The sequence below is a fragment of the Escherichia sp. WS1368 genome, from assembly GCF_046487485.1.
In the GTDB taxonomy this organism is placed as follows: Bacteria; Pseudomonadota; Gammaproteobacteria; order Enterobacterales; family Enterobacteriaceae; genus Escherichia; species Escherichia coli.
The window spans coordinates 288,358-346,028 of sequence record NZ_JBJQJI010000003.1; the positions used below are offsets into that span (position 1 = coordinate 288,358).

At 50.9% G+C, this 57,671-nt stretch carries 53 protein-coding genes, 1 tRNA gene and 1 other RNA gene (2 of these 55 only partly in view); 34 read left to right on the top strand and 21 right to left on the bottom strand.

Annotation, left to right across the window (positions count from 1 at the left end; genetic code table 11):
• On the bottom strand, nt 1-117 hold the 5' end (the start) of the coding sequence (gene mug, locus ACJHYD_RS10110) for a G/U mismatch-specific DNA glycosylase (protein WP_042003623.1). It extends 390 nt beyond the left edge of the window; 117 of the gene's 507 nt are visible here — the first part of the coding sequence; its start codon is at nt 115-117; its stop codon lies beyond the left edge, outside the window.
• Between the two features lie 124 nt (nt 118-241).
• Here mug and ACJHYD_RS10115 point away from each other — a divergent pair.
• Nucleotides 242-317: transfer RNA gene (locus ACJHYD_RS10115), tRNA-Ile, on the top strand.
• Nucleotides 318-370: 53 nt separating this feature from the next.
• Here the strand turns inward: ACJHYD_RS10115 and nfeF are convergent.
• Complete coding sequence (gene nfeF / locus ACJHYD_RS10120) at nt 371-1,135, bottom strand: NADPH-dependent ferric chelate reductase NfeF (protein ID WP_109553691.1); 765 nt, start codon at nt 1,133-1,135, stop codon at nt 371-373.
• A gap of 277 nt (nt 1,136-1,412) precedes the next feature.
• Between nfeF and nfeR the strand changes: the two genes are divergently transcribed.
• Nucleotides 1,413-2,036: a DNA-binding transcriptional regulator NfeR gene (gene nfeR / locus ACJHYD_RS10125; protein WP_000018005.1), complete on the top strand. Its 624-nt coding sequence runs from the start codon at nt 1,413-1,415 to the stop codon at nt 2,034-2,036.
• A 28-nt stretch (nt 2,037-2,064) separates the two neighbouring features.
• Here nfeR and aer read toward each other — a convergent pair whose 3' ends face one another.
• Entirely contained in the window at nt 2,065-3,585 is a 1,521-nt protein-coding gene (gene aer, locus ACJHYD_RS10130; RefSeq protein WP_000094690.1) for an aerotaxis sensor receptor Aer, read from the bottom strand.
• A 417-nt stretch (nt 3,586-4,002) separates the two neighbouring features.
• On the opposite strand from aer, the gene ygjG reads away from it, so the two are divergent.
• Entirely contained in the window at nt 4,003-5,382 is a 1,380-nt protein-coding gene (gene ygjG / locus ACJHYD_RS10135; protein WP_023063587.1) for a putrescine aminotransferase, read from the top strand.
• Nucleotides 5,383-5,423: 41 nt separating this feature from the next.
• On the opposite strand, the gene ACJHYD_RS10140 is transcribed toward ygjG, so the two are convergent.
• The gene (locus ACJHYD_RS10140; RefSeq protein WP_000450588.1) at nt 5,424-5,756 is read right to left on the bottom strand and encodes a tRNA-binding protein; all 333 of its coding nucleotides are present in this window, start codon (nt 5,754-5,756) and stop codon (nt 5,424-5,426) included.
• A 218-nt stretch (nt 5,757-5,974) separates the two neighbouring features.
• Between ACJHYD_RS10140 and ebgR the strand changes: the two genes are divergently transcribed.
• From ebgR to fadH, 8 genes are all read left to right on the top strand, one after another.
• Nucleotides 5,975-6,958, top strand: a complete 984-nt coding sequence (ebgR, locus tag ACJHYD_RS10145) for a transcriptional regulator EbgR (protein ID WP_000212438.1) — start codon at nt 5,975-5,977, stop codon at nt 6,956-6,958.
• 183 nt (nt 6,959-7,141) lie between these two features.
• Nucleotides 7,142-10,234, top strand: coding sequence for a beta-galactosidase subunit alpha (gene ebgA, locus ACJHYD_RS10150; RefSeq protein ID WP_001551677.1), 3,093 nt, complete (start codon nt 7,142-7,144; stop codon nt 10,232-10,234).
• The gene (locus tag ACJHYD_RS10155) at nt 10,231-10,680 is read left to right on the top strand and encodes a beta-galactosidase subunit beta (protein WP_001551678.1); all 450 of its coding nucleotides are present in this window, start codon (nt 10,231-10,233) and stop codon (nt 10,678-10,680) included. Before ebgA ends, ACJHYD_RS10155 begins: the two co-directional genes overlap by 4 nt.
• Nucleotides 10,681-10,742: 62 nt before the next feature.
• A complete protein-coding gene (locus ACJHYD_RS10160; RefSeq protein WP_001285446.1) occupies nt 10,743-12,176 on the top strand; it encodes an amino acid permease in 1,434 nt (477 codons plus the stop codon).
• 133 nt (nt 12,177-12,309) lie between these two features.
• A complete protein-coding gene (gene ygjJ, locus ACJHYD_RS10165; protein ID WP_001551680.1) occupies nt 12,310-13,380 on the top strand; it encodes a protein YgjJ in 1,071 nt (356 codons plus the stop codon).
• A gap of 16 nt (nt 13,381-13,396) precedes the next feature.
• Nucleotides 13,397-15,748: an alpha-glucosidase gene (gene ygjK / locus ACJHYD_RS10170; RefSeq protein ID WP_001551681.1), complete on the top strand. Its 2,352-nt coding sequence runs from the start codon at nt 13,397-13,399 to the stop codon at nt 15,746-15,748.
• A gap of 291 nt (nt 15,749-16,039) precedes the next feature.
• On the top strand, nt 16,040-17,581 hold the full coding sequence (locus ACJHYD_RS10175) for a hypothetical protein (RefSeq protein ID WP_001551682.1): 1,542 nt from the start codon (nt 16,040-16,042) through the stop codon (nt 17,579-17,581).
• A gap of 304 nt (nt 17,582-17,885) precedes the next feature.
• Nucleotides 17,886-19,904 (top strand): NADPH-dependent 2,4-dienoyl-CoA reductase, encoded by a 2,019-nt coding sequence (fadH, locus tag ACJHYD_RS10180; protein WP_001551683.1) that lies wholly within the window; start codon nt 17,886-17,888, stop codon nt 19,902-19,904.
• A 117-nt stretch (nt 19,905-20,021) separates the two neighbouring features.
• On the opposite strand, the gene rlmG is transcribed toward fadH, so the two are convergent.
• Nucleotides 20,022-21,158 carry a 23S rRNA (guanine(1835)-N(2))-methyltransferase RlmG gene (gene rlmG / locus ACJHYD_RS10185; RefSeq protein ID WP_000018671.1) on the bottom strand — a complete coding sequence of 379 codons (1,137 nt, stop codon included), beginning with the start codon at nt 21,156-21,158 and terminating at the stop codon, nt 20,022-20,024.
• 84 nt (nt 21,159-21,242) lie between these two features.
• On the opposite strand from rlmG, the gene ACJHYD_RS10190 reads away from it, so the two are divergent.
• The 5 genes from ACJHYD_RS10190 (at nt 21,243) to sstT (ending at nt 26,689) form a co-directional block, all read left to right on the top strand.
• Complete coding sequence (locus tag ACJHYD_RS10190; protein ID WP_001551684.1) at nt 21,243-21,746, top strand: M48 family metallopeptidase; 504 nt, start codon at nt 21,243-21,245, stop codon at nt 21,744-21,746.
• Nucleotides 21,747-21,822: 76 nt separating this feature from the next.
• A complete protein-coding gene (locus ACJHYD_RS10195; protein ID WP_001551686.1) occupies nt 21,823-22,515 on the top strand; it encodes a vancomycin high temperature exclusion protein in 693 nt (230 codons plus the stop codon).
• 78 nt (nt 22,516-22,593) lie between these two features.
• Nucleotides 22,594-23,580, top strand: coding sequence for a Gfo/Idh/MocA family protein (locus ACJHYD_RS10200; RefSeq protein ID WP_001377074.1), 987 nt, complete (start codon nt 22,594-22,596; stop codon nt 23,578-23,580).
• Between the two features lie 283 nt (nt 23,581-23,863).
• Complete coding sequence (gene alx, locus ACJHYD_RS10205; RefSeq protein ID WP_001098805.1) at nt 23,864-24,829, top strand: TerC family membrane protein Alx; 966 nt, start codon at nt 23,864-23,866, stop codon at nt 24,827-24,829.
• A gap of 615 nt (nt 24,830-25,444) precedes the next feature.
• Nucleotides 25,445-26,689 carry a serine/threonine transporter SstT gene (sstT, locus tag ACJHYD_RS10210; protein WP_000211642.1) on the top strand — a complete coding sequence of 415 codons (1,245 nt, stop codon included), beginning with the start codon at nt 25,445-25,447 and terminating at the stop codon, nt 26,687-26,689.
• A 3-nt stretch (nt 26,690-26,692) separates the two neighbouring features.
• On the opposite strand, the gene ACJHYD_RS10215 is transcribed toward sstT, so the two are convergent.
• From ACJHYD_RS10215 to uxaC, 3 genes are all read right to left on the bottom strand, one after another.
• Nucleotides 26,693-27,244 carry a YgjV family protein gene (locus tag ACJHYD_RS10215; RefSeq protein WP_000128138.1) on the bottom strand — a complete coding sequence of 184 codons (552 nt, stop codon included), beginning with the start codon at nt 27,242-27,244 and terminating at the stop codon, nt 26,693-26,695.
• An 82-nt stretch (nt 27,245-27,326) separates the two neighbouring features.
• Nucleotides 27,327-28,814 (bottom strand): altronate dehydratase, encoded by a 1,488-nt coding sequence (uxaA, locus tag ACJHYD_RS10220; protein ID WP_001199376.1) that lies wholly within the window; start codon nt 28,812-28,814, stop codon nt 27,327-27,329.
• A gap of 14 nt (nt 28,815-28,828) precedes the next feature.
• Nucleotides 28,829-30,244, bottom strand: a complete 1,416-nt coding sequence (uxaC, locus tag ACJHYD_RS10225; protein ID WP_069903728.1) for a glucuronate isomerase — start codon at nt 30,242-30,244, stop codon at nt 28,829-28,831.
• Nucleotides 30,245-30,726: 482 nt separating this feature from the next.
• Here uxaC and exuT point away from each other — a divergent pair, with 482 nt between their 5' ends.
• The 13 genes from exuT to ACJHYD_RS10290 all read left to right on the top strand — a co-directional run bounded on the left by exuT (nt 30,727) and on the right by ACJHYD_RS10290 (nt 38,768).
• Nucleotides 30,727-32,025 (top strand): hexuronate transporter ExuT, encoded by a 1,299-nt coding sequence (exuT, locus tag ACJHYD_RS10230; protein ID WP_001306002.1) that lies wholly within the window; start codon nt 30,727-30,729, stop codon nt 32,023-32,025.
• A gap of 129 nt (nt 32,026-32,154) precedes the next feature.
• Nucleotides 32,155-32,931: a transcriptional regulator ExuR gene (gene exuR, locus ACJHYD_RS10235; RefSeq protein ID WP_000406487.1), complete on the top strand. Its 777-nt coding sequence runs from the start codon at nt 32,155-32,157 to the stop codon at nt 32,929-32,931.
• 239 nt (nt 32,932-33,170) lie between these two features.
• Nucleotides 33,171-33,254 carry a hypothetical protein gene (gene yqiM / locus ACJHYD_RS10240; RefSeq protein WP_212735802.1) on the top strand — a complete coding sequence of 28 codons (84 nt, stop codon included), beginning with the start codon at nt 33,171-33,173 and terminating at the stop codon, nt 33,252-33,254.
• A gap of 21 nt (nt 33,255-33,275) precedes the next feature.
• Nucleotides 33,276-33,938, top strand: coding sequence for a DedA family general envelope maintenance protein YqjA (yqjA, locus tag ACJHYD_RS10245; RefSeq protein ID WP_000422149.1), 663 nt, complete (start codon nt 33,276-33,278; stop codon nt 33,936-33,938).
• Nucleotides 33,939-33,941: 3 nt separating this feature from the next.
• Nucleotides 33,942-34,325, top strand: a complete 384-nt coding sequence (gene mzrA, locus ACJHYD_RS10250; RefSeq protein ID WP_001166760.1) for an EnvZ/OmpR regulon moderator MzrA — start codon at nt 33,942-33,944, stop codon at nt 34,323-34,325.
• 146 nt (nt 34,326-34,471) lie between these two features.
• On the top strand, nt 34,472-34,840 hold the full coding sequence (gene yqjC / locus ACJHYD_RS10255; protein ID WP_001306004.1) for a DUF1090 family protein YqjC: 369 nt from the start codon (nt 34,472-34,474) through the stop codon (nt 34,838-34,840).
• Nucleotides 34,841-34,877: 37 nt separating this feature from the next.
• Complete coding sequence (locus ACJHYD_RS10260) at nt 34,878-35,183, top strand: YqjD family protein (protein ID WP_000031415.1); 306 nt, start codon at nt 34,878-34,880, stop codon at nt 35,181-35,183.
• A gap of 2 nt (nt 35,184-35,185) precedes the next feature.
• Nucleotides 35,186-35,590, top strand: coding sequence for a phage holin family protein (locus ACJHYD_RS10265; RefSeq protein ID WP_000785722.1), 405 nt, complete (start codon nt 35,186-35,188; stop codon nt 35,588-35,590).
• A complete protein-coding gene (locus ACJHYD_RS10270) occupies nt 35,580-35,879 on the top strand; it encodes a YqjK-like family protein (protein ID WP_000096086.1) in 300 nt (99 codons plus the stop codon). The genes ACJHYD_RS10265 and ACJHYD_RS10270 overlap by 11 nt, the downstream gene beginning before the upstream one ends.
• A gap of 185 nt (nt 35,880-36,064) precedes the next feature.
• Nucleotides 36,065-36,457, top strand: coding sequence for a DoxX family protein (locus ACJHYD_RS10275; RefSeq protein WP_000732240.1), 393 nt, complete (start codon nt 36,065-36,067; stop codon nt 36,455-36,457).
• 69 nt (nt 36,458-36,526) lie between these two features.
• Nucleotides 36,527-37,513, top strand: coding sequence for a glutathionyl-hydroquinone reductase YqjG (gene yqjG / locus ACJHYD_RS10280; RefSeq protein ID WP_000531209.1), 987 nt, complete (start codon nt 36,527-36,529; stop codon nt 37,511-37,513).
• A gap of 291 nt (nt 37,514-37,804) precedes the next feature.
• Nucleotides 37,805-38,170, top strand: coding sequence for a DUF805 domain-containing protein (locus ACJHYD_RS10285; protein WP_000384145.1), 366 nt, complete (start codon nt 37,805-37,807; stop codon nt 38,168-38,170).
• Nucleotides 38,171-38,411: 241 nt separating this feature from the next.
• Nucleotides 38,412-38,768: a DUF805 domain-containing protein gene (locus tag ACJHYD_RS10290; RefSeq protein ID WP_001198783.1), complete on the top strand. Its 357-nt coding sequence runs from the start codon at nt 38,412-38,414 to the stop codon at nt 38,766-38,768.
• A gap of 50 nt (nt 38,769-38,818) precedes the next feature.
• Here the strand turns inward: ACJHYD_RS10290 and yhaJ are convergent, their stop codons facing one another.
• Nucleotides 38,819-39,715, bottom strand: coding sequence for a DNA-binding transcriptional regulator YhaJ (gene yhaJ / locus ACJHYD_RS10295; protein ID WP_001041010.1), 897 nt, complete (start codon nt 39,713-39,715; stop codon nt 38,819-38,821).
• A gap of 104 nt (nt 39,716-39,819) precedes the next feature.
• Between yhaJ and ACJHYD_RS10300 the strand changes: the two genes are divergently transcribed.
• Nucleotides 39,820-40,521 (top strand): pirin family protein, encoded by a 702-nt coding sequence (locus tag ACJHYD_RS10300; RefSeq protein ID WP_000633586.1) that lies wholly within the window; start codon nt 39,820-39,822, stop codon nt 40,519-40,521.
• A gap of 22 nt (nt 40,522-40,543) precedes the next feature.
• Entirely contained in the window at nt 40,544-40,708 is a 165-nt protein-coding gene (gene yhaL / locus ACJHYD_RS10305; protein ID WP_001306007.1) for a protein YhaL, read from the top strand.
• Nucleotides 40,709-40,767: 59 nt separating this feature from the next.
• Here the strand turns inward: yhaL and cyuA are convergent, their stop codons facing one another.
• The 9 genes from cyuA to tdcA form a co-directional block, all read right to left on the bottom strand.
• A complete protein-coding gene (gene cyuA, locus ACJHYD_RS10310) occupies nt 40,768-42,078 on the bottom strand; it encodes a cysteine desulfidase (RefSeq protein ID WP_000460504.1) in 1,311 nt (436 codons plus the stop codon).
• Nucleotides 42,079-42,105: 27 nt separating this feature from the next.
• Complete coding sequence (locus tag ACJHYD_RS10315) at nt 42,106-43,437, bottom strand: amino acid permease (RefSeq protein WP_001551688.1); 1,332 nt, start codon at nt 43,435-43,437, stop codon at nt 42,106-42,108.
• A gap of 275 nt (nt 43,438-43,712) precedes the next feature.
• Complete coding sequence (gene tdcG / locus ACJHYD_RS10320) at nt 43,713-45,077, bottom strand: L-serine ammonia-lyase (RefSeq protein ID WP_000622115.1); 1,365 nt, start codon at nt 45,075-45,077, stop codon at nt 43,713-43,715.
• A gap of 71 nt (nt 45,078-45,148) precedes the next feature.
• Nucleotides 45,149-45,538 (bottom strand): enamine/imine deaminase, encoded by a 390-nt coding sequence (locus ACJHYD_RS10325; protein WP_000719990.1) that lies wholly within the window; start codon nt 45,536-45,538, stop codon nt 45,149-45,151.
• 13 nt (nt 45,539-45,551) lie between these two features.
• Nucleotides 45,552-47,846 (bottom strand): 2-ketobutyrate formate-lyase/pyruvate formate-lyase, encoded by a 2,295-nt coding sequence (gene tdcE, locus ACJHYD_RS10330; RefSeq protein ID WP_000861734.1) that lies wholly within the window; start codon nt 47,844-47,846, stop codon nt 45,552-45,554.
• Nucleotides 47,847-47,879: 33 nt separating this feature from the next.
• Nucleotides 47,880-49,088, bottom strand: a complete 1,209-nt coding sequence (gene tdcD, locus ACJHYD_RS10335) for a propionate kinase (RefSeq protein ID WP_001551689.1) — start codon at nt 49,086-49,088, stop codon at nt 47,880-47,882.
• Nucleotides 49,089-49,113: 25 nt separating this feature from the next.
• Entirely contained in the window at nt 49,114-50,445 is a 1,332-nt protein-coding gene (gene tdcC / locus ACJHYD_RS10340; protein WP_000107721.1) for a threonine/serine transporter TdcC, read from the bottom strand.
• 21 nt (nt 50,446-50,466) lie between these two features.
• Nucleotides 50,467-51,456, bottom strand: a complete 990-nt coding sequence (gene tdcB, locus ACJHYD_RS10345) for a bifunctional threonine ammonia-lyase/L-serine ammonia-lyase TdcB (RefSeq protein ID WP_000548347.1) — start codon at nt 51,454-51,456, stop codon at nt 50,467-50,469.
• A 98-nt stretch (nt 51,457-51,554) separates the two neighbouring features.
• Complete coding sequence (tdcA, locus tag ACJHYD_RS10350; protein ID WP_000104211.1) at nt 51,555-52,493, bottom strand: transcriptional regulator TdcA; 939 nt, start codon at nt 52,491-52,493, stop codon at nt 51,555-51,557.
• Nucleotides 52,494-52,807: 314 nt separating this feature from the next.
• Here tdcA and tdcR point away from each other — a divergent pair, with 314 nt between their 5' ends.
• The 3 genes from tdcR (at nt 52,808) to ACJHYD_RS10365 (ending at nt 55,030) form a co-directional block, all read left to right on the top strand.
• A complete protein-coding gene (tdcR, locus tag ACJHYD_RS10355; protein ID WP_124056418.1) occupies nt 52,808-53,026 on the top strand; it encodes a transcriptional activator TdcR in 219 nt (72 codons plus the stop codon).
• A gap of 255 nt (nt 53,027-53,281) precedes the next feature.
• Nucleotides 53,282-53,821: a protein YhaB gene (gene yhaB, locus ACJHYD_RS10360; RefSeq protein WP_000675750.1), complete on the top strand. Its 540-nt coding sequence runs from the start codon at nt 53,282-53,284 to the stop codon at nt 53,819-53,821.
• A 21-nt stretch (nt 53,822-53,842) separates the two neighbouring features.
• On the top strand, nt 53,843-55,030 hold the full coding sequence (locus ACJHYD_RS10365; RefSeq protein WP_001551691.1) for a YhaC family protein: 1,188 nt from the start codon (nt 53,843-53,845) through the stop codon (nt 55,028-55,030).
• A gap of 227 nt (nt 55,031-55,257) precedes the next feature.
• On the opposite strand, the gene rnpB is transcribed toward ACJHYD_RS10365, so the two are convergent.
• The 3 genes from rnpB to garR form a co-directional block, all read right to left on the bottom strand.
• Nucleotides 55,258-55,634: RNase P RNA component class A (rnpB, locus tag ACJHYD_RS10370), an RNA gene on the bottom strand.
• Nucleotides 55,635-55,666: 32 nt separating this feature from the next.
• On the bottom strand, nt 55,667-56,812 hold the full coding sequence (gene garK / locus ACJHYD_RS10375; RefSeq protein WP_001309778.1) for a glycerate 2-kinase: 1,146 nt from the start codon (nt 56,810-56,812) through the stop codon (nt 55,667-55,669).
• Nucleotides 56,813-56,908: 96 nt separating this feature from the next.
• Nucleotides 56,909-57,671 carry the 3' portion of a 2-hydroxy-3-oxopropionate reductase gene (gene garR / locus ACJHYD_RS10380; protein ID WP_001306012.1) on the bottom strand. 128 nt of this gene lie beyond the right edge of the window, so only the last 763 of its 891 coding nucleotides appear in the window; the start codon falls outside the window, past its right edge; its stop codon occupies nt 56,909-56,911.

The window sequence follows — 57,671 nt, forward strand, 5'->3', positions numbered from 1 at the left end:
CTTCCAGAAGCGATTTGCCGGATGAGCAAAGGGAAAACCAGTCCCGGCGGATGAAAGCCCAGGGTTGATACCGCAAAACACGACCCGTAACCCTGGAGCCAAAATATCCTCAACCATATTTACTCCTTTCTAACATCACCAGGAAAAGTATAACGGATTGAAAATACATTGTTTATAAAAACAGCAGGCGCGCGGTAATGGCTGGATTGCGACACGGAGTTACTTTATAATCCGCTACCATGGCCCCTTAGCTCAGTGGTTAGAGCAGGCGACTCATAATCGCTTGGTCGCTGGTTCAAGTCCAGCAGGGGCCACCAGACATAGCAAAGGCTGACGAGAAATCGTCAGCCTTTTTCTTTTTATATATCAGTTACTTTGCGTGCCAGTAAGCCGCTACACGTACCCGCTGTGGATCATACTGTTCCGCTTCAAAGCGGCGGCTTAAATTCTTAACGACTTTGCCTTCGCCGGTTATCCAGATGAAGTAATCATCGGCAGGGATTTGCATCTGCGCCAGACGCGCATCTACTGCCTGCTCATCATGTGCCAGCCATTCGATATTAAAACCATCAAGGTGCGCGAGATAATCCTGACAGGCGTTATCCCGCACGCTAACCAGCGCGCTAACTTGCGGTTTAACGGCAAGTTTGCTCAACGTTTCCAGGCGGCAGCGCAGTGCGGGCATTCCGGATTCATCGCAGACATACAGCTGATACGCGTAATCCTCTGGCACCACCAGCGAACCGCGCGGACCTGCCACCGTGAGTTTATCGCCCGGTTGCGCCTGCATCGCCCAGCCGCTGGCGACGCCACCTTCGTGAATAAAGAAATCAATCGCCAGTTCATGGCGTAGTTCGTCATACAGCGGTGTATAGTCACGCGACGGTGGGCGTGGTCCTTCCGGCCAGACGATGCCCTCTTCCGTTACTGTTGGCGGCACAAAGTGAGCATCAGATTGAGGAAAGAAGAGTTTGCTATGATCGTCAAAGCCGCGCGACGTAAAGCCGTCCAGCGCCTCGCCGCCGAGGACAATGCGTTGAAAACCGGCGCTGATGCGCTCAACGTGCAATACAGTCAGTTCACGGAAGCGCAGATCATTGCGAACGCGCTGCGGGTAGCGGGGGGAGTTATTCATTGTTATCGCCTTCATGATGGTAATCAGATATATCTAAATAAAATTTCGCAAATGATAATGATTGTTAATCATGATAAATGCAAGCGATTTGTAGAACTGATATATCTGAAGTATGAGAAGACATTCAGCGTCGTAGCAAGGCTTTCGGATGCGGCGTGAACGCATTATCCGGCCTGGATGTGAGGTGCATCCACGTTTAAAAATCATTTTTATACTTGCAAGAGCGCTCATATCAGATATAAATAAGATATATCTAATCAAGCAAAAGGAGACTGATATGAGCCATCATCACGAAGGGTGTTGTAAACATGAAGGCCAGCCACGCCATGAAGGCTGCTGCAAAGGTGAGAAGTCAGAACATGAGCACTGCGGACACGGTCACCAGCATGAACACGGTCAATGCTGCGGTGGTCGCCACGGTCGCGGCGGCGGTCGTCGGCAGCGTTTCTTTGGTCACGGTGAATTGCGTCTGGTGATTCTGGATATTCTCTCGCGCGATGACAGCCACGGTTACGAGTTGATTAAAGCGATTGAGAATCTAACCCAGGGGAATTACACCCCAAGCCCGGGCGTCATCTACCCGACGCTGGATTTTCTCCAGGAGCAGTCGCTGATTACCATCCGCGAAGAGGAAGGTGGTAAGAAGCAGATTGCGCTGACCGAACAGGGCGCGCAGTGGCTGGAAGAAAACCGCGAACAGGTGGAGATGATCGAAGAACGCATCAAAGCGCGTTGCGTTGGCGCTGCACTCCGCCAGAACCCGCAAATGAAGCGGGCACTGGATAATTTTAAAGCGGTGCTGGATTTACGCGTCAACCAGAGCGATATCACTGATGCGCAGATAAAAAAGATCATTGCGGTGATCGACCGCGCCGCTTTTGATATTACGCAACTGGATTAATCACCGATTGCCGGATGCGGCATATCGATTAATGCAGCACCGTCACCGCGTCTTCCAGTCGGCTGGCGCGGTGTTTCACCATCGCCGACACCTGCGCACTCTCTTCCACCAGCTCGGCATTTTTCTGGGTGATGAGGTTAAGCTCATCCACTGCACGGGTCAGGCTGGAAAGCCCATCGGCCTGTTCCAGCGTTGAATGGCTAATCTGAGCTATCAACTGGGTGACGTTTTTCACCTGTGCAACAATATCTTCCATCGTCCGTCCGGCTGCGTGTACCTGCTGCGAACCGGATTGCACCTTATCAGCACTGGCATCAATCAGCTTGCGAATATCGTTGGCAGCATTGGCGCTGCGGCTGGCTAAATGACGCACTTCCCCTGCCACCACTGCAAAACCTTTGCCTTGTTCGCCGGCACGCGCCGCTTCCACCGCCGCATTCAGGGCCAGAATATTGGTCTGAAACGCAATATCGTTAATCAGCGAAGTAATGGTGCCAATGCGCTGGGTACTGTCGGCGATATCGTCCATTGTCTTGATCACCGTGGTCATCGCCTCCCCGCCCTGCACTGCCGCATTACTGGCAGTGATAGAAAGTTTATCGGCAGCCGACGCCGTGGCAGAGTTCTGTTTCACCGACGCCGCCATTTGGTTCATGGTCGCCACCGTTTGCTGAACGTTATCAACTGTCTGCTGGGTATGTTCGTTCAGTTCATCGGTACCTTTCGCCAGCGTCTCACTGCCGTTTCTGACACTGGACACCTGGCTTGAGACATCGTTAATTAGCCAACGGCACATCAGGCCAAGCTGCCCTACCGCGCGTAATGTCAGCCCCAGCTCATCGCTGCGATTCAGATGCTCAACACTATTACGCTCTCCGGTCGCCACCTTCAGTGCCTGACGGGCGACATTTTCTATCGGGCGGACAATCTGCCATTCAAAACAGGCGCTTGCCAACAATACCACTAACGCACAGAGGATATACGTCACCACCGGGGCAGCAACAAACCAAAGCATGACCGCCAGCAAGATAAACATCAGGGTCATCACGCCACGCGCCCGCCAGCGAAGCGGTAATGAAGGCAGTTTACCCAGCCAGCCTTTACGCACCACCAGGCCTTTATGAATACGCTTACTGGTACGTCCGGCGTTCAACGCTTTGTACAGCGGCTCCACCGCCGCGATCTCTTCATCCGTCGCCCGGGTACGAATCGACATATAGCCACTGATTTTTCCCTCGCGCACCATCGGTACCGCATTGGCCCGCACCCAATAATGGTCGCCATTTTTGCGGCGATTTTTCACGATGCCGCTCCAGGGCTCCCCTTTTTTCAGGGTGAACCACATATCTGCAAACGCCGCTTTTGGCATATCCGGGTGACGCACCATGTTGTGCGGCTGCCCTTGTAACTCTTGCAAGGTAAAGCCGCTCACCTGCACAAAAGTGTCATTAGCATGAGTGATATAGCTTTGCAGATCGGTAGTGGACATCAGAGTGGTATCGTCCGCCAGCGGGGTATTTTGCTGGGTGACATACGGATGAGAAGACATGTTCGCGTCCTGTGCAGGTTATATGGTTGTTAACTTCTTGTCAGAGTTTATGTCGGCCCCGCTGCGGTTATCTTTAACTGATTAATTTGATTTAGATCGCAATTTGTGATTAAAGCATAAATCTAATCCCTTGATTTAAAATACTTTCACTCTGTTACTATACGAAAACGTTAATTATCTTGCCCAAAAATCAGGCAGTTGTTGCCCTGAAAGTGTGCATTTGTGAAGCAATCGCCAAATCCATACCCGACAAAAACCGTGCAAAATAACAACATATGTTAACAAATAGCATTAAATATTGCACAAATGATAACCGAATTTGTGTTTATCCCGATTTTCGCGATCGCAGCCGGAGTGGCGCAATCCCTGCAATACTTAAATCGGTATCATGTGATACGCGAGCCTCCGGAGCATATTTTGAACAGGTTACCTTCGAGCGCATCTGCTTTAGCGTGCAGCGCCCACGCCCTGAATCTCATTGAAAAGCGAACGCTGGATCATGAGGAGATGAAAGCACTTAACCGGGAGGTGATTGAATACTTCAAAGAGCATGTCAATCCGGGGTTTTTAGAGTATCGCAAATCTGTTACCGCCGGCGGGGATTACGGAGCCGTAGAGTGGCAAGCGGGAGGTTTAAATACGCTTGTCGACACCCAGGGACAGGAGTTTATCGACTGCCTTGGAGGTTTTGGAATTTTCAACGTGGGGCACCGTAATCCAGTTGTGGTTTCCGCCGTACAGAATCAACTTGCGAAACAACCGCTGCACAGCCAGGAGCTGCTCGATCCGTTACGGGCGATGCTGGCGAAAACCCTTGCGGCGCTAACGCCCGGTAAACTGAAATACAGCTTCTTCTGTAATAGCGGCACCGAGTCCGTTGAAGCAGCGCTGAAGCTGGCGAAGGCTTATCAGTCACCGCGCGGCAAGTTTACTTTTATTGCCACCAGCGGCGCGTTCCACGGTAAATCACTTGGCGCGCTGTCGGCCACGGCGAAATCGACCTTCCGCAAACCATTTATGCCGCTGCTGCCAGGGTTCCGTCATGTACCGTTTGGCAATATCGAAGCCATGCGCACGGCCCTTAGCGAGTGCAAAAAAACCGGTGATGATGTTGCTGCAGTGATCCTTGAGCCGATTCAAGGTGAAGGTGGCGTCATTCTGCCGCCGCCGGGCTATCTCACCGCCGTGCGTAAGCTGTGCGATGAGTTCGACGCACTGATGATCCTCGATGAAGTGCAAACCGGTATGGGGCGCACGGGCAAGATGTTCGCCTGCGAGCATGAGAACGTACAGCCGGACATCCTGTGTCTGGCAAAAGCCCTCGGCGGCGGCGTGATGCCGATTGGCGCAACCATCGCTACTGAAGAGGTGTTTTCCGTCCTGTTCGACAACCCGTTCCTGCATACCACCACCTTTGGCGGCAACCCGCTGGCCTGTGCGGCGGCGCTGGCGACCATCAATGTGTTGCTGGAACAAAACTTACCGGCTCAGGCTGAACAAAAAGGCGATATGTTGCTGGACGGTTTCCGTCAACTGGCGCGGGAATATCCCGATCTGGTACAGGAAGCGCGTGGTAAAGGGATGTTAATGGCGATTGAGTTTGTTGATAACGAAATCGGCTATAACTTTGCCAGCGAGATGTTCCGCCAGCGCGTTCTGGTGGCCGGAACGCTCAATAACGCCAAAACGATCCGCATTGAACCGCCACTGACACTGACCATTGAACAGTGTGAACTGGTGATCAAAGCGGCGCGTAAGGCGCTGGCAGCCATGCGAGTAAGTGTCGAAGAAGCGTAATATCAAATCGGATGGCGATACGACGTCGCCATCCGATCTTTTTATACGATACGTACGCCCGCAGGCATCATCCGCTCCGGCGTTAACAGCACGCTTTCACTGCCGTCATCGGTTTCCGCACACAACAGCATGCATTCCGACGTTTCACCGCGCATTTTCGCTTTTTGCAGATTGCATAAGACCACCACCGTTTTTCCCATCAGCTCTTCTTCGCTGTAGTACGGCACCAGGCTGGTCACGGTTTGCAGCGTTTTTTCACCCACATCAACCTGTACGATGTACAGCTTGTCGGCGTTTTCATGACGTTTCACTTCCACAATCTTTCCGACGCGCATTTCCAGACGTGCAAAATCAGCGTAAGCCACGGTTTCCATTGTTTCCTCCCTTCGGGTAAAATTTTACTAAACTATAGCAAAAGTTTTTCTCAATCCTGTAGGCTAAAAATGGAGAATGCAGGCGTGATCACATTCGCAAGCCGCTGTGTTACCGTTACAGCGTCAAAGAAACGCGCTTTATTTACTGAAAACAGGTGATCCGATAAGCACTTCCTCTACAATGGAGGCGCACATCAGGGAAAGTAAAAAAGGTAAACATGGCAACACTAAAAGACATCGCAATCGAAGCTGGCGTATCCCTGGCGACAGTATCCAGGGTCTTAAATGACGATCCGACATTGAATGTGAAAGAAGAGACGAAACATCGCATTCTCGAGATCGCCGAAAAGCTGGAGTACAAGACCAGTAGCGCCCGTAAACTCCAGACAGGCGCAGTTAACCAACACCATATTCTGGCTATCTACAGCTACCAGCAGGAGCTGGAGATCAACGATCCTTACTATCTGGCGATCCGCCACGGCATTGAAACTCAGTGCGAAAAGCTGGCGATCGAACTGACCAACTGTTATGAACACAACGGCTTACCAGACATTAAAAACGTCACCGGTATTTTAATTGTCGGCAAACCCACGCCCGCCCTGCGCGCCGCCGCCTGTGCGTTGACCGACAATATCTGTTTTATCGACTTTCACGAACCTAGCAGCGGTTACGATGCGGTGGATATCGATCTGGCACGCATCAGTAAAGAAATCATCGACTTCTATATCAACCAGGGCGTTAATCGTATTGGTTTTATTGGCGGTGAAGATGAGCCAGGCAAGGCGGATATTCGTGAGGTCGCCTTTGCGGAATATGGCCGACTGAAACAAGTGGTACGCGAAGAGGATATCTGGCGCGGCGGTTTTTCCAGTTCGTCGGGCTATGAACTGGCAAAACAGATGCTGGCGCGGGAAGACTATCCGAAGGCACTGTTTGTTGCTTCCGATTCCATTGCTATCGGCGTACTGCGGGCGATTCATGAACGTGGCCTGAACATCCCACAGGATATTTCACTTATCAGCGTTAATGATATCCCCACCGCGCGATTTACCTTTCCGCCGCTCTCCACCGTGCGCATCCATTCCGAAATGATGGGAAGCCAGGGCGTTAACCTGGTGTATGAAAAAGCCCGCGATGGTCGCGCGCTGCCGCTGTTAGTCTTCGTTCCCAGCAAATTAAAACTGCGCGGCACGACCCGTTAAATCCCCTTACACACTGTCCGGCAATCGTTTTTGCCGGACAGTGCTGCCGTTTATTTTCGTGATCCAGTTAAAGTAAATGCATTTACCCGCTACTTTTTAGTAAAAATTTTACTAAACTCCCCAGCAATTACACAAACTACCATCACCATAAATGGTTCCGATTTCTCTCTACCGGGAGGCCCTATGAATCGCTGGGAAAACATTCAGCTCACCCACGAAAACCGACTTGCGCCGCGTGCGTACTTTTTTTCATATGATTCTGTTGCGCAAGCGCGTACCTTTGCCCGCGAAACCAGCAGCCTGTTTCTGCCCTTAAGCGGTCAGTGGAATTTCCACTTTTTTGACCACCCGCTGCAAGTGCCAGAAGCCTTCACCTCTGAGTTAATGGCTGACTGGGGGCATATTACCGTCCCCGCCATGTGGCAAATGGAAGGTCACGGCAAACTGCAATATACCGACGAAGGTTTTCCATTCCCCATCGATGTACCGTTTGTTCCCAGCGATAACCCAACCGGTGCCTATCAACGTATTTTCACCCTCAGCGACGGCTGGCAGGGTAAACAGACGCTGATTAAATTTGACGGCGTCGAAACCTATTTTGAAGTCTACGTTAACGGTCAGTATGTGGGTTTCAGCAAGGGCAGTCGCCTGACCGCAGAGTTTGACATCAGCACGATGGTTAAAACCGGCGACAACCTGTTGTGTGTGCGCGTGATGCAGTGGGCGGATTCCACCTACGTGGAAGACCAGGATATGTGGTGGTCGGCGGGGATCTTTCGCGATGTTTATCTGATCGGAAAACAACTAACACATATTAACGATTTCACCGTTCGTACCGACTTTGACGAAGCCTATTGCGATGCCACGCTTTCCTGCGAAGTGGTGCTGGAAAATCTCGCCGCCTCCCCTGTCGTAACGACGCTGGAATATACCCTGTTTGATGGGGAACGCCTGGTGCACAGCAGCGCCATTGATCATTTGGCAATTGAAAAACTGACCAGCGCCAGCTTTGCTTTTACTGTCGAACAGCCGCAGCAATGGTCAGCGGAATCCCCTTATCTTTACCATCTGGTCATGACGCTGAAAGACGCCGACGGCAACGTTCTGGAAGTGGTACCACAACGCGTTGGCTTCCGTGATATCAAAGTGCGCGACGGTCTGTTCTGGATCAATAACCGTTATGTGATGCTGCACGGCGTCAACCGTCACGACAACGATCATCGCAAAGGCCGCGCCGTTGGAATGGATCGCGTCGAGAAAGATCTCCAGTTGATGAAGCAGCACAACATCAACTCCGTGCGTACCGCTCACTACCCGAACGATCCGCGTTTTTACGAACTGTGTGATATCTACGGCCTGTTTGTGATGGCGGAAACCGACGTCGAATCGCACGGCTTTGCTAATGTCGGCGATATCAGCCGTATTACCGACGATCCGCAGTGGGAAAAAGTCTACGTCGAGCGCATTGTTCGCCATATTCACGCGCAGAAAAACCATCCGTCGATCATCATCTGGTCGCTGGGCAATGAATCCGGCTATGGCTGTAACATCCGCGCGATGTACCACGCGGCGAAGGCGCTGGATGACACGCGACTGGTGCATTACGAAGAAGATCGCGATGCTGAAGTGGTCGATATTATTTCCACCATGTACACCCGCGTGCCGCTGATGAATGAGTTTGGTGAATACCCGCATCCGAAGCCGCGCATCATCTGTGAATATGCTCATGCGATGGGGAACGGACCAGGTGGGCTGACGGAGTACCAGAACGTCTTCTATAAGCACGATTGCATTCAGGGACATTATGTCTGGGAATGGTGCGACCACGGGATCCAGGCGCAGGATGACAACGGCAATGTCTGGTATAAATTCGGCGGCGACTACGGCGACTATCCCAACAACTATAACTTCTGTCTTGATGGTTTGATCTATTCCGATCAGACGCCGGGACCGGGCCTGAAAGAGTACAAACAGGTTATTGCGCCGGTAAAAATCCACGCGCTGGATCTGACTCGCGGCGAACTGAAAGTCGAAAATAAACTGTGGTTTACCACGCTTGATGACTACACCCTGCACGCAGAGGTGCGCGCCGAAGGTGAAACGCTCGCGACGCAGCAGATTAAACTGTGCGACGTTGCACCGAACAGCGAAGCCCCCTTGCAGATCACGCTGCCGCAACTGGACGCTCGTGAAGCGTTTCTCAACATTACGGTGACCAAAGATTCCCGCACCCGCTACAGCGAAGCCGGGCATTCTATCGCCACTTATCAGTTCCCGCTGAAGGAAAATACCGCGCAGCCTGTACCTTTCGCACCGAATAATGCGCGTCCGCTGACGCTGGAAGACGATCGTTTGAGCTGCACCGTTCGCGGCTACAACTTCGCGATCACCTTCTCAAAAATGAGTGGCAAACCGACATCCTGGCAGGTGAATGGCGAGTCGCTGCTGACCCGCGAGCCAAAGATCAACTTCTTCAAGCCAATGATCGACAACCACAAGCAGGAGTACGAAGGGCTGTGGCAGCCGAATCATTTGCAGATCATGCAGGAACATCTGCGCGACTTTGCCGTAGAACAGAGCGATGGTGAAGTGTTGATCATCAGCCGCACGGTTATTGCCCCACCGGTGTTTGACTTCGGGATGCGCTGCACCTACATCTGGCGCATCGCTGCCGATGGCCAGGTTAACGTGGCGCTTTCCGGCGAGCGTTACGGCGACTATCCGCACATCATTCCGTGCATCGGTTTCACCATGGGGATTAACGGCGAATACGACCAGGTGGCGTATTACGGTCGTGGACCGGGCGAAAACTACGCCGACAGCCAGCAGGCTAACATCATCGATATCTGGCGCAGCACCGTCGATGCCATGTTCGAGAACTATCCCTTCCCACAGAACAACGGCAACCGTCAGCATGTCCGCTGGACGGCACTGACTAACCGCCACGGCAATGGTCTGCTGGTTATTCCGCAGCGCCCAATTAACTTCAGTGCCTGGCACTACACCCAGGAAAACATCCACGCTGCCCAGCACTGTAACGAGTTGCAGCGCAGTGATGACATCACCCTGAATCTCGACCACCAGCTGCTTGGCCTCGGCTCCAACTCCTGGGGCAGCGAGGTGCTGGACTCCTGGCGCGTCTGGTTCCGTGACTTCAGCTACGGCTTTACGTTGCTGCCGATTTCTGGCGGAGAAGCTACCGCGCAAAGCCTGGCGTCGTATGAGTTCGGCGCAGGGTTCTTTTCCACGAATTTGCACAGCGAGAATAAGCAATGAGGATCATCGATAACTTAGAACAGTTCCGCCAGATTTACGCCTCTGGCAAGAAGTGGCAACGCTGCGTTGAAGCGATTGAAAATATCGACAACATTCAGCCTGGCGTCGCCCACTCCATCGGTGATTCATTGACCTACCGTGTGGAAAATGACTCCGCGACCGATGCGTTATTTACCGGGCATCGACGCTATTTTGAAGTGCATTACTACCTGCAAGGGCAGCAAAAAATTGAATATGCGCCGAAAGAGACATTACAGGTAGTGGAATATTATCGTGATGAAACTGACCGTGAATATTTAAAAGGCTGCGGAGAAACCGTTGAGGTCCACGAAGGGCAAGTCGTTATTTGCGATATCCATGAAGCGTATCGGTTTATCTGCAATAACGCGGTCAAAAAAGTGGTTCTTAAAGTCACCATCGAAGATGGTTATTTCCATAACAAATAACAACTACGGCGGCAAAAGGAGTTTGCCGCCACCGCTACCCTACACATTTTCGGAGATGTGTTATGTCTGATACCAAACGTAATACAATCGGCAAATTCGGCTTGCTCTCGCTGACTTTTGCCGCCGTTTACAGCTTTAACAACGTTATCAATAATAATATTGAGCTTGGACTGGCCTCGGCACCGATGTTTTTCCTCGCGACGATTTTTTATTTTATTCCCTTCTGTCTGATCATCGCAGAATTTGTTTCGTTAAATAAAAACTCAGAAGCTGGTGTCTACGCGTGGGTAAAAAGTTCGCTGGGCGGGCGTTGGGCATTTATTACTGCCTATACCTACTGGTTCGTAAACCTGTTCTTTTTCACCTCGCTGTTACCGCGCGTTATTGCTTATGCTTCGTATGCCTTCCTCGGCTACGAATATATTATGACACCGGTTGCCACCACCATTATCAGTATGGTGCTGTTCGCCTTCTCCACCTGGGTTTCTACCAACGGGGCGAAAATGTTGGGGCCAATTACCTCCGTCACTTCAACGCTGATGCTGCTGTTAACGCTCTCCTACATTTTACTGGCAGGCACGGCGCTGGTTGGCGGCGTACAGCCTGCCGATCCGATCACTGTTGACGCGATGATCCCGAACTTCAACTGGGCGTTCCTCGGCGTTACCACCTGGATCTTTATGGCCGCAGGTGGCGCGGAGTCCGTCGCGGTGTACGTTAACGACGTCAAAGGCGGTTCGAAATCGTTCGTTAAAGTGATCATCCTCGCCGGGATTTTTATCGGTGTGCTGTATTCCGTCTCCTCGGTACTGATTAACGTCTTCGTCAGCAGCAAAGAGTTGAAATTTACTGGCGGATCGGTGCAGGTATTCCACGGCATGGCGGCGTATTTTGGTCTACCGGAAGCGTTGATGAATCGCTTTGTCGGTCTGGTGTCCTTTACCGCGATGTTCGGTTCCCTGCTGATGTGGACCGCAACGCCGGTGAAAATTTTCTTCTCCGAAATCCCGGAAGGCATCTTTGGTAAGAAAACCGTCGAACTGAACGAAAACGGCGTTCCGGCGCGCGCAGCGTGGATCCAGTTCCTGATCGTCATCCCGCTGATGATTATCCCGATGCTCGGTTCCAATACCGTGCAGGATCTGATGAATACTATTATTAATATGACTGCCGCAGCGTCCATGCTTCCGCCGTTATTCATCATGCTGGCTTACCTGAATTTACGCGCCAAATTAGATCACCTGCCACGTGATTTCCGTATGGGTTCCCGCCGCACCGGTATTATCGTTGTTTCAATGCTGATTGCGATATTTGCCGTAGGGTTTGTCGCTTCGACATTCCCGACTGGCGCGAATATTCTGACCATCATTTTTTATAACGTCGGCGGTATTGTTATCTTCCTCGGCTTTGCGTGGTGGAAATACAGTAAATATATAAAGGGATTAACGGCTGAAGAGCGCCATATTGAAGCGACGCCAGCCAGCAATGTTGATTAAGCAGACTAATAAAAAATGAGCAGGCATTTTCCCTCTTCCTGGATGGGGAGAGGGAAAATAGTTTCTGCCTTTATATCTTTATAATTACAACGATAAAAGGCTGTACTTTTTCTTTAGCTCATGGATTAACACAATGAAATTAATCACTGCACCATGCAGAGCATTACTTGCTCTGCCGTTTTGCTACGCGTTTTCTGCGGTCGCTGAAGAAGCTCGTCCGGCAGAACATGACGACACAAAAACACCCGCCATTACCTCGACATCTTCTCCTTCATTTCGTTTTTACGGCGAATTAGGGGTTGGTGGATATATGGATTTAGAGGGTGAGAATAAACATAAATACAGCGACGGCACCTATATTGAAGGTGGACTGGAGATGAAGTACGGCTCCTGGTTCGGCCTGATTTACGGCGAAGGCTGGACCGTACAGGCCGACCACGACGGTAATGCCTGGGTGCCTGACCATAGCTGGGGTGGTTTCGAAGGTGGGATTAACCGTTTCTATGGCGGTTATCGAACCAATGATGGCACCGAAATCATGCTCAGTCTGCGTCAGGATTCCTCGCTGGATGACCTGCAATGGTGGGGCGACTTCACCCCCGATCTGGGCTACGTCATTCCCAATACCCGCGACATTATGACCGCGCTGCAGGTGCAGAACTTAAGCGGCAACTTTCGTTATAGCGTCACCGCCACGCCTGCCGGACATCATGACGAAAGCAAAGCCTGGCTACATTTTGGCAAGTACGATCGCTACGACGACAAATACACCTATCCGGCAATGATGAACGGTTACATCCAGTATGACCTTGCCGAAGGCATCACCTGGATGAACGGTCTGGAAATCACCGACGGCACAGGGCAACTCTATCTGACGGGACTGCTTACCCCTAACTTTGCCGCTCGCGCCTGGCACCATACCGGACGCGCCGACGGGCTGGACGTACCGGGAAGTGAAAGCGGGATAATGGCGAGCGCCATGTATGAAGCGTTAAAAGGCGTTTATCTCTCCACCGCTTACACCTACGCCAAACATCGCCATGACCACGCTGACGATGAAACCACCTCTTTCATGCAGTTTGGTATCTGGTACGAATACGGCGGCGGACGTTTCGCAACGGCTTTTGATAGCCGCTTCTACATGAAAAATGCCTCTCACGATCCCAGCGACCAACTCTTCCTGATGCAATATTTCTACTGGTAATAAGGACTGTAATTTCATGAAAATCAAAACAATTTTAACGCCAGTAACCTGCGCTCTGCTGATAAGTTTTTCCGCCCATGCCGCTAACGCCGACAATTATAAAAACGCGATTAACCGTACTGGCGCGCCGCAGTACATGAAGGATTACGATTACGACGATCACCAGCGTTTTAATCCGTTTTTCGATCTCGGAGCCTGGCATGGTCATCTGTTGCCAGACGGCCCGAACACCATGGGCGGCTTTCCGGGCGTTGCGCTGCTGACGGAAGAGTACATCAACTTTATGGCCAGCAATTTCGACCGCCTGACCGTCTGGCAGGACAGTAAGAAAGTCGACTTCACGCTGGAGGCATACAGTATTCCCGGCGCGCTGGTGCAAAAACTGACAGCAAAAGATGTGCAGGTTGAAATGACTCTGCGCTTCGCCACGCCGCGCACGTCACTACTGGAAACTAAAATCATCAGCAATAAACCGCTGGATCTGGTGTGGGACGGCGAGCTGCTGGAAAAACTGGAAGCGAAAGAAGGGAAACCGCTTTCCGATAAAACCATTGCTGGCGAGTACCCTGACTATCAGCGCAAAATCAGCGCCACCCGTGATGGCCTGAAAGTCACCTTTGGCAAAGTGCGCGCCACCTGGGATCTGCTGACCTCCGGTGAATCAGAATATCAGGTGCATAAATCCCTGCCAGTGCAGACTGAAATCAACGGTAATCGCTTTACCAGTAAGGCGCATATCAACGGTTCGACGACGCTCTACACCACCTATTCCCATCTGCTGACCGCTCAGGAAGTTAGCAAAGAGCAAATGCAGATCCGCGATATTCTGGCGCGTCCGGCGTTTTATCTCACCGCCTCGCAGCAACGCTGGGAAGAGTATCTGAAGAAAGGGTTAACCAATCCGGATGCGACGCCGGAACAGACGCGCGTCGCGGTGAAAGCGATCGAAACGCTCAACGGTAACTGGCGCTCACCGGGCGGTGCGGTGAAATATAACACCGTCACGCCGTCGGTGACCGGGCGCTGGTTCTCCGGCAATCAGACCTGGCCGTGGGATACCTGGAAGCAGGCGTTTGCGATGGCGCATTTCAATCCGGACATCGCCAAAGAGAATATCCGCGCGGTCTTCTCCTGGCAGATCCAGCCCGGCGATAGCGTGCGTCCGCAGGATGTGGGCTTTGTCCCCGACCTGATAGCGTGGAACCTTAGCCCCGAGCGTGGCGGCGATGGCGGCAACTGGAACGAACGTAATACCAAACCCAGCCTTGCCGCCTGGTCGGTGATGGAAGTGTACAACGTCACCCAGGATAAAGCCTGGTTGGCAGAGATGTACCCGAAGCTGGTGGCCTATCACGACTGGTGGTTACGTAACCGCGATCACAACGGCAACGGCGTGCCGGAATATGGCGCGACCCGCGACAAAGCCCACAACACCGAGAGCGGCGAGATGCTGTTTACGGTGAAAAAAGGCGACAAAGAAGAGACGCAGTCTGGGCTGAACAACTACGCCCGTGTGGTGGAGAAAGGCCAGTACGACAGTCTGGAAATTCCGGCACAGGTTGCTGCGTCGTGGGAATCAGGTCGTGATGACGCCGCCGTCTTTGGGTTTATCGACAAAGAACAGCTGGATAAATATGTCGCTAATGGCGGCAAACGTAGCGACTGGACGGTGAAATTCGCCGAAAACCGCAGTCAGGACGGAACGTTGCTGGGGTACTCGCTATTGCAGGAGTCGGTGGATCAGGCCAGCTATATGTACAGCGATAACCATTATCTGGCGGAGATGGCAACCATACTCGGTAAGCCGGAAGAGGCCAAACGCTATCGCCAGTTGGCACAGCAGCTCGCGGACTACATCAACACCTGTATGTTCGACCCGACTACCCAGTTCTACTATGACGTGCGCATTGAAGATAAACCGCTGCCGAACGGCTGCGCGGGCAAACCGATTGTCGAGCGCGGTAAAGGGCCAGAAGGCTGGTCACCGCTGTTTAACGGTGCAGCAACGCAGGCCAACGCCGACGCGGTGGTGAAGGTGATGCTCGATCCTAAAGAGTTCAACACCTTTGTTCCGCTGGGAACGGCGGCGTTAACCAATCCGGCCTTTGGCGCTGATATCTACTGGCGCGGGCGCGTATGGGTGGATCAGTTCTGGTTTGGTCTGAAAGGAATGGAGCGTTACGGTTATCGCGATGATGCCCTGAAGCTGGCGGATACGTTCTTCCGGCACGCCAAAGGGTTAACCGCCGATGGACCAATTCAGGAAAATTACAACCCGCTGACAGGCGCACAGCAAGGCGCACCCAATTTCTCCTGGAGCGCCGCGCATTTGTATATGTTGTATAACGATTTTTTCCGTAAGCAGTAATTTGCAACAGCTGGCGGATGCGGCGTGAACGCCTTATCCGCCCTGGCCCGCGGCATCGGGGGTATACGCACTCTTTTCTTTTAAACTGCGGTAAAAACCGGAATGCAACTGACCGAAATTAATAAAATAATACTGATTTGCCGTCTGACGTTTAATGGTCCGACGGTTATGCGCCCTGTTCACTGACTGGTGCTGGAGCTGTTGAGTTGAACAAACGGGTCAGCCGCTCTCCGGGGGGCCAGTGAGCAAACACGGCACTATCTGCCCCCCTGAGAGAAAGGAATTCATTACATGGTAACACCATGCCACATCAAAGCCAGTGCAGGTATGACATTGCCCCTGGCCCTGGAGAACCAGGAGAGCTGCAGGACACGTCTGGAAGAGATGATAAATTTAATCAACAGGAATACAGACTGCAGCACGGGTGTTCCTGACCAGGTTAACGCACTGGTGGCTACCATGGCGGACGCTCTGCAGCCGTACACAGTGATGACGAACGAACTGCCGGAGTATCCGAACATGCCGGAACGTGTCCTGTACATTCCTGAGCCGTTCAGTTTCTGTTTTTCCGGCCACACCATCACCTTCACGAACACGAAAAGGGATTACAACGGGGACAATCTCGTGAACATTGCGGTCAGCAAGGACGGGGGGAATGCCCGTGGCGATGCTGACTGTGCCCTGTTTCACGCCTTTGTCACAAAAATGATGTCACGCAGTCGCCAGCCAGGAACATATGATTTCTTTCCCTCACTCAAGGAAGAAAAACAAGGGGAAGGAATGCATTTCATGGTAACACCACGCAACTCCAGCATCAGCGCGGGCGCGATAATGTCTCGGCCCCTGCTGCAGACCCAGCACGGCTGTGAAATTCTGAATAAGATAATAAATTTAATCAACGCGGATACGGACGAGGTTAATGAACTGGTAGTTGCCATGACGAACGCGCTGTTTCTGTATCAGACGGTGGTGAGGACTGAGCTGCAACGCACTGAGCCATTCACTGAGCCGTTCAGGTTCAGTTTCTTTTTTTCCAGCCACACCATCACCTTTACGAAGGCGGAGAGTAATAGCAAATTAGTGCAGATTGAGGTCAGTAGGGGCGGGGTGACGGTCCGTGAATGTGTTGGCAGTGCCCGGTTTCGCACCATTGCCGCGGCAATGGTGTCATGCCGTATCAGTGAGGCCGCTGCAACTTCCCTGGCCCTGCAGCAGACCCTGCACAGTCGGGTAATTCTGAAGCTGATGATAAAATTAATCAACGCGGATACGGACCGCAGCATAGCTGTTCCTGACCGGGTTAACGAACTGGCAGTTGCCATGACGAACGCACTATATCGGTACCAGACGGTGAGGGGTGATAAGCAGATAATCCCTGAATCGTTCAGTTTCGGGTTTTCCGGCCATACCATCACCGTCACGCCGGGAAGGTATAGTCGCTCTGTGAACCTTAAGGTCTGTGGGGGCGGGGTGCCAGCTTGTGCAACAGCTGACCGTACTCTGTTTCGCACCATTGCCGCAGCACTGGTATCAAGCAACCAGCAAGGAACACTTGATTTCAGATCCTCCCTCCCCTTCCTGGTGGAAAGAAACCTGAGCACGGAAAATGAGGCTACCCCGCCACTGCCCACCCGCCCCCGCGTCCAGGTTAGGCGGAAAGTGGCCAAAAGGACCAGCCCCCATGTCAAAAACATCCGAAGTTTCAGGTCTTCACAGCCCTTACTGATGGATGGAAATCAGAGTGCGGAACATGCGCCTGGCCCGCAATTGCCCTCCGTCCTGGCAAGACAGAAAGGGACCAAAAAGCCCCCATTATCGACGAAGTCATTCTGAAATGGTCGAAGATGCCCCCGGATGAGCGGGCTAAAGATAGCGTGATTGACTATCTCCGTAGCCTGCCGTCCTGTCAGGACGACCACCACGTTACCTATTAATTTTTCGAACACCGTACTTGCACAACGAGAGGTGTCCATATACAGATAAGACGCGACAAGCGTCGTATCCGGCATTTCCAATGGGCGTATTCTTTTTGAATCCCATCACAAACCCCGCACTCCCTTTTTCCCTTTTCTCTGGCGACGGCTAAATTAGAACTCATCCGACCACATAACAATTATTTTACATACTGGACAATTTTATGAGCTACCCGTCGCTGTTCGCCCCGCTGGATTTAGGCTTCACCACGTTAAAAAACCGAGTACTGATGGGTTCAATGCACACGGGACTGGAGGAATACCCGGACGGCGCTGAACGGCTGGCAGCGTTTTACGCGGAACGCGCCCGTCATGGCGTGGCGTTGATTGTCAGCGGCGGTATTGCACCAGATTTAACAGGCGTTGGCATGGAAGGCGGCGCAATGCTCAATGACGCAAGCCAGATCCCGCACCATCGCACCATAACCGAAGCCGTACATCAGGAAGGCGGCAAAATCGCCCTGCAAATTTTGCATACCGGGCGCTACAGCTACCAACCGCATCTGGTCGCTCCTTCCGCATTGCAGGCTCCCATCAACCGTTTCGTTCCCCATGAGTTAAGCCATGAAGAGATCCTGCAACTGATCGACAATTTCGCCCGCTGCGCGCAACTGGCGCGGGAGGCCGGATACGATGGCGTAGAAGTGATGGGTTCCGAAGGGTATTTGATCAACGAGTTTCTGACCCTGCGCACTAACCAGCGTAGCGACCAGTGGGGCGGCGATTACCCTAACCGGATGCGCTTTGCAGTTGAAGTGGTGCGAGCAGTGCGCGAACGCGTCGGCAATGACTTCATTATTATCTACCGTCTGTCGATGCTCGACCTGGTAGAAGGCGGCGGTACTTTTGCCGAAACGGTAGGGCTGGCGCAGGCCATTGAAGCGGCGGGCGCGACCATTATCAACACCGGCATTGGCTGGCATGAAGCACGTATTCCGACCATTGCCACGCCCGTGCCGCGCGGTGCCTTTAGCTGGGTCACGCGCAAACTGAAAGGCCACGTCTCGCTGCCGCTGGTGACCACCAACCGGATTAACGATCCGCAGGTTGCCGACGACATTCTCTCGCGCGGTGATGCCGATATGGTATCGATGGCACGACCGTTTCTTGCTGATGCGGAGCTGCTGTCAAAAGCGCAATCGGGGCGAGCCGATGAGATCAACACCTGTATTGGCTGCAACCAGGCCTGTCTCGATCAGATCTTCGTGGGCAAAGTCACCTCGTGCCTGGTGAATCCTCGCGCCTGCCACGAAACCAAAATGCCGATCCTTCCCGCCGTGCAGAAAAAAAATCTGGCGGTGGTCGGCGCTGGTCCGGCTGGGCTGGCGTTTGCCATTAACGCGGCGGCACGTGGTCATCAGGTAACGTTGTTTGATGCTCACAGTGAGATCGGCGGTCAGTTTAATATCGCCAAACAGATCCCTGGCAAAGAGGAGTTTTACGAAACGCTGCGCTATTACCGCCGGATGATCGAAGTAACAGGCGTGACGCTGAAACTCAATCACACCGTGACGGCGGATCAGTTACAGTCGTTCGATGAAACGATCCTCGCTAGCGGGATCGTACCGCGCATTCCACCTATCGACGGAATCGATCATCCGAAGGTGTTGAGTTATCTCGACGTACTGCGCGACAAAGCGCCTGTGGGCAAAAAGGTAGCAATCATCGGTTGTGGCGGGATTGGTTTTGATACGGCGATGTTTTTAAGTCAGCCGGGTGAGTCCACCAGCAAGAACATTGCCGAGTTCTGTAATGAGTGGGGGATCGACAGCAGCCTGCAACAGGCTGGTGGCTTAAGCCCGCAGGGAATGCAGATCCCGCGTAGCCCACGGCAGATTGTGATGCTCCAGCGCAAAGCCAGCAAACCGGGACAGGGGTTAGGCAAAACCACCGGCTGGATCCATCGCACCACCCTGCTCTCGCGCGGCGTGAAAATGATCCCAGGCGTAAGTTATCAGAAGATCGACGATGACGGGCTGCATGTGGTGATCAACGGCGAAACGCAGGTATTAGCAGTGGACAATGTGGTGATCTGCGCAGGGCAAGAGCCAAACCGCGCGCTGGCGCAACCGCTGATTGATAGCGGGAAAACTGTGCATTTAATTGGCGGCTGCGATGTAGCTATGGAGCTGGACGCACGACGGGCAATTGCCCAGGGAACACGGCTGGCGCTGGAGATTTAAATCGTGCATTGAAGTGCCGGATGCGACGCTTGCCGCGTCTTATCCGACCTGGGGGTAATGTGCTGAACGTATGCCAGATAAGGCGTTTACGCCTTATCTGGCAGGTAGCTGCCAATCTTACCGACGACGCCCCAGCTTCACTGCTTTCAGCACCACAAATTTATTATTCGTGGCGATGGTGGTGCAGTTGCCGAAAATCTTCTTCAGTTTATGGAAGTAATCCAGGTGACGGTTGGCAACGATATACAGCTCGCCGTTGATTTTCAGACAGCGGCGGGCGTGGTGGAACATCTCCCAGGCGACGTTATCGGTCAGCGCATGTTGCTGATGAAACGGCGGGTTGCAGAGCACAGCATTAAAGCGGAAAGGCTCAACGCCGGAGAGCGCGTTGTTGATCATAAATTCGCAGCGATCCAATGCCTCGGGCATGTTGGTTTCAACGTTCAAACGGCTGGAAGCAACCGCCATCGGCGATTCATCGACAAACACCACTTTCGCCTGCGGGTTTTTATCAAGCAGCGTCAGACCAATAACGCCATTACCACAACCGAGATCGACAATCTCACCTTCGAGATTCTCTGGCAGATGCTGCATAAAGAAGCGCGCGCCAATATCCAGCCCGGTGCGGGAGAAGACATTCGCATGGTTGTGGATAGTCCAGTCAGTACCTTCCAGTTTCCAGCTAACGGTCTGCGGCGCATCGGCCAGCGGCGGCTCGTTGAAAGTACAGTTAATTAAGCGTGCCTTCTTCCATGCCAGCGTGGTGGTGGTCGGGCCGAGCACTTTTTCGAACAGTTCCAGCGTGGAAGTGTGGATGTCACGGGCTTTGGCACCGGCAATAATACGCGTATCTGGCGTGACCACTTTGCGCAGCGCACGCAGTTGCTGTTCCAGCAATGCCAGTGTTTTCGGTACTTTGATCAGCACCACTCCCGGCTGTTGCGGGTAGTCAGCGGTGCTGTCGAGAAACTTCACGCTCGATTCATCAATCCCGTTGAGGCGTAAATTCTCGCGCGTCGCCAGTTCGCTGATGTATGAGTCGCCAATGCTGTATGGCTTATGTTCCGCCAGCGCACAACTTAACGCACCAAAGGCATCATTCAGGATCAACACCGGGCCGCGGATTTCTGTGTCGTCCAACTGTTGCAGCAAATATTCATCCGCCGCTTCCCACGCCTGTAGCGGGTTAACGTCATCCGTCGCCGGAAAACGTTGTAGTGTCAGTGAACGGAAACCGTTGTCTAAGTGGCTCATCGGCCCTCCTGGATGATAAAATTTCGACGTTGCCCCTGAAAAGGGTGCGTGAGTATACCCTTTTTCTCTTTTTCGTGGGCGGTTATGAGCAATCTTACTTATCTTCAGGGTTATCCCGAGCAGCTACTTTCCCAGGTGCGAACGCTGATTAACGAACAGCGTCTGGGCGATGTGCTGGCAAAACGTTATCCGGGAACACACGACTACGCCACCGATAAAGCCCTCTGGCAATATACCCAGGATCTGAAAAATCAGTTTCTGCGCAATGCCCCGCCGATCACTAAAGTGATGTATGACAACAAGATCCATGTGCTGAAAAACGCGCTCGGGTTACATACCGCTGTTTCGCGTGTGCAGGGCGGCAAGCTGAAAGCAAAGGCGGAGATCCGCGTCGCTACCGTGTTTCGCAACGCGCCGGAACCGTTTTTGCGCATGATCGTGGTGCACGAGTTGGCGCACCTGAAGGAGAAAGAGCATAACAAAGCGTTCTATCAATTGTGCTGTCATATGGAGCAGCAGTACCACCAGCTTGAATTCGACACTCGTCTGTGGCTAACGCAGTTGTCACTTGGGCAGGACAAAATCTGAAAATGATGTCAGGCGTTATCTTTTCTTCCTTTAGCGCCTAAAATCGACCTCCCCCCTTTCGTTAAGGATAACGACCATGCTGCGCGCCTTTGCCCGCCTTCTTCTCCGTATTTGTTTTTCTCGCCGGACTCTTAAGATTGGCTGTTTATTGTTGCTTATAGCAGGAGCGACCATTTTTATTGCCGATCGCGTTATGGTCAACACCAGCAAGCAGCTGACCTGGAGCGATGTCAACGCAGTTCCGGCGCGTAACGTGGGTTTATTGCTGGGAGCCAGGCCGGGTAATCGCTACTTTACCCGACGTATTGATACCGCAGCAGCATTGTACCACGCCGGAAAAGTGAAATGGCTGTTAGTCAGTGGCGATAACGGACGTAAAAATTACGATGAAGCATCAGGTATGCAGCAGGCTTTGATCGCTAAAGGCGTACCGGCGAAAGTGATCTTCTGCGACTATGCCGGATTCTCAACGCTGGATTCGGTAGTGCGTGCCAAAAAGGTGTTTGGGGAAAACCATATCACCATTATCTCGCAAGAATTTCATAACCAACGCGCCATCTGGCTGGCAAAACAGTACGGCATCGACGCTATCGGTTTTAACGCGCCAGACCTCAATATGAAGCACGGTTTTTATACTCAACTGCGGGAGAAACTCGCTCGCGTCAGCGCGGTGATTGACGCAAAAATCCTCCATCGCCAGCCGAAATATCTCGGGCCATCGGTCATGATTGGGCCGTTTAGTGAGCATGGCTGTCCGGCGAAAGAATAATGCGTATCTGCGCACGTCGAAGATGAAAAAGGCGTGCTACATTGACGACAGAATCCCTTTATGGAGTATCCACGCGTTATGATACGTTTCGCTGTGATTGGTACGAACTGGATCACTCGCCAGTTCGTCGAGGCCGCCCATGAGAGCGGTAAATACAAGTTAACCGCCGTTTATTCCCGCAGCCTTGAGCAGGCCCAGCACTTCGCCAATGATTTTTCTGTCGAGCATCTGTTTACCTCGCTGGAAGCGATGGCAGAAAGCGATGCCATTGACGCGGTGTATATTGCCAGCCCGAATGCCCTGCACTTTTCCCAGACACAACTTTTCCTTAGCCACAAAATTCATGTGATTTGCGAGAAGCCGCTGGCATCGAATCTGGCGGAAGTGGATGCCGCCATTGCCTGTGCGCGGGAAAATCAGGTGGTGCTGTTTGAGGCATTTAAAACCGCCAGCCTGCCGAACTTTCATCTGTTACGCCAGGCACTGCCGAAAGTCGGCAAACTGCGTAAAGTCTTTTTCAACTATTGCCAGTATTCCTCGCGGTATCAACGTTACCTGGATGGTGAGAATCCCAACACCTTTAATCCGGCATTCTCTAACGGTTCAATTATGGATATCGGCTTTTACTGCCTGGCGTCGGCGGTGGCATTATTCGGTGAACCGAAAAGCGTGCAGGCAACCGCCAGTTTGCTGGCAAGCGGTGTGGATGCCCACGGCGTGGTGGTGATGGATTACGGTGATTTCAGCGTTACGTTGCAGCACTCAAAAGTGAGCGATTCTGTCCTGGCAAGCGAGATTCAGGGCGAAGCAGGATCGCTGGTGATTGAAAAACTGTCTGAATGCCAGAAAGTTTGCTTTGTTCCGCGTGGCAGCCAGATGCAGGATCTCACCCAACCGCAGCATATTAATACCATGCTCTACGAAGCAGAGCTGTTTGCTGAACTGGTGGATGAACATCTGGTGGATCATCCTGGGCTGGCGGTCAGTCGCATCACCGCCAAACTGCTGACCGAGATCCGCCGCCAGACTGGGGTGATTTTTCCGGCAGATAGCGTAAAACTATAATTGCCAAAGTAAAGCAGTGTAAAAGGCATGTAACAGACCATTGACTGACTGAATGGTCTGTCATACTTTGTTACCTGCAAAGGGGAGTAACTTCATTGCCGGTCGATCGTCATTACGATGTGTGAAAAACCACATCCGGTCACCGGGCAACCCGAAAGGAATACGCAGACGTATTCCTTTTTTGTTGTAAGTGAGACCTTGCCGGAAGGCGAGGTCTATGCATAAAAAGCAGCGGCTGACGTCTTCCGACGTTGGCCGTTTTTTTTATGTGTAAGGAACTTCTATGAATACTGTCGGCACGCCGTTGCTATGGGGCGGATTCGCTGTTGTTGTCGCCATTATGCTGGCTATCGACCTGTTGTTGCAGGGGCGTCGTGGGGCACATGCCATGACCATGAAACAGGCTGCGGCCTGGTCGCTGGTCTGGGTGACGCTGTCGTTACTGTTTAACGCCGCTTTCTGGTGGTATCTGGTGCAAACCGAAGGTCGCGCCGTTGCCGATCCACAGGCACTGGCCTTTCTCACGGGTTATCTGATTGAGAAATCGCTGGCGGTCGATAACGTCTTTGTCTGGCTGATGTTGTTCAGCTATTTCTCTGTTCCGGCGGCATTACAACGCCGCGTGCTGGTGTATGGCGTGCTCGGGGCGATTGTTCTGCGTACCATCATGATCTTCACTGGCAGCTGGCTGATTTCGCAGTTCGACTGGATCCTGTATATCTTCGGTGCCTTCCTGTTGTTTACCGGCGTGAAGATGGCGCTCGCCCATGAAGATGAATCAGGCATTGGCGACAAGCCGCTGGTGCGCTGGCTACGCGGTCATTTGCGCATGACCGACACCATCGACAACGAGCATTTCTTTGTGCGTAAGAATGGCTTGCTGTATGCCACGCCGCTGATGCTGGTGCTGATTCTGGTGGAATTGAGCGACGTGATTTTCGCCGTGGATAGCATCCCGGCTATCTTCGCCGTGACCACCGATCCGTTTATTGTGCTGACCTCAAACCTGTTTGCGATCCTCGGCCTGCGTGCGATGTATTTCCTGCTGGCGGGCGTAGCAGAACGTTTCTCGATGCTCAAATATGGCCTGGCGGTGATTCTGGTGTTTATCGGTATCAAGATGCTGATTGTCGACTTCTACCATATTCCAATCGCCGTCTCGCTGGGCGTGGTGTTTGGCATTCTGGTGATGACATTTATTATCAACGCCTGGGTGAATTATCGGCATGATAAGCAGCGGGGAGAATGATTCGCTGTATATTAAGCCATTCCTAGAGATAACTCATTCCAGACAAAGGTGAGCTATTAATTATGTAATCGGCTTATAGCTCTTTACAAAAAGACCGCACGGGTGTTGGTGGCGTCAAAATCGCCGAAGCGTTCCCTGGAGGCCGGGGCGACGCGCATGGATGCGCGGCGAGGGCGCATCTTACAGGGACGTTCCCTTGCGCCCGACCCGGTAGCCGCAAGGGATAAGCTGAGGGAACCGCGCAGCGGCGATTTTGTTCGCCAGAGCCTGGGGGTGCAGGGGGCGGCGGCGATTGGCCGCCCCCTGCGCGCTCCCTGCGCCAGTGACTTTATATGGCATAGCACATTAAAGGAGCGCAACCGTTCTCATATTCCAAATAGTTTTGCCCATATGTTATCTAATCAGCCTTAGTAGCCAGTCCTTCCCTCTGTTTATGTCAAATAAATGTAACCATTAAGTTGCAAAATATGACCTCTCTTTAAAATCCAGCATTTTTCGCTTCCCGAAGCTGTAACTTTCCTTATACTCGACCTTGCAAACACTTTGTTACATCCTGAAAGATGCGTCGACAGAACGCACCAGGGATGTGCGACAACACAATGAAAGGATCGAAAAATGACTACGCAACGTTCACCGGGGCTATTCCGGCGTCTGGCTCATGGCAGCCTGGTAAAACAAATCCTGGTCGGCCTTGTTCTGGGGATTCTTCTGGCATGGATCTCAAAACCCGCGGCAGAAGCTGTTGGTCTGTTAGGCACTTTGTTCGTCGGCGCACTGAAAGCTGTAGCGCCAATTCTGGTGCTGATGCTGGTGATGGCATCTATTGCTAACCACCAGCACGGGCAGAAAACCAATATCCGCCCTATTTTGTTCCTCTATCTGCTGGGCACCTTCTCTGCTGCTCTGGCCGCAGTAATCTTCAGTTTTGCCTTCCCTTCTACCCTGCACTTGTCCAGTAGCGCGGGTGATATTTCGCCGCCGTCTGGTATTGTGGAAGTGATGCGCGGGCTGGTAATGAGCATGGTTTCCAACCCCATCGATGCGCTGCTGAAAGGTAACTACATCGGGATCCTGGTGTGGGCAATTGGCCTCGGTTTCGCACTGCGTCACGGTAACGAGACCACCAAAAACCTGGTCAACGATATGTCGAATGCCGTCACCTTTATGGTGAAACTGGTCATTCGCTTCGCACCGATCGGTATTTTTGGTCTGGTTTCTTCTACCCTGGCAACCACCGGTTTCTCCACACTGTGGGGCTACGCGCAACTGCTGGTCGTGCTGGTTGGCTGTATGTTACTGGTGGCGCTGGTGGTTAACCCATTGCTGGTGTGGTGGAAAATTCGTCGTAACCCGTTCCCGCTGGTGCTGCTGTGCCTGCGCGAAAGCGGCGTGTACGCCTTCTTCACCCGCAGCTCTGCGGCGAACATTCCGGTGAATATGGCGCTGTGTGAAAAGCTGAATCTGGATCGCGATACCTATTCCGTTTCTATTCCGCTGGGTGCCACCATCAATATGGCGGGCGCAGCAATCACCATTACCGTGTTGACGCTGGCTGCGGTTAATACGCTGGGTATTCCGGTCGATCTGCCCACAGCGCTGCTGTTGAGCGTAGTGGCTTCTCTGTGTGCCTGTGGCGCATCCGGCGTGGCGGGGGGTTCTCTGCTGCTGATCCCACTGGCCTGTAATATGTTCGGTATTTCGAACGATATCGCCATGCAGGTGGTTGCCGTCGGCTTTATCATCGGCGTATTGCAGGACTCTTGCGAAACCGCGCTGAACTCTTCAACTGACGTGCTGTTCACTGCGGCAGCTTGCCAGGCGGAAGACGATCGTCTGGCAAATAGCGCCCTACGTAATTAATGTTTAACCCCTTTCGTCCACGGCGGAAGGGGTTTTCTCGACTTTAAACGGATCAATTCCCCTTTTCTGCATCCGCCAGAAACGAATGATATTCAGGCCATTCATGAGCAGAAAACTCCCCTCAATCATCGTGCCGCCTATCGACCCCGCCCAGAAGTTGTGAATCACCCAGCAACACGTTGAAAACCACATTACGCAGCGCATGGTCAGCCCTTTACAGCGGAACAGCGCCCAGGTACTGACAATCGTGCCGATTACCGGCAATAGTTCGACAGGATGATGGAACTTCGCGAGGCCAATTCCGCCAGTCAGCACAATAAAAATCGCCATTACCCATAAGCTGCGCGTGCGTAAAGTAATCAGCGTACGAATGGCATTAAGGATGGCACTGGCACCGGCGGGATAGGTGCCCAGAAGAAAAAAATGTACGCCAATAACGGCGCTATAGACCGAAAGCTGCTTTTTAAAGCGGCGTTCGTCACGGTTGAAAAATGTTGTGATACCAATCAGAAAGGCGATGACACCCACGCCCTGGGCCAGCCAATACGCGGTCATGATAAATCCTTAGCAGGTCTGGAAAAGCAAACGGCGCTTCACATTATGAAACGCCGTTTTTTATTAACAACTCATTTCGACTTTATAGCGTTACGCCGCTTTTGAAGATCGCCAGTTCGCGGAAGTCGTTACGCTCGTTACAGGTTTGCTTACCGTTGGCAAACTCAACGATGGTATCGATGAATTCTTCCAGCAACTGCGGCATCGCTTTACCGTGGATCAGCTGACCCGCGTCAAAGTCGATCCAGTGTTTTTTCTTCGCCGCCAGTTCGCTGTTGGTGGCGATTTTCACCGTCGGTACAAAGCCGCCGTATGGCGTGCCGCGACCAGTACTGAACAGCACCATATGGCAGCCCGCACCCGCCAGGGCGCTGGTCGCTACGGCATCGTTACCCGGCGCACTTAACAAGTTCAGCCCCGGTGTTTTCAGACGCTCACCGTAACGCAGCACGTCAACCACGACGCTGGAACCCGCTTTCTGGGTACAGCCAAGTGATTTGTCTTCCAGCGTGGTGATACCGCCCGCTTTGTTCCCCGGCGATGGGTTTTCATAGATCGGCTGGTCATGGGCAATAAAGTACTGCTTGAAGTCATTGACCATGGTGACCAGTTTTTCAAACGTTGCTTCGTCGCGGCAATGGTCCATCAGCAACTGCTCTGCGCCAAACATCTCCGGCACTTCGGTCAGTACGGTAGTACCGCCGTTAGCAATCACGTAGTCAGAGAAACGCCCCAGCATCGGGTTAGCAGTAATACCAGAAAGACCGTCAGAACCACCGCACTCCAGACCAAACTTCAGTTCGCTGAGTTTGCCTGGCTCGCGTTTATCGTTGCGCATCACGTTATACAGCTGATGCAAATGCTCGATCCCGGCCTCGATCTCATCATCCTGCTGTTGGCAGATCATGAAATGAACGCGTTCAGGATCGATATCGCCCAGCGTTTCACGGAATGCGGCAACCTGGTTGTTTTCACAGCCCAGACCAATCACCAGCACTGCGCCTGCGTTCGGGTGGCGCACCATGTTTTGCAGCATGGTGCGGGTATTAATGTGATCGTCGCCCAGCTGTGAGCAGCCGTAGGTGTGGCTGAAGAGGAACACGCCGTCGGTACCTTCGGCGTTGTTGGTCTCTTTCAGGAAACGATTTTGGATCTGCCGCGCGATGCCGTTGACACAGCCCACGGTTGGCAGGATCCACAGCTCATTGCGCACCCCGACATCGCCGTTAGCGCGACGATAGATCTGCACTTCACGATCTGCCGCTTGCGCAGGCAGATCCTGAAAATCAGGTTGATAGCGATACTGATCCAGATCGCTCAGATTCGTGCGCGTATTGTGGGCGTGAACGTGTTCCCCCGCCGCAATATCCGCCAATGCATAACCAATCGGCAGGCCATATTTGATGACGTTGGCCCCTTTTGCGATATCCGTTAACGCAAATTTATGTCCACGAGCAACATCCTGGCGCAGCGTAACAGTCTGGTTGTCGACACTGACTTCTGTGCCTTCCGCCAAATCTGCTAAAGCGACCGCGACGTTATCCAGCGCATGGATCTTGATGTATTGCATATCAACCCCAGACCTTAGTTCAGTTCAATGGCGAAGTAGTCACGCGCATTGTTAAAGCAAATATTTTTCACCATCTCGCCCAGCAGGTTGATATCCGCCGGCGCTTCGCCCGCTTCCACCCAGCGACCGATCATCTGGCACAGAATGCGGCGGAAGTATTCGTGACGGGTGTATGACAGGAAGCTACGGCTGTCAGTCAGCATACCGACAAAGCGGCTCAACAGACCGAGCTGCGCCAGTTGGGTCATCTGACGTTCCATACCGTCTTTCTGATCGTTAAACCACCAGCCGGAACCGAACTGCATTTTGCCCGGCATACCTTCGCCCTGGAAGTTACCGATCATGGTGCCCAGCACTTCGTTATCGCGCGGGTTCAGGCAGTAGAGAATGGTTTTCGGTAGCAGGTTTTCTTCGTTCTGCTTGCTCAGCAGCTTAGACAGCTCTTCCGCCATCGGACGGTCGTTGATGGAGTCAAAGCCGACATCCGGCCCCAGCAGTTTAAACTGACGCAGGTTGTTATTACGCAGTGCGCCAATGTGGTACTGCTGTACCCAGCCGCGACGTGCATATTCGGCACCAAGGAACACCAGCACCGCAGTTTTGAACTGTGCCACTTCGTGCTCGCTCAGGGTTTCGCCAGCCAGACGACGCGCCAGAATGCTGTCCAGTTCCGCTTCGTTCGCTTCAGCAAACATCACCACATCCAGCGCGTGGTCAGACACTTTACAGCCGTGAGCGGCGAAGTGATCCAGACGTTTGGTCAGGGCAGTTTGCAGATCAGCAAAGCGGCGGATGTCGGTATCGGAAACTTCGCCCAGCTTCGCCATGTAGTCGTTAAAGGTCGCCTGTTCGATGTTGAAGGCTTTATCAGGACGCCAGCTCGGCAGCACTTTAATAATGGTGAAAGAGCCGTCTTTGGCGATCTCTGCGTGATGCTCCAGAGAATCGATCGGGTCATCGGTGGTGCCGACCATTTTCACGTTCATCTGCTGCATGATGCCGCGCGCGGAGAAGTTATCCTGCGCCAGCAGTTCATTACATTCGTTCCAGATTTCATCGGCAGTTGACGGAGAAAGCAATTTGCCAGTGATACCAAACGGACGACGCAGTTCGAGGTGCGTCCAGTGGTATAACGGGTTGCCGATAGTGTGCGGAACAGTCGCCGCCCAGGCGTCAAATTTTTCACGGTCAGACGCATCACCAGTACACAGACGCTCAGCCACACCGTTGGTACGCATAGCGCGCCATTTGTAGTGATCGCCCTTCAACCAGATGTCATACAGGTTTTTAAAACGATAGTCTTCCGCAATCTGCTGCGGCGGCAAATGGCAATGGTAATCGAAAATCGGCTGGTCTTTTGCGTAGTCGTGATACAGACGGCGGGCAAATTCGGTATCTAACAGGAAATCTTCAGTCATAAACGGAGTCATTTTCGTCTTCCTCTCAACGAGTGAGCTAGCTTGCTTATGGTGCGATGCTGACAAAGTTATCACACCAATTTCCAGAGTCCGAAGATATTTTCGTGAGATAGATCAATAAACGTAGTTAAAAAAATTACTCTCAAAGTGGTAAATCTCGCTGCAGGCCGCGCCAGTACTGGCCTCGCTGTCGTCAGGTAATGTCCCTACAAATATTCCCACATTTGTGATGGCTCTCACCTTTTAAAGTTGTATGACAAGTTATCTTTCTGCCGTCGCAAATCATAAGTCGACGGAATGCAAATTGCCGATTCATTCATTTGTTAGATGAATCGGGTTAACCGGTACGGAAGCCGAATTAGCACGAAACTTTCATGGCAACGTTCGGGGCGTGCCGGTTTTTTTTCGGTTACCCGGTCGTAACTAACATCTTCAGCCTCTGGCGGGATGATGGCCGCGCTTCCTGCGGATATAACAAAACGATGAGGTTTTACATGCGTAAAATTAAAGGGTTACGTTGGTATATGATCGCACTGGTGACGCTCGGCACCGTGCTTGGTTACCTGACGCGTAACACTGTGGCGGCAGCTGCGCCAACTCTGATGGAAGAGTTAAACATCTCCACCCAACAGTATTCCTATATCATCGCAGCCTATTCTGCTGCTTATACGGTCATGCAACCGGTAGCAGGTTATGTACTGGATGTGCTGGGTACGAAAATCGGTTATGCAATGTTTGCTGTGCTGTGGGCCGTGTTCTGTGGTGCAACCGCGCTGGCAGGTAGCTGGGGCGGCCTGGCTGTTGCTCGTGGTGCGGTCGGTGCCGCGGAAGCAGCGATGATCCCGGCGGGTCTGAAAGCCAGCTCCGAATGGTTCCCGGCGAAAGAGCGTTCCATCGCGGTAGGTTACTTTAACGTAGGTTCTTCTATTGGTGCGATGATTGCACCGCCGCTGGTGGTATGGGCAATCGTAATGCACAGCTGGCAGATGGCATTTATCATCTCCGGTGCGTTGAGCTTTATCTGGGCAATGGCATGGCTGATTTTCTATAAACATCCGCGCGACCAGAAGCATCTGACCGATGAAGAACGCGACTACATTATTAATGGTCAGGAAGCCCAGCACCAGGTTGACACAGCGAAGAAAATGTCCGTTGGTCAGATCCTGCGTAACCGTCAGTTCTGGGGTATCGCGCTGCCGCGCTTCCTGGCAGAACCGGCATGGGGTACTTTTAACGCGTGGATCCCGCTGTTCATGTTTAAAGTTTACGGCTTTAACCTGAAAGAGATCGCGATGTTTGCCTGGATGCCGATGCTGTTTGCTGACCTCGGTTGTATCCTCGGTGGTTACCTGCCGCCGCTGTTCCAGCGTTGGTTTGGTGTGAACCTGATCGTTTCCCGTAAGATGGTCGTAACGCTGGGTGCTGTGCTGATGATTGGCCCGGGTATGATCGGTCTGTTCACCAACCCGTATGTCGCGATTATGCTGCTGTGTATCGGTGGTTTTGCTCACCAGGCACTGTCTGGCGCGCTGATTACGCTCTCTTCTGACGTGTTTGGTCGTAACGAAGTGGCAACGGCAAACGGTTTAACCGGGATGTCCGCATGGCTGGCAAGTACGCTGTTTGCGCTGGTTGTCGGTGCACTGGCTGACACCATCGGCTTCAGCCCGCTGTTCGCAGTTCTGGCAGTATTCGACCTGCTGGGTGCACTGGTTATCTGGACGGTGTTGCAGAACAAACCGGCGATTGAGGTGGCGCAGGAAACACATAACGATCCTGCACCGCAACATTAAGGCTTCGTGTAAGTTTTAGTTTCCCTTCAAAGCCGCCTTCTCAGGCGGCTTTTTCATCACTGTGAGTAGAGCTAAACTCGCAAAAGTGGTATAACAAATATAGTCTGCCGTATCATGCCTGGAGCGCATATGGAAATCACTGAACCACGCCGTTTGTATCAACAACTTGCCGCTGATCTGAAAGAGCGCATCGAACAGGGCGTCTATCTGGTGGGTGATAAACTGCCTGCCGAACGCTTTATTGCCGATGAAAAAAACGTCAGCCGCACCGTGGTTCGTGAAGCCATCATCATGCTGGAAGTTGAAGGCTATGTCGAAGTGCGTAAAGGTTCAGGTATTCATGTGGTTTCCAACCAGCCGCGCCATCAGCAGGCGGCTGACAATAATATGGAATTCGCCAATTACGGTCCGTTTGAGTTGCTTCAGGCTCGCCAGCTCATCGAAAGTAATATTGCCGAATTCGCGGCAACTCAGGTAACGAAACAGGACATCATGAAACTGATGGCCATCCAGGAGCAGGCGCGCGGCGAACAATGCTTCCGTGATTCCGAGTGGGATTTGCAGTTCCACATTCAGGTAGCCCTGGCGACGCAGAACTCCGCCCTGGCGGCTATCGTGGAAAAAATGTGGACCCAGCGTAGTCATAACCCGTACTGGAAAAAACTGCACGAACACATTGATGCCCGTACCGTCGATAACTGGTGTGATGACCACGATCAAATCCTCAAGGCGTTAATTCGCAAAGATCCTCATGCTGCTAAGCTGGCAATGTGGCAGCATCTGGAAAACACCAAAATCATGTTATTTAACGAAACCAGCGACGATTTCGAGTTCAATGCCGACCGCTATCTGTTCGCAGAAAACCCGGTAGTGCATCTCGATACGGCCACCAGCGGCAGCAAATGAAATTTCCATCCGACAGGCGCTGCAATGCGCCTGTTTGCTTCGTCGGTAAGCGAAAAGTATAAAGTGTCAGCCTGTGTAAATCCTCTCGCCACCCTCCCCTGCAATCAGCAAAATCAGACTCTACGGACATGTAATTTTGATAACGAACAACGTTGACCTTTGTTACAATTAGATTCAATTTGAATTTATGCTTTTGAATGCTTTCTTATCTCACGATTTAACAGGGAATAGTTCAGGCTGTGTTGATGTATCAAACCCGCAAAACATACCAAAACAGCAATAACATTGCGGTAGTGCATCTTTTAAAACCAGCGTGGCGTTAACCGATTCACCAGGAATAATGAATGGAACTTTTGACCCAATTGCTGCAAGCCCTGTGGGCGCAGGATTTTGAAACCCTGGCCAATCCGTCGATGATTGGCATGTTGTATTTTGTCTTGTTTGTAATTTTGTTCCTTGAAAACGGCTTGCTTCCGGCGGCCTTTTTACCGGGCGACAGTTTACTGGTGTTGGTCGGCGTATTGATTGCGAAAGGCGCGATGGGCTATCCGCAAACGATTCTGCTGCTGACCGTTGCCGCCAGCCTCGGTTGCTGGGTCAGCTATATTCAGGGGCGATGGTTGGGCAATACCCGCACTGTACAAAACTGGCTATCTCATTTACCCGCGCATTATCATCAACGCGCACACCATCTTTTTCATAAACACGGTTTATCGGCGCTGTTAATTGGTCGCTTTATTGCATTTGTCAGAACACTGCTGCCGACGATTGCCGGATTATCAGGGCTGAATAACGCGCGCTTTCAGTTCTTCAACTGGATGAGCGGTCTGCTGTGGGTATTGATCCTGACAACTCTGGGTTACATGCTCGGCAAAACGCCGGTATTTTTAAAGTACGAGGACCAGCTGATGTCATGCCTGATGCTGCTCCCGGTGGTGCTGCTGGTGTTTGGCCTGGCAGGTTCTCTGGTCGTGTTATGGAAAAAGAAATATGGAAATCGGGGGTAAGGGATGCAAATACCTCGCATGTCGCTTCGCCAGCTAGCCTGGTCCGGCGCTGTTTTACTTCTGGTCGGCACACTGTTGCTGGCCTGGTCCGCGGTTCGCCAGCAAGAGTCTACGCTGGCGATTCGTGCCGTTCATCAAGGGACAACGATGCCAGACGGTTTTTCAATCTGGCATCACCTTGACGCTCACGGCATTCCTTTCAAAAGTATCACCCCCAAAAATGACACTCTGTTAATTACCTTTGACTCCAGCGACCAGAGTGCCGCCGCAAAAGCGGTCCTCGACAGAACATTGCCCCATGGCTACATCATCGCGCAGCAGGACAATAATAGTCAGGCTATGCAGTGGCTGACCCGGTTGCGGGATAACTCTCATCGCTTCGGATAACTTCCTGTTATCCGAAACATATCACTGACTTTGGTGATTTCACCGTAACTGTCTATGATTAATGAGGCGGTGGTTAACACTACCGCTTCGTTGTCTGGACAATCGTTCCTTTGTAATAGGTCCGAATCACAATGGAAGGTTCAAGAATGAAATACCGCATCGCTTTAGCTGTTTCTCTCTTTGCTCTTAGTGCCGGTAGTTATGCCACTACCCTGTGTCAGGAAAAGGAGCAAAATATCCTTAAGGAGATCAGCTATGCCGAAAAACACCAAAACCAGAATCGTATTGACGGTCTGAATAAAGCCCTGAGTGAAGTCCGGGCCAACTGTTCAGATAGCCAGCTGCGTGCCGATCATCAGAAGAAAATCGCAAAGCAGAAAGATGAGGTGGCGGAACGCCAGCAAGATTTAACCGAGGCGAAGCAAAAAGGCGATGCCGATAAGATTGCCAAACGCGAACGGAAACTGGCAGAAGCGCAGGAAGAGCTGAAAAAGCTGGAAGCGCGCGACTACTAACTCACAATAGTCACTACTTACTCACCTGGAGAAAACTATGTCGAAAGAACACACTACGGAACATCTGCGTGCTGAGTTGAAATCCCTTTCCGATACGCTGGAAGAGGTACTTAGCTCATCTGGCGAGAAGTCGAAAGAAGAGTTGAGTAAGATTCGTAGCAAAGCGGAGCAGGCACTGAAACAGAGCCGTTATCGCCTGGGTGAAACCGGTGATGCCATCGCCAAACAAACCCGTGTCGCGGCGGCGCGTGCCGATGAGTATGTGCGTGAAAACCCGTGGACGGGCGTGGGCATTGGCGCTGCAATCGGTGTAGTGCTCGGCGTTCTGCTGTCGCGTCGTTAATTATGGCGGACACTCATCACGCGCAAGGGCCCGGTAAAAGCGTTCTGGGCATCGGGCAGCGAATTGTTTCCATCATGGTTGAAATGGTGGAAACACGTCTGCGGCTGGCGGTGGTGGAGCTGGAAGAGGAAAAAGCGAATCTCTTTCAACTTTTACTGATGCTGGGCCTGACGATGCTTTTCGCTGCATTTGGTCTTATGAGCCTGATGGTGCTGATTATTTGGGCGGTTGATCCGCAATATCGCCTGAATGCGATGATTGCCACCACCGTGGTGTTGCTGCTACTGGCACTGATTGGCGGTATCTGGACGTTACGTAAATCGCGTAAATCCACCCTGCTGCGCCATACACGCCATGAGCTGGCAAACGATCGGCAGCTGCTCGAGGAGGAGTCCCGTGAGCAGTAAAGTCGAACGTGAACGACGTAAGGCGCAACTGCTGAGCCAGATCCAGCAACAACGGCTGGATCTTTCCGCCAGTCGTCGTGAATGGCTGGAGGCAACAGGCGCTTACGATCGTCGCTGGAATATGCTGCTAAGTCTGCGCTCCTGGGCGCTGGTAGGCAGTAGCGTGATGGCGATCTGGACGATTCGCCATCCTAATATGCTGGTCCGCTGGGCCAGACGCGGTTTTGGCGTATGGAGCGCCTGGCGTCTGGTGAAAACGACCCTCAAGCAGCAACAACTTCGCGGTTAACTTCCCTCTGGCCGGAGCCATTCCGGCCTTATCCCTCAAATTTTTTGAAGATTTTTGACAGTTTTCCTTGCTAACATTCATCATTCACCACGTTTATGATTCTCTCCATCGACAGCAACGACGCTAATACCGCGCCCTTGCACAAAAAAACAATCAGCAGCCTGAGTGGCGCAGTGGAGAGTATGATGAAAAAATTAGAAGATGTTGGTGTACTGGTAGCGCGCATTTTAATGCCGATTCTGTTTATTACCGCAGGCTGGGGAAAAATTACTGGCTACGCGGGTACCCAACAATATATGGAAGCGATGGGTGTCCCAGGCTTTATGCTGCCGCTGGTGATTCTGCTTGAGTTTGGTGGTGGTCTAGCAATCCTGTTCGGTTTCCTGACTCGCACCACAGCCCTGTTTACTGCGGGCTTTACGCTGCTGACGGCATTTTTATTTCACAGCAACTTTGCTGAAGGCGTCAACTCGCTGATGTTCATGAAAAACCTGACAATTTCTGGCGGATTCCTGCTGCTGGCAATTACCGGTCCGGGCGCGTATAGCATCGACCGCCTGCTGAATAAAAAGTGGTAAGCACGAGCTATACTTAACGATAAAAAACGAGGAGGAAGCTCCTCGTTTTTGCTATTGGAGGAGAGAAATATGGGTCAACTGATTGACGGCGTCTGGCATGACACCTGGTACGATACCAAATCTACCGGCGGTAAATTTCAACGTTCAGCTTCCGCATTTCGTAACTGGCTCACTGCCGATGGCGCGCCAGGCCCCACTGGCACAGGCGGTTTTATCGCAGAGAAAGATCGTTATCATCTCTATGTTTCACTCGCCTGCCCGTGGGCGCACCGCACGCTGATCATGCGTAAACTCAAAGGACTGGAACCGTTTATTTCCGTTTCCGTAGTGAACCCGCTGATGCTGGAAAACGGCTGGACATTTGATGACAGTTTTCCGGGTGCAACCGGAGATACGCTCTATCAACATGAATTTCTGTATCAGCTTTATCTCCACGCCGATCCACACTACAGCGGACGAGTTACTGTTCCCGTGCTGTGGGACAAAAAGAACCACACCATCGTCAGCAACGAATCAGCAGAAATCATCCGCATGTTCAATACCGCGTTTGATGCGCTGGGCGCGAAAGCGGGTGATTACTACCCATCAGCCCTGCAAACGAAAATTGACGAACTTAACGGCTGGATTTATGACACCGTTAACAATGGCGTGTATAAAGCCGGTTTTGCCACCAGCCAGCAAGCCTACGACGAGGCGGTAGTGAAAGTGTTTGAATCGCTGGCGCGACTGGAGCAGATTTTAGGCCAGCATCGTTACCTGACCGGCAACCAGCTAACCGAAGCCGATATTCGCCTGTGGACCACGCTGGTGCGTTTTGATCCGGTGTATGTCACCCACTTCAAGTGTGATAAGCACCGCATCAGCGATTACCTGAACCTGTATGGTTTCCTGCGAGATATCTACCAGATGCCGGGGATTGCCGAAACCGTCAATTTCGATCACATCCGTAATCATTACTTCCGCAGTCATAAGACCATCAACCCTACGGGGATTATTTCAATTGGTCCGTGGCAGGATCTCGATGAACCGCATGGACGAGATGTTCGCTTCGGTTAAAAAAAGGCACCTTACGGGGTGCCTCTGATTATTAGCTAAGTGCGTGTTATTTATGTCGGATGCGGCGTGAACGTCTTCTCCAACCTACAAAACGTTTATATTCAATATGTTACAATGCCGCGTAGGCCAGATAAGCGTAGCGCATCTGGCGATTTTGCGCTTGTCATCAGTCTTAGCGCGCCTTCACGGCACTTTATTAATTCCTTGAACGAATATTTACTGCCATTTCATTCACGTCTATTCTTAATTTGCTGCTTTAAAAACAAGTGATTGAGCAAAATTGAGGCAAAAATGGACTGGTATCTGAAAGTACTAAAAAATTATGTCGGTTTCCGGGGTCGTGCGCGGCGCAAAGAGTACTGGATGTTTATTCTGGTCAACATCATCTTTACGTTCGTGCTGGGGCTACTGGATAAAATGTTAGGCTGGCAACGTGCCGGTGGCGAAGGCATCCTGACGACAATCTACGGTATTCTGGTGTTTTTACCATGGTGGGCAGTTCAGTTCCGCCGCCTGCACGACACCGACCGCTCGGCGTGGTGGGCACTGCTATTCTTAATCCCGTTTATCGGCTGGCTTATTATCATCGTCTTTAACTGCCAGGCGGGTACGCCAGGCGAAAACCGCTTTGGACCTGATCCAAAACTGGAACCTTAAAACAAATCTACTCGCCGGATGTCTGACTCATCCGGCTTTTATCATCATGTTGATGAATGAATAATTTACTAATGTTTATTTAAAATATTTCAATGTCGTTATATAAATTACATATAAAAAATAACCATGTATTTATCTTAAATATCAAAACCTTTATAACATCCGAAAAAGAAAGATACGAATAGCATTTACACAATACCCGGAATAGACTTTCGTCACTTTTAATTAAAGGGATGTTTTTATGCAGTGGTATTTAGCCGTATTAAAAAATTATGTTGGTTTCTCTGGTCGCGCACGTCGTAAAGAGTACTGGATGTTTACTCTGATTAACGCCATCGTCGGCGCTATTATCAATGTCATTCAATTGATTTTAGGTTTAGAGTTTCCATTCCTTTCTCTCATTTACCTGGCAGCAACAATCATTCCGGTCATTGCTCTGTGCGTTCGTCGTCTGCACGATACTGACCGTTCAGGTGCGTGGGCGCTTCTCTATCTGGTACCGGTCATTGGCTGGTTAGTTCTGTTTGTATTTGCCTGTTTAGAAGGCAATTCTGGCAGCAATCGTTACGGAAACGATCCGAAGTTTGGTTCAAATTAATCTTAGAATTGGGGCGATATTTCGCCCCTTTTTATTAACAATAACAAATATTATTTTCCGCTAAAAAGTTTGGGAATTTCCCGCAAACACCAGGATTTCGCTTCCCCCATACTGTCACGACGCCAGGCCATAATAATATCGATCTCGCTGGTCGATTCTGGGCTGACGACACGCAACCGCCCTTCCGCAATATCTTTTTCGACCATCGGATACGGCATCGTCGCCACGCCAAGCCCCGCCAGTAACGCCTGACGTTTATCTTCAATCGTGCTCACCGTTAAGCGCGGCTGTTTGTCCAGCAGCTGTACGGTCAACACCGGGCGCTCACGAGCGGTATCCGCTACCGCAATTCCACGATATTTCACGCGCGTCACTTCAGATAACGGTTCTGGCTCCTGATGAATCGGGTGATCAGGCGCGGCAACATAGACGTTCATTAAGGTATAGAGTTTGCGCGAGTTGATCTCCGACGAGGAACGAAAATGCATATCCGGCGCGATAACGATATCCGCCCGCCCCTGCTCCAGCCGTTCCCATGCCCCCGCCAGCACTTCGGTGATGATTGCCAGTTGGGTATTCGCTTTTGCCGCCAGTTTGTCAATTAACGGGAAAAAGGCAGGTGTCGGTACCAGCGCTTCGGTCACAATGGTGAGATGCGTTTCCCAACCGCGCGCGAGAGCTTCCGCATCGGTAGTCAGTTTATCTGCGGCTTCCAGCAAAACGCGCCCTCGCTCCAGCAACATCCTCCCGACATTGGTGAATTTGGTGCGATGGCCCGAGCGGTCAAACAGCACCACATCCAGCTCTTCTTCCAGTTTTTGCATGGTGTAGCTAAGTGCGGAAGGCACGCGTCCCAGCTCATCCGCCGCCGCCGCAAAACTGCCCCGGCGATCGATCGCATCCATAACCCGTAGTGCTTCCAGCGTTAATGCCCTTTCTTTGGCCATTTCGTTCTCATTCAGGAAATTTGAACATACCGGGCAGAATATCTGGCTAACAATGTAGCGTCCAGCCCCTTACCATAAAAGGAAGTAAAGAGAGGTCAAGAATTATGATTACTACCCGAACTGCCAGGCAGTGTGGACAAGCAGACTACGGATGGTTGCAGGCCCGGTATACTTTTTCCTTTGGACACTACTTCGACCCGAAATTGTTAGGCTATGCCTCCCTGCGCGTGCTTAACCAGGAAGTGCTGGCCCCAGGTGCCGCCTTTCAGCCGCGAACCTATCCCAAAGTCGATATTTTAAATGTGATTCTGGATGGAGAAGCAGAGTATCGCGACAGCGAAGGCAATCATGTTCAGGCCAGCGCTGGTGAGGTGTTGCTGCTCTCTACCCAGCCGGGTGTCAGCTATAGCGAACACAATCTCAGCAAAGACAAACCGTTAACGCGAATGCAGCTTTGGCTGGATGCCTGCCCGCAGCGAGAGAATCCACTGATTCAAAAGCTGGCGCTTAATATGGACAAGCAGCAATTAATCGCCTCGCCAGAGGGTGCGATGGGAAGCCTGCAATTGCGCCAGCAAGTGTGGCTGCATCATATTGTGCTCGACAAAGGCGAAAGTGCGAATTTCCAGTTGCATGGGCCACGCGCGTATTTGCAATCGATTCACGGGAAATTTCATGCACTTACGCATCATGAAGAGAAAGCGGCGCTGACCTGCGGTGATGGGGCGTTTATTCGTGACGAGGCTAACATTACGCTGGTTGCCGATTCCCCACTGCGCGCTTTGCTGATAGATTTGCCTGTCTAGTTGTTTTAACAGGGAGATGATGATGAGTAAAAAATCGGCCAAAAAGCGTCAGCCAGTGAAGCCCGTGGTGGCGAAAGAACCTGCTCGCACCGCCAATAATTTTGGCTATGAAGAGATGTTGAGCGAGCTGGAAGCCATCGTCGCGGATGCTGAAACGCGTTTAGCCGAGGATGAAGCTACTGCGTAAAGACAGGTGCCGGATGCGGCGTAAACGCCTTATCCGGCACGATACCCAAAACCTGGCGATTATCTGGCCTTGCTCGCCATAATCTCGATAATCTGCCGATCCGTTTGCTGCATCGAATGGCTTGCTAACGCACACAGGTTGGCAATCGACTGCTCAACATCATGCGCCACAATCCCTTCATTGCCGGTCACGGCGGTATCATCCAGCGCCATTAACACCGCTTTCCACGCAGCCGAAGCACTGGTCGAAACCTTCATCGCGCAGCTGTTAGACGCTCCATCGCAAATCATGCCGCTGACATCGCCGATCATACTGCTGATCGCCATCGAAATGGTTTCATAACGCCCATCCACCAGCCATGCCATCCCGGCGGCGGCCCCCATTGCTGCGGTCGTTGCGGCACAAAGCGCAGACAAACGCGGTAACTGGTTATGGATGTAAATCGCGCTCAAATGCGAAAGCATCAGCGCACGCGCCAGCCGTTCATCATCCGCTCCGAAGTGTTCTGCTACCACCACCACAGGCATTGTTGCGGTGATCCCCTGGTTACCCGAGCCGGAGTTACTCATTGCCGGAAGCGTAGCGCCGCCCATACGCGCATCGGATGCCGCGCTGGTACGAATCACAATGGATGAAGAGAGATCTTTCGCCAGCAAACCGCGCGCGCACTGTTTTTCCAGCGTCGCACCAATATGCAGCCCCCAGTTACCGCTCAAACCTTCCTGTGATAACGCGCAATTTAACTTCGCAGAATCGAGAATAAAGCGGATCGCCGCAAACGGGACTTCATTGACGAACTTCAGGATCTCAGCCAGCGTCGTCCTGGAAAGCACCGTCAGCGGCGACTCTTGCTCGCCCTCTGTCACACACGCCTGCTGAGTAAACACCACACCATTGTGCGTCTCAATATGCACAATGTTGGTATGCCCGCCGACGATGGTGACACACGCCCACTTCTCACCGTTCCAGACTTTGGCGCGTGAGAAGAGGATTTCATCGCAAGGTTCCTGGATCTTAACTGAGACTTTCCCCGCCGCCAGCAGTGCTTTGGCATCGGCAATTGCCTGCGCAGTTGCGTCTTTCAGCACTTCCAGCCCGGCGTTAGCATTTCCACCTAACGCCCCAAGCGCCGCCGCAATCGGCAGCCCCACCATTCCTGTACCGGGAACGGTGACACCCAGACCGTTCTTCATCAGATTTGGCGAAACCCAGGCTTCTACACGTTCAACCGGACCTTCCAGTTCAGCCGCAGCAACCGCCGCCGCCAGCGCCAGTGAAATCGGTTCAGTACACCCCAGCGCCGGTTTTACCTCCTCCTGAACGGCGAGGATGTAACGCTGCCATAACGGATTTAAAGTCGAATCAAACATATTAAAAACCTTAAAATTTCAGGTAAATCAAGAAAATGCCAGGAACGGAGAAACACAAAGCAACAAACCAGTGACGATAATCAGGTACAGAGACATCCCTTTGTATTTGTGCAATGCCGGTACTTTGTAAACCAGCCACGCCGGGATCAGGCACCCTACCATGCCGAAAATCGGGCTACAGATAGAGGTGAAGCTCAACACCGGGGCGTTCAGTACGATGGCGCTCCAGGCCAGCAAAATGGCGAAAATCATGATGCCGCGCTGAACGAGATTTTCGTTAATCTTCTCGGCAGGTATCTTGCGACGCAGGATGTTCATTACGATCCCTTGCGTTGCTTCGCGAAAGCCTAAATAGACGCCAAAGAATGCAGTCATTACAGCAAAGATATTGAGAATGACGCTGACCACTTTCACCCACGCTGCGCCGTCACCGCTAATAAACTGTGCGGCAATCGCCAGCGCGGAAATATTCTGCTCGTAGGCTTTTACCGCTTCGTCATGTCCCATCGCCAGCGTGAACGACACGGCGTAGAAAAAGACGGTGACAAACAAAATGCCAAACGCGATATTCATTGCCCGCAATGCTTTATGCCGCGCTACTTCAATCGATTTTTCCCGCGAGCGATAAGAAATCACCATCGGGCTTAACGTCTGGATAAACAGAATCGACGTCAGGGTAAACGGCAGCGTAATAATGGCGTTTTTCACCAGCAGCCCCAGCGGCGGTAGCGAACCGACGTTATACAGATGCCACATTCCCACCATCGACACGCCCAGCGCCGCGACCACCAGCAGCTTGGTCAGCACCATCCCCGTCGAAATTTTGAATAACAATTTCTCGCCGCGTGAGGAGATCGCCACCAGAATGCAAATCAGTACCAGACCATAAAAGGGACTGTCTGACAGCAACCCTTCCGTCACGCCGAAGGTATGCAGGTAGGAAGCACTATCGTTGGTGATGGCGGTGGAATAGACGAACATCCAAATCACCAGCATTACGAAATAGAGTGCACCTAACAGGATGCCCCAGTTTTTACCTAAATAACCGCTAATGACGCTCGGGTAATCTTTACATTCTGGTGATTCTGCCAGCGTATTAATAAACAACCGCTGAAACAGATACATTGCCGGGTAACCAATCACCGATGAGAGCAAAAATACCCACAATCCCATCAAACCGACCTGCACCGGGAGAAAAACAATCCCCGCGCCAATCGCCATCCCGATACTCATAATCACCCAGCCGGTGTCAGTACTGTCGAATTTGATCGCTTCTCGCCACTCGCTCTCACTCATTCCAGCACGACCCGCCGGGGTCGAAGCGTCTGCAATGACGCCTTTATTCGATACAATTTCCATAATTTCTCGCTCAATATTTTGTAGGGCTTATTATTTTTTTCCGAGCCGCATCAAGGCGATATGCGGTCTACGTTTTTGCAGGCGAGTTATTAGAATAAAGAAATGATACGCGCGAGGTCAGAGAAAATCTTCACAATCAAGACTTTGAAATAACGGAGATGGATAAGAATTTTCTACTAAATTAATCACAAGAGAATATTCATTCTCTATTTGCGGCAGATCACAAAAAAAAAGGTGCACATTTGTGCACCCAAGGATGAAAGCTGACAGCAATGTCAGCCGCAGACCACTTTAATGGCCAGTCCTCCGCGTGATGTTTCGCGGTATTTATCGTTCATATCTTTGCCGGTTTCATACATCGTCTCGATCACTTTATCGAGTGAAACACGCGGTGCCGAGGTGCGGCGCATCGCCATCCGCGCGGCGTTTACTGCTTTCACGGCATTAATGGCATTACGTTCAATGCACGGGATTTGTACCTGTCCGGCAACCGGATCGCAGGTCAGCCCAAGGTTATGCTCCATCGCGATTTCCGCCGCATTGCATACCTGCGCCGGACTGCCGCCCAGGAGTTCAGTTAACCCTGCCGCCGCCATTGAACAGGCCACGCCAATTTCCCCCTGACAGCCGACTTCCGCGCCGGAGATGGAGGCGTTCATTTTATACAGCGCGCCAATAGCCCCCGCGGCCAGAAAATAGCGGGCAATTGACCGCTCGTTTACCGGACGACGGAACTTATCGTAATAAGCCAGCACTGCCGGAATAATGCCGCACGCACCGTTAGTCGGTGCCGTTACCACGCGCCCGCCAGCTGCGTTTTCTTCACTAACCGCCAGCGCGTACATATTGATCCAGTCGATGACATTCATCGGATCGTTAGAGATGTTATCGCTGGAAACCAGCTGACGACGCAGCGCTACGGCACGACGCGGCACATTGAGCGGACCAGGCAGCACGCCTTCAGTGTTCATCCCGCGTTCAATACCGTCATGCATCACTTGCCAGATACGGGCAAAACCGGCGTCAATTTCCGCTTTGCTACGCAGCGCCAGCTCGTTGTGCATCATCAGACCAGATATAGACAGGCCGTTGTAATCACACATTTTCAGCAGTTCACCTGCTGAGTGGAAATCGTAAGGTACGGACGTTTCGACATCGTGCGACAGGCCGAAGTGTTCTTCTTCGACAATAAACCCGCCGCCGACAGAGTAATAGGTTTTACTTAATAGCGCTTCCTGTCCCTTCCAGGCAGTGATCCGCATTCCGTTCTCATGGCGAGGCAACATTTCGGGATGGAAGATAATGTTCTTTGCTACAGGAAAATCAACAATATGCGCACCAGATGCCACTGGCAGCCGCCCGCTGCGCGTTACTAACTCTATAAATGCAGGGATCTCATCAATGACAACATCCTGCGGACTGTTTCCTGCCAGTCCCATGATAATGGCGACATCCGTGGCATGGCCTTTGCCCGTCAGTGACAACGACCCGTACAGATCGACCACAATATGGCTCGTCGCGGTTAATAAGCCGCTACTTTCCAGCCGATCAATAAAACTTTTTCCGGCATTCATTGGCCCCACGGTATGCGAACTGGAGGGACCAATCCCAATTTTGAAAATATCGAATGCACTAATCATATCCACACCCTCGGATTGCCGTTCAGTGAAGTGGAGCGGAACGACCTTGCGACCGTCCCGCTCACGAGGCTTTACGCACTACGTACTGCGATGGCTTCAATTTCCAGCTTCACATCTTTCGGCAAACGCGCGACCTGTACACAGCTCCGGGTCGGATAGGTCGCCTGATGCTCATCGAAGAACTGCTTATAGACTTCGTTGATGGTGGCAAAATCATTCAGATCGGTGATGAACACGGTCATCTTGATGATATCGCCCACGCTCAGCCCGGCAGCAACCACGATCGCTTTGACGTTTTCGAGGCTTAAACGCGCCTGATCTTGCACATCAGCCGGGATCTCACCGGTTTGTGGGCAAACCGGAATTTGCCCGGAGGTGAAGACCATGCTGCCTAAATCAACGCCCTGAACATAAGGGCCGATTGCGCCTGGGGCACGTTGCGTTTCGATAATCTTTTTCATACATCCTCCGGCGTCAGAGCGCCTGGGTAAAAGTACGTGAAATAACATCCTGTTGCTGTTCACGGGTCAGTGCGTTGAAGCGCACGGCGTAGCCAGAGACACGGATTGTCAGGTTAGGATATTTTTCCGGGTGCTCGATGGCATCCAGCAGCATTTCCCGATTCATTACGTTGACGTTGAGGTGTTGACCGCCTTCGACATCCGCTTCGTGGTGGAAATACCCATCCAGCAGGCCGACAAGGTTGGTTTTACGTACTGGATCTTCTTTGCCCAGCGCCGCAGGCACAATCGAGAAGGTGTACGAGATCCCGTCTTTGGCGTAGGTGAACGGCAGTTTCGCCACCGACGTCAATGAGGCCACGGCACCTTTGCGATCACGACCATGCATCGGGTTAGCGCCCGGCGCGAACGGTGTTCCGGCGCGACGACCGTCCGGCGTATTACCGGTTTTCTGGCCGTACACCACGTTAGAAGTGATAGTCAGAATCGACTGGGTAGGGACGGCGTTGCGATAGGTTGGCAGCGCTTTAATTTTCTTCATAAAGCGTTCAACCAGATCGCAGGCAATGCTGTCTACGCGCTCGTCGTTGTTACCGTACTGCGGATATTCGCCGTCGATTTCAAAGTCCACCGCCAGGCCGTTTTCGTCACGGATTGGTTTCACGCGGGCATATTTGATGGCAGACAGGGAGTCCGTCGCCACCGACAGGCCCGCGATGCCGCATGCCATAGTGCGATAGACATCACGATCGTGCAGCGCCATCAGCGAAGCTTCGTAGCTGTACTTGTCGTGCATGTAGTGAATGATATTCAGCGCACTGATGTACTGCACCGCCAGCCAGTCCATGAAGTGATCGAGACTGTCCATCACTTTGTCGTAATCCAGCACGTCGTCCATCAACGGTGCTGTTTTCGGCCCGACCTGAATCTTCAGCTTCTCGTCCACCCCGCCGTTAATTGCGTACAGCAGTGTTTTCGCCAGGTTAGCGCGTGCACCAAAGAACTGCATTTGCTTACCAATCACCATTGGGCTGACGCAGCAGGCAATCGCGTAATCGTCGCTGTTGAAGTCAGTACGCATCAGATCGTCGTTTTCATACTGCAAGGAAGAGGTGACGATCGACACCTGCGCGGCATATTTTTTGAAGGCAATCGGTAATTCTTCCGACCAAAGAATGGTCAGGTTAGGTTCCGGTGCAGGCCCCATAGTGTGCAGGGTGTGCAAATAGCGGAAGGAGTTTTTGGTCACCAGCGTACGACCGTCCAGCCCCATCCCGCCGATCACTTCCGTCGCCCAGATTGGGTCGCCGGAGAACAGCGAATCAAATTCCGGTGTACGCAAGAAGCGCACCATACGGATCTTCATAATGAAGTGGTCGATCAGTTCCTGTGCCTGCTGCTCATTGAGTACGCCAGCTTTAAAGTCGCGCTCAATGTAGATATCGAGGAACGATGCCGTGCGACCCAGCGACATCGCGCCGCCGTTCTGTGATTTCACTGCCGCCAGGTAAGCGAAGTAGAGCCACTGCACCGCTTCCTGCGCATTCTGCGCCGGGCGAGAGATATCAAAGCCATATTTCGCCGCCATTTCCTGAATCTGCAACAGCGCATGACGATGCTCTGCCAGCTCCTCACGCAGACGGATGGTGGCTTCCAGATCCTCGCCTTTTTCCAGACGAGACTGGAGATCGGCAAATTGCAGTTCGCGTTCACGCACCAGATAACTGATGCCATACAGCGCTACGCGGCGATAGTCACCGATAATGCGCCCACGACCATAGCCATCTGGTAAACCGGTCAGCACGCCAGATTTACGGCAGCGCAGCATATCCGGTGAGTAAACATCAAATACGCCCTGGTTATGGGTTTTACGCAGATCGGTAAACAGATATTCAAATTCACTGTCCATTTCACGACCATAGGCGTGGAATGAACTTTTAATCATATTAATGCCACCGAACGGGTGTAACGCACGTTTCAACGGCGCATCCGTTTGCAGGCCAACAATTTTTTCCAGCGGCTGGTTAATATATCCCGCATCATGAGCGGTAATGGTGGTGGCAATATTGGTATCGAAATCAACCGGCGCGTGGGTTGCGTTTTCAATACGAATGCCTTCCATCACCTTTTCCCACAATTCCGTGGTGGCTGGCGTCGCTTCAGCGAGGAAAGATTCATCGCCTTCATACGGTGTATAGTTATGTTGAATAAAATCGCGGACATTAATTTCGTTTTTCCAGTCCGTACCTTTAAAGCCAAGCCATGCGTCGGCGTACAGCTTATCGCTGGTATCAATATCTACCTTCATGAAAAATAATCTCTCTACAATACTTCAACTAAATTATGCAAATTCTGCGGACGCGTTCACTTTGCCTAAATGAATGGCATCCAAAGCAATCATTTTTTCTTCGTTGGTTGGGATAACGGCGCAAATGACACGGGCATTTTCACTGGAAACAATTCGCTCTCCACAGGAGTTAGAGCGATTATTCATTTCTGTATCAATCTCTACGCCTAATACAGCCAAATGTTCCATGACCAGACGACGAATTAAACTTGAATTTTCTCCTATTCCGCCGGTGAATATAATTCCATCCAGGCGACGTAATGAGGCTGCGTGTCCGGCAATATGACGGGCAATTCGGTGAACAAAGGTTTTAATTGCCAGTTGCGCGCGTTCGTGACCTTCATGCCAGGCTTTTTCCAGAACACGTAAATCCGAAGAAAGACCGGAAATACCTAATAATCCCGACTCTTTATTCACTACGCGTTCCAGGTCACCCAGGCTCTGGTTGGTTTGGCTGGCGACCCAGGACATCGCACCAAAGTCGACATCACCACTGCGGGTACCCATCATCAAGCCTTCCAGCGGCGTCATTCCCATTGAAGTGTCAACACTCTGACCGTTGCAAACTGCGCAGATTGACGCGCCATTGCCAAGATGCGCCACAACCAGGCCGGAGTCATCTTCCGCCAGATTCAGCAAAGAATGCGCGCGCTGGGAAACATAGCGGTGCGACGTGCCGTGGAAACCATAACGGCGTACACCTAACTCTTCATAATATTTCCACGGCAGGCCGTATAAATAAGCTTCCGGAGCCATCGTCTGGTGGAAACTGGTATCAAATACCGCCACCTGAGTTACGCCAGGAAATAATTGCTGCGCCGATTCAATACCACTTAAATTGGCGTAATTATGCAGGGGTGCCAGTGGAGAAACGCGACGGATATTATCAATGACTTCATCGGTAATAATGGCGGACTCGGTAAAAATACTGCCGCCGTGAGCGATGCGGTGGCCAATTAAGGCCACACTGTCATTTAAATTCCGTTTTTCCAGTTCAAATGCAATTGCCTTCAATGCACCTTCGTAGCTGTGGTGAGCCAGCGGTGCTGGCTCTCCCCCATTTACGGATAAGAATGCATTTTCCGAGTTAATACCGTCGGCAATACCTGACATTAATACTTCACAGTCGCTGGCGTCGAGTACGGAAAACTTAATCGAAGACGAACCACAGTTAATAACCAAAACAACCGGAAATTCATTCATCTCTTTTCTCATCCTGAGTTACGGATTAAAACAGTTTGTATACGATGTTCAGGATGGTCAGCAGACCAATCACGGTAACAAACACGTTATCCAGACGACCACGGTATTTCGCCAGAGACGGCGCTTTACGGATGGCATACATCGGCAACAGGCACAGCAGGGATGCGATAATCGGTGCGCCCATGGCTTCAATCAGGTCGAGGATGTTCGGGTTGGCGTAGGCAACAACCCAGGTGGAGCCCATGATGAAGATCATGCTGAGAGTATTCAGTTTACCCAGCGACACTTTGGTTTTGTCACCTTTATAACCGAACTTCAGAATCAGGCCATTCAAGCCTTCCAGTGTCCCCAGATAGTGACCGAAGAAAGATTTGAAGATAGCCACGAGTGCGATGATGGAAGCCGCATATTCCAGTGTAATCGCGAACGTTGTTTTGGTACCGGTCATGGACGCAAAGTGGTTAGCCAGATAAGAAAGCACTGGAATATTCTGCGCTTTGGCTTCCGCCATGTTGGCCGGAGACAGCGTAAACAGGCAGCTAAAGGCAAAGAACATCACCACTGCAACCATCAGCATGCTGGCACGAGAAATGATTTGGGAACATTTACGTTCGGTGAAGTCGCGACCGAAGTCTTTCTCATACTCTTCACGTTTAGAAACCACGAAGGAAGAGACGATTGGCGAGAAGTTAAAGGAGAAAACCATGATGGAAATCCCCAGCCAGACAGTGATCAGGATACCGTCATGACCGGTTAACGACAGCGAACCGAGGTCAACCTGGTCGATAACTGCAGAGTTCCAGTAAGGGATCAGCGACAGAGAAATCAGCACCAGGCTGGCGATAAACGGCCATACCAGGTAGCTCATCACTTTAACCATCAGATCCTTACCAAACCAGATGACGAAAGCCATCAGCAGCAACAGGAACAGCGCCACAAAGCCGCGATTCAGCGGTGCAAAGCCGAGCTGGTTTTCCCAGAACGTCATAAAGGTATTGGTAATAGTAACGCCATAAATCCACAGCAGTGGGCAAATCGCGAAGAAGTACAGGAACGTGATAACCACGCCGCCAGTTTTACCAAAATGCTCTTCCACCGTTTCCGTAATGTTGCCGGAAGGGTTAGAGCCAGAAAGACACAGACGCGCCAGCGCCCGGTGGCAATAAAATGCGATGGGGTATGCTAATACCAACATCAGAAGAATCGGGATCAGTCCGCCAAAACCTGCGCGGATAGGGAAGAACAGCACCCCGGCGCCGATTGCCGTACCAAACAAGCCTAACGTCCATGTGGTATCTGATTTACGCCATGACGATTGTTTTGTCTGGCTGGATACAATGCTATCTGAAGTACTCATATCCTATCCTCAACGAATTAATTAAGCGTCAACGAAACCGGTGATTTGAGAGACGCGAGAAAGATCGATATTGCCGCCGGAAATAATACTGACGGTTTTTCTGTTTTGAATATATTGGTCTAATTTACCGCTTAATAATGCAGCACATGCCAGAGCGCCTGCGCCTTCGGTGACGACTTTATTGCGCTGAATTAAGGCAATCATACTGTTTCTGATTTCGTCTTCGCTGACCAGCACGATGTCATCGACTAATTCACGAACGATTTCGTAAGTTAAATTACCCGGGCGGGAGACATCACAACCATCCGCCAGGGTGCCGGTAGTTCGGTGCGTGGTTATTTCTCCGGAGTGGAAAGAAGCCGCCATGCCGTGAACGTTTTCTGACTGTACGCCAATAACACGAATGGTCGGGTTAATAGATTTTATTGCCACCGCAATACCAGCAATTAAACCGCCACCACCAATTGGCACAATCACATTATCGACATCATAGAGATCTTCCATAATTTCCAGGCCAATCGTTCCCTGGCCAGCAATCACTTTCGGATCATCATAAGGTGGGATAAAAATACGGCCTTCCATTTCGACAATTTCGCTCACTTTAGCGATAGTGTCGTTGAAGTTATCACCATGCAGAACGACTTCTGCAGAGTAGTCGCACGTTGCCGCTACTTTGGATTTCGGCGCGCCTTTTGGCATCACCACTTTACCGTCGATACCCAGCATCGCGCAGGAGAGGGAAACCCCTTGCGCATGGTTGCCCGCAGAGCAGGCCACTACACCTTTACGTTTTTCCGCATCGGTCAGTGAACTTAATTTATTAAATGCGCCACGAATTTTAAATGAACCGGTACGCTGCATGTTTTCGAATTTGAGGAATATTTCACCTTTGCAACGTTCACTAAAATAGTTGGAGCGAGGCATGCCTGTTTTATAAATTCGCCCAGCCAGTCGTTGTTTCGCTTCAATGATGTCATCAATAGCAACCGGGAGATCGTATGTAATATGCATTATAAAACCTCTTAGCCTGAATTAAATATGTAGGTAACCGTAACCGACACCTGCAAAACAGACAGGTGGATTATTTATGTTTAAATAAAAACAAATAACTAACCAACTTCAATTAATTGCCTTCGTCTACACCCATTATAAGATGAATACTCTTTGGCTAATTCCACCAAAACCGATGCTGCTTTTTTAATACGATAATTTTTCGACCATACCGCGGCATATTGTGCCACAGGTAATGTTTCTTCAACCGGAATAGTAATAAATTGATTTGAACCAAAAGGTGATGTCATATCACAAGGAATTACAGTTAAGAAATCAGCATTGAGAACAAGATTATAAATTGTCACGACTGAGTCGGTTTTAACGATGTTTTCAATACTGATGCCATTTCTTTGTAACGTAGTAAGTAGCTCGCTGTAGTACCCCATATTGGTTTGTGGCAACACCCACTGTTCGTTCTTCAACGACTCCAGCGTGGTGGTGCCGGTGCATGTTCGGGACTTACTGGCTACCAGCACAAACTCGGACTCGAACAGCGGCTCAACATGTAAATCCTGAAGCTTCATTTCTGCGCTTAACGTACCAATCGCAAAATCCAGTCGACCGTCGCGGATTGCCGGTAAGAACGAAGACAGTTGCGCTTCATACATAGAAACCTGCGCTTTCGGGAACACCTCTTTGAACTTGTTGATCATCCCGGACATAAAAGTAAAACCAATCAATGAAGGAAAACCAAATGAGACTTCCACCACCGCCTCAGAAGACATACCGCTTATCTCATTAACCATATTTTTCATTTCACGGGTAATGGATTCAGAACGGGAGAGTAACAATTGACCGGCAGGTGTTAGTGTTACACCGGTATTTTTCCGCACCACTAATTCCACGCCAAAATAATCTTCAATATCGTTAATGATTTTACTGACGGCCGGTTGAGTTAACCCTAATTCTTTTGCAGCCGAGCCGATAGAGCCACTTCTAATGACTTCCTGAAAGACTACCAGGTGCTGCGTTTTCGGAAGAAGAATAGTGCTCATAACGACCTACGTTAATTACCTCAGTGACGGCATGAAGTGTATCAAAATGAAATGAACAGGATATGTGCGACCACTCACAAATTAACTTTCAATACTTTCCATGGTATCGTTATTCCAATTAAATATCTTTACATATCAATAAGTTAAAGTATAAAAATCAGCATAAACCCTGATTTTTGTCAAAAAAAATGACGGGGATAACCATATTTTATGGCGATAACATCATTCGTTATGTGGTTAATACAAAAAAGGGGCTGAGACCATATTTCAAGCAATTACCGGATAATTACCAGGCAAAATTTGAGTTAAATTTAATGAGCAAGTTCTCAAATTTTATTATAAATAAACCATTTTCAGCGATAAATAATGCGGCACGTCACATTTTTTCACGTTATTTGTTGAAGAACAAACATTTATTTTATCAATATTTTAAAATTTCGAATACAGGTATTGATCATCTCGAACAATTGATTAACGTCAACTTTTTCTCTTCTGACAGGATGTCATTTTGTGAATGCAATCGTTTTCCATAAATTCCTCTCCCCTCATAGGCGACGAATAGCATTTTGTGTTGAGGATCACAAAACGAATAATTGCTGGTCGCCGCGATAAGGTCAGACAAAGACAACAAGGGAAATTTTCACAGAGCTTTTGATCGGCGTAGGCCACAGAATGTTGCTTCGTTTACTGTAACGCCGGGTAAATGAGCGTTTTTTGATAGTGCGAAAGAACCCTGCGAGGAAAATAAGCATCTATTATTGTTTGTCATGATGACAAGGCAGGCATCAATGAAAGGCTTCCCAATTGCACATATTTTTCACCCTTCAATCCCGCCAATGCACGCAGTGGTTAACAATCACAACAGAAATATTGATTATTGGACGGTAAAAAGAAAGTTTGCAGAAATTGTCTCCACCAATGACGTTAATAAAATATACAGTATAAGTAATGAACTGCGGAGAGTATTATCTGCAATTACTGCATTGAATTTCTATCAAGGCGATGTTCCTTCTGTCATGATCCGAATCCAACCGGAAAATATGAGTCCATTCATCATAGATATTTCTACAGGAGAACATGACGATTATATCATACAAACATTAGATGTAGGCACTTTTGCACCTTTTGGCGAACAATGTACTTGCTCAGCCGTCAATAAAAAAGAGCTGGAGTGTATTAAGGAGACGATTTCTAAGTATTGTGCAAAATTCACCCGAAAAGAAGCCATCTTAACCCCCCCTACGTACTTTAATAAAACCTCCATTCCTTCAGATTGTTGGCAAATTCTCTTTTTTTCACCCGATCATTTTAATAATGATTTTTATTGATTATTTATAAAGGATAAAATAATGTCCCCTGTTTCATCAATTGGTAATGATATTAGTAGTGATTTAGCCCGTCGAAAAATAAATGATCTTCCTGAAAGCCCCATAGTTAATAACCTCGAAGCACTAGCACCAGGTATAGAAAAACTAAAACAGACCTCTATTGAAATGGTCACTTTACTTAACGCGCTACAACCAGGTGGGAAATGCATTATCACTGGTGATTTTCAAAAAGAATTAGCGTACTTACAAAATGTAATTCTTTATAATGATTCGTCTCTTCGTATGGATTTTTTTGGTTATAACGCCCGAATTATTCAACGATCAGACAATACCTGTGAACTTACCATTAATGAACCGTTAAAAAACCAGGAAATATCCACAGGCAATATCAATGTTAATTGCCCATTGAAAGACATTTACAATGAAATCAGGAGGTTGAACGTAATCTTTAGTTGTGGGACTGGAGGTATAGTTGATCTATCCTCTCTGGACTTACGGAATGTCGATTTAGAACTTTATGATTTTACAGATAAACATATGGCCAATACAATTTTAAATCCTTTTAAATTGGATGACACAGATTTTACTAATGCCAACATGTTTCAGGTAAATTTCGTTAGTTCAACACAAAACGCCACAATCTCCTGGGATTATTTACTAAAAATAACGCCTGTTATAACAAGCATTAGCGATATGTATTCTGAAGAAAAAATTAAGCTTGTCGAAAGTTGTTTAAATGCGCTTGGAGATATTACCGAAGAACAATTAAAAATTATGAGACTTGCAATTATAGAATCTATACCAAGAGCAACTCTAACAGATGAATTAGAAAATGAATTAACAAAAGAAATATATAAAAGCTCATCGAAAATTAACAATTACTTGAACAGAATTAGATTACCAGAGATGAAAGCATTCTCATCAGAAAAAATAGATTATTACATCGATATAATCATTAAAGATTATGAAAGCGTCAAAGAAAATGCTTATCTTATCGATCCAAAAAATAATTACAATACAGATTTAAACATAGAGGATTCTAGCTCAGAGGAATTCCTTTCAGATAATACACTCGAGAAAGACGAAAATTCTCCTGACAATTGCTTTGAGGTTGTAAAATATAACACATATGAAGCATATAATTCAGAGAAGCAATATTTTACCAGAGAGGACTATACGTATGATTACGACCTTTTAAATGCAATATAGACTTAATAATTTCTTACAAAGTCTATTATTAATACCGTAGATATTTATTCATCTTACACTATGCTCCAAAAAGCAAAAACCCGCCAGTTTACGCTGGCGGGTTTTCGTTAAACCAGGTGAAACTGACCGATAAGCCGCTTTCTTTTGGGTATAGTGTCGTGGACAGTCATTCATCTTTCTGCCCCTCCAAAAGCAAAAACCCGCCGAAGCGGGTTTTTACGTAAATCAGGTGAAACTGACCGATAAGCCGGGTTCTGTCGTGGACAGTCATTCATCTAGGCCAGCAATCGCTCACTGGCTCAAGCAGCCTACCCGGGTTCAGTACGGGCCGTACCTTATGAACCCCTATTTGGCCTTGCTCCGGGTGGAGTTTACCGTGCCACGGACTGTTACCAGCCGCGCGGTGCGCTCTTACCGCACCCTTTCACCCTTACCTGATCCCGCTTGCGCGGGCCATCGGCGGTTTGCTCTCTGTTGCACTGGTCGTGGGTTTCCCCCCCAGGCGTTACCTGGCACCCTGCCCTATGGAGCCCGGACTTTCCTCCCCTCCGCCCGTCTCCCCCGAAGAGGACGACGACGAAGCGGCGACTGTCTGGTCAGCTTCGGCGCGCAGTATAGAGGGTTTGCGCGCCCTTGTCACCCCACGTTGCGCATTCCAATAGCCAGTGTCGCGGCGATATTACGTGAAGCACGGTAAATATTGTCATAAGCCCCGCGGAATGCTTCGTCCAACGTACCAATGCTGGTCAATACGCTGAAGACCGCATCAATGCCATGCTGATGTACAACGCCAACATCATTGGTCAGGCTACCCGCAATGCCAATCACCGGTTTATGGTACTTTTTCGCCACGTTTGCGACGCCAATCGGAACCTTGCCGTGAATACTCTGGCTGTCAATACGCCCTTCACCGGTGATCACCAGCGTACAATCGTGAATATGTTCCTCCAGATTCAGCGCCGTCGTGACGATTTCAATACCACTTTTCAGTTCCGCACCAAGAAACGCCATCAGCGCCGCGCCCATACCTCCCGCAGCTCCTGCGCCGGGGACATCTTTCACATCAACATGCAGCGCTTTTTTAATGACATCGGCATAGTGAGAGAGGTTATTGTCCAGCTCAACAATCATCGCTTCACTGGCTCCCTTTTGTGGGCCAAAGATGCGCGATGCGCCGTTATCGCCCACCAGCGGATTGGTGACATCACAAGCGACGCGAATGACGCAATCTTTTAAGCGCGGATCGAGGCCGGAAATATCAATATCATTCAGAGTATTAAGACTACCGCCGCCAAAACCAATTTCATTGCCGTTGGCGTCGCATAATTTCGCCCCCAGCGCCTGTACCATGCCTGCACCGCCATCATTTGTAGCGCTACCGCCAATGCCGATAATAATGTTTGTCGCGCCGCTCTCCAGCGCCTGCAGAATTAACTCGCCTGTGCCGCGTGAAGTGGTCACGAGTGGATCACGTTTTTCCGCAGGTACCAGCTCCAGCCCACTGGCCGCCGCCATTTCAATAAACGCGGTTTTGCCATCGCCGGAGATCCCCCAACTGGCATTCACTTTCTCGCCCAGCGGCCCTGTAACCCAGGCGTGACGTTCGGAACCCTGGGTGGCTGCAATCATCGCTTCCACCGTTCCTTCGCCACCGTCGGCAACAGGAACAGAAACGTACTGTGCATCAGGAAAAATTTCCCGAAATCCTTTTTCTATCGCCTGCGCAACCTCGCTGGCAGATAAACTTTCTTTATAAGAGTCTGGGGCGATTACGATTTTCATACCTATGCCTGTTACCACATGACGCCGGAGGGCGTTTCTCTTATTCGGCCTGGATTCCAGGCCCGGATTGCAATACGCCATCCGGGCACGACGTCATTAACGAGTAACTTCGACTTTCGCCAGTTTTTCGTAGTAGCACGCCAGGGCGCTATGATCTGCCGTTCCTAAACCATCTGCTCGCAGTGCCTGCATCATCTCCATAACCGCAGCTGTGAGCGGCAGTTGCGCGCCGACGCCGTGGGAAGTATCCAGCGCATTTGCCAGATCCTTAATATGCAGATCAATACGGAAGCCCGGCTTGAAGTTGCGGTCCATCACCATCGGCGCTTTGGCATCCAGCACGGTACTGCCCGCCAGCCCACCGCGAATTGCCTGATACACCAGATCCGGGTTAACGCCCGCTTTGGTTGCCAGCGTTAACGCTTCTGACATCGCGGCAATATTCAGCGCCACAATGACCTGATTTGCCAGTTTGGTAACGTTACCTGCACCAATTTCCCCGGTATGCACCACGGAACCCGCCATTGCTTTCATCAAATCATAGTATTTGTCGAAAATAGCCTTGTCGCCGCCCACCATCACTGACAGCGTACCGTCGATAGCTTTCGGTTCACCGCCGCTCACCGGAGCATCCAGCATATCAATGCCTTTCGCTTTCAGCGCTTCGCTGATTTCACGGCTTGCCAGCGGTGCGATAGAACTCATATCGATCAATACCGTACCTGGCTTCGCGCCTTCAATAATGCCATTCTCACCCAGCGCCACCTCTTTCACATGAGGGGAGTTTGGCAGCATGGTTATGATGACGTCGCACTGTTCAGCGATCGCTTTAGCCGTAGAAGCTGTTTCTGCACCTGCA

Excerpts from the sequence above, each read along its gene's own strand:
- nfeF (WP_109553691.1), bottom strand. The coding sequence starts at position 1,135 with ATGAATAACTCCCCCCGCTACCCGCAGCGCGTTCGCAATGATCTGCGC.
- nfeR (WP_000018005.1), top strand. The coding sequence starts at position 1,413 with ATGAGCCATCATCACGAAGGGTGTTGTAAACATGAAGGCCAGCCACGC.
- aer (WP_000094690.1), bottom strand. The coding sequence starts at position 3,585 with ATGTCTTCTCATCCGTATGTCACCCAGCAAAATACCCCGCTGGCGGAC.
- ACJHYD_RS10140 (WP_000450588.1), bottom strand. The coding sequence starts at position 5,756 with ATGGAAACCGTGGCTTACGCTGATTTTGCACGTCTGGAAATGCGCGTC.
- ebgR (WP_000212438.1), top strand. The coding sequence starts at position 5,975 with ATGGCAACACTAAAAGACATCGCAATCGAAGCTGGCGTATCCCTGGCG.
- ebgA (WP_001551677.1), top strand. The coding sequence starts at position 7,142 with ATGAATCGCTGGGAAAACATTCAGCTCACCCACGAAAACCGACTTGCG.
- ACJHYD_RS10155 (WP_001551678.1), top strand. The coding sequence starts at position 10,231 with ATGAGGATCATCGATAACTTAGAACAGTTCCGCCAGATTTACGCCTCT.
- ACJHYD_RS10160 (WP_001285446.1), top strand. The coding sequence starts at position 10,743 with ATGTCTGATACCAAACGTAATACAATCGGCAAATTCGGCTTGCTCTCG.
- ygjJ (WP_001551680.1), top strand. The coding sequence starts at position 12,310 with ATGAAATTAATCACTGCACCATGCAGAGCATTACTTGCTCTGCCGTTT.
- ygjK (WP_001551681.1), top strand. The coding sequence starts at position 13,397 with ATGAAAATCAAAACAATTTTAACGCCAGTAACCTGCGCTCTGCTGATA.
- ACJHYD_RS10175 (WP_001551682.1), top strand. The coding sequence starts at position 16,040 with ATGGTAACACCATGCCACATCAAAGCCAGTGCAGGTATGACATTGCCC.
- fadH (WP_001551683.1), top strand. The coding sequence starts at position 17,886 with ATGAGCTACCCGTCGCTGTTCGCCCCGCTGGATTTAGGCTTCACCACG.
- rlmG (WP_000018671.1), bottom strand. The coding sequence starts at position 21,158 with ATGAGCCACTTAGACAACGGTTTCCGTTCACTGACACTACAACGTTTT.
- ACJHYD_RS10190 (WP_001551684.1), top strand. The coding sequence starts at position 21,243 with ATGAGCAATCTTACTTATCTTCAGGGTTATCCCGAGCAGCTACTTTCC.
- ACJHYD_RS10195 (WP_001551686.1), top strand. The coding sequence starts at position 21,823 with ATGCTGCGCGCCTTTGCCCGCCTTCTTCTCCGTATTTGTTTTTCTCGC.
- ACJHYD_RS10200 (WP_001377074.1), top strand. The coding sequence starts at position 22,594 with ATGATACGTTTCGCTGTGATTGGTACGAACTGGATCACTCGCCAGTTC.
- alx (WP_001098805.1), top strand. The coding sequence starts at position 23,864 with ATGAATACTGTCGGCACGCCGTTGCTATGGGGCGGATTCGCTGTTGTT.
- sstT (WP_000211642.1), top strand. The coding sequence starts at position 25,445 with ATGACTACGCAACGTTCACCGGGGCTATTCCGGCGTCTGGCTCATGGC.
- ACJHYD_RS10215 (WP_000128138.1), bottom strand. The coding sequence starts at position 27,244 with ATGACCGCGTATTGGCTGGCCCAGGGCGTGGGTGTCATCGCCTTTCTG.
- uxaA (WP_001199376.1), bottom strand. The coding sequence starts at position 28,814 with ATGCAATACATCAAGATCCATGCGCTGGATAACGTCGCGGTCGCTTTA.
- uxaC (WP_069903728.1), bottom strand. The coding sequence starts at position 30,244 with ATGACTCCGTTTATGACTGAAGATTTCCTGTTAGATACCGAATTTGCC.
- exuT (WP_001306002.1), top strand. The coding sequence starts at position 30,727 with ATGCGTAAAATTAAAGGGTTACGTTGGTATATGATCGCACTGGTGACG.
- exuR (WP_000406487.1), top strand. The coding sequence starts at position 32,155 with ATGGAAATCACTGAACCACGCCGTTTGTATCAACAACTTGCCGCTGAT.
- yqjA (WP_000422149.1), top strand. The coding sequence starts at position 33,276 with ATGGAACTTTTGACCCAATTGCTGCAAGCCCTGTGGGCGCAGGATTTT.
- mzrA (WP_001166760.1), top strand. The coding sequence starts at position 33,942 with ATGCAAATACCTCGCATGTCGCTTCGCCAGCTAGCCTGGTCCGGCGCT.
- yqjC (WP_001306004.1), top strand. The coding sequence starts at position 34,472 with ATGAAATACCGCATCGCTTTAGCTGTTTCTCTCTTTGCTCTTAGTGCC.
- ACJHYD_RS10260 (WP_000031415.1), top strand. The coding sequence starts at position 34,878 with ATGTCGAAAGAACACACTACGGAACATCTGCGTGCTGAGTTGAAATCC.
- ACJHYD_RS10265 (WP_000785722.1), top strand. The coding sequence starts at position 35,186 with ATGGCGGACACTCATCACGCGCAAGGGCCCGGTAAAAGCGTTCTGGGC.
- ACJHYD_RS10275 (WP_000732240.1), top strand. The coding sequence starts at position 36,065 with ATGAAAAAATTAGAAGATGTTGGTGTACTGGTAGCGCGCATTTTAATG.
- yqjG (WP_000531209.1), top strand. The coding sequence starts at position 36,527 with ATGGGTCAACTGATTGACGGCGTCTGGCATGACACCTGGTACGATACC.
- ACJHYD_RS10285 (WP_000384145.1), top strand. The coding sequence starts at position 37,805 with ATGGACTGGTATCTGAAAGTACTAAAAAATTATGTCGGTTTCCGGGGT.
- ACJHYD_RS10290 (WP_001198783.1), top strand. The coding sequence starts at position 38,412 with ATGCAGTGGTATTTAGCCGTATTAAAAAATTATGTTGGTTTCTCTGGT.
- yhaJ (WP_001041010.1), bottom strand. The coding sequence starts at position 39,715 with ATGGCCAAAGAAAGGGCATTAACGCTGGAAGCACTACGGGTTATGGAT.
- ACJHYD_RS10300 (WP_000633586.1), top strand. The coding sequence starts at position 39,820 with ATGATTACTACCCGAACTGCCAGGCAGTGTGGACAAGCAGACTACGGA.
- yhaL (WP_001306007.1), top strand. The coding sequence starts at position 40,544 with ATGAGTAAAAAATCGGCCAAAAAGCGTCAGCCAGTGAAGCCCGTGGTG.
- cyuA (WP_000460504.1), bottom strand. The coding sequence starts at position 42,078 with ATGTTTGATTCGACTTTAAATCCGTTATGGCAGCGTTACATCCTCGCC.
- ACJHYD_RS10315 (WP_001551688.1), bottom strand. The coding sequence starts at position 43,437 with ATGGAAATTGTATCGAATAAAGGCGTCATTGCAGACGCTTCGACCCCG.
- tdcG (WP_000622115.1), bottom strand. The coding sequence starts at position 45,077 with ATGATTAGTGCATTCGATATTTTCAAAATTGGGATTGGTCCCTCCAGT.
- ACJHYD_RS10325 (WP_000719990.1), bottom strand. The coding sequence starts at position 45,538 with ATGAAAAAGATTATCGAAACGCAACGTGCCCCAGGCGCAATCGGCCCT.
- tdcE (WP_000861734.1), bottom strand. The coding sequence starts at position 47,846 with ATGAAGGTAGATATTGATACCAGCGATAAGCTGTACGCCGACGCATGG.
- tdcD (WP_001551689.1), bottom strand. The coding sequence starts at position 49,088 with ATGAATGAATTTCCGGTTGTTTTGGTTATTAACTGTGGTTCGTCTTCG.
- tdcC (WP_000107721.1), bottom strand. The coding sequence starts at position 50,445 with ATGAGTACTTCAGATAGCATTGTATCCAGCCAGACAAAACAATCGTCA.
- tdcB (WP_000548347.1), bottom strand. The coding sequence starts at position 51,456 with ATGCATATTACATACGATCTCCCGGTTGCTATTGATGACATCATTGAA.
- tdcA (WP_000104211.1), bottom strand. The coding sequence starts at position 52,493 with ATGAGCACTATTCTTCTTCCGAAAACGCAGCACCTGGTAGTCTTTCAG.
- tdcR (WP_124056418.1), top strand. The coding sequence starts at position 52,808 with ATGAGCAAGTTCTCAAATTTTATTATAAATAAACCATTTTCAGCGATA.
- yhaB (WP_000675750.1), top strand. The coding sequence starts at position 53,282 with ATGAAAGGCTTCCCAATTGCACATATTTTTCACCCTTCAATCCCGCCA.
- ACJHYD_RS10365 (WP_001551691.1), top strand. The coding sequence starts at position 53,843 with ATGTCCCCTGTTTCATCAATTGGTAATGATATTAGTAGTGATTTAGCC.
- garK (WP_001309778.1), bottom strand. The coding sequence starts at position 56,812 with ATGAAAATCGTAATCGCCCCAGACTCTTATAAAGAAAGTTTATCTGCC.